At 60.0% G+C, this 57671-nt stretch carries 47 protein-coding genes, 1 pseudogene and 1 riboswitch (1 of these 49 running past the window's edge); of the genes and pseudogenes, 33 read left to right on the top strand and 15 right to left on the bottom strand.

Translation table 11 applies throughout. The annotated features are described in order from the left end of the window. Window positions 1-1900 carry the 5' portion of a TonB-dependent receptor gene (locus tag GHO32_RS19295; RefSeq protein ID WP_153334857.1) on the bottom strand. Its footprint begins 179 nt before the window's first position, so 1900 of the gene's 2079 nt are visible here — the first part of the coding sequence; it begins with the start codon at window positions 1898-1900; the stop codon falls past the left edge of the window. A gap of 175 nt (window positions 1901-2075) precedes the next feature. On the opposite strand from GHO32_RS19295, the gene GHO32_RS19290 reads away from it, so the two are divergent. Beyond that, window positions 2076-2402: a YceK/YidQ family lipoprotein gene (locus GHO32_RS19290; protein ID WP_153334858.1), complete on the top strand. Its 327-nt coding sequence runs from the start codon at window positions 2076-2078 to the stop codon at window positions 2400-2402. A 36-nt stretch (window positions 2403-2438) separates the two neighbouring features. Then, a pseudogene (locus tag GHO32_RS27235) lies at window positions 2439-2552 on the top strand (hypothetical protein); the annotation flags it as partial. 355 nt (window positions 2553-2907) lie between these two features. On the opposite strand, the gene GHO32_RS19280 reads toward GHO32_RS27235, so the two are convergent. Next, on the bottom strand, window positions 2908-7320 hold the full coding sequence (locus tag GHO32_RS19280; protein ID WP_153442962.1) for a membrane-targeted effector domain-containing toxin: 4413 nt from the start codon (window positions 7318-7320) through the stop codon (window positions 2908-2910). A gap of 184 nt (window positions 7321-7504) precedes the next feature. On the opposite strand from GHO32_RS19280, the gene GHO32_RS19275 reads away from it, so the two are divergent. From GHO32_RS19275 to GHO32_RS19245, 7 genes are all read left to right on the top strand, one after another. Continuing rightward, window positions 7505-9262: a carbamoyltransferase gene (locus GHO32_RS19275; RefSeq protein WP_368668487.1), complete on the top strand. Its 1758-nt coding sequence runs from the start codon at window positions 7505-7507 to the stop codon at window positions 9260-9262. Beyond that, window positions 9246-10376 carry a glycosyltransferase gene (locus GHO32_RS19270; RefSeq protein WP_153334861.1) on the top strand — a complete coding sequence of 377 codons (1131 nt, stop codon included), beginning with the start codon at window positions 9246-9248 and terminating at the stop codon, window positions 10374-10376. The genes GHO32_RS19275 and GHO32_RS19270 overlap by 17 nt, the downstream gene beginning before the upstream one ends. Next, window positions 10376-11272 (top strand): antimicrobial resistance protein Mig-14, encoded by an 897-nt coding sequence (locus GHO32_RS19265; RefSeq protein ID WP_153334862.1) that lies wholly within the window; start codon window positions 10376-10378, stop codon window positions 11270-11272. Before GHO32_RS19270 ends, GHO32_RS19265 begins: the two co-directional genes overlap by 1 nt. A 101-nt stretch (window positions 11273-11373) precedes the next feature. Further along, entirely contained in the window at window positions 11374-12798 is a 1425-nt protein-coding gene (locus GHO32_RS19260; RefSeq protein ID WP_153334863.1) for a PIG-L deacetylase family protein, read from the top strand. Continuing rightward, window positions 12795-13751 carry a glycosyltransferase gene (locus GHO32_RS19255; protein ID WP_048385206.1) on the top strand — a complete coding sequence of 319 codons (957 nt, stop codon included), beginning with the start codon at window positions 12795-12797 and terminating at the stop codon, window positions 13749-13751. The genes GHO32_RS19260 and GHO32_RS19255 overlap by 4 nt, the downstream gene beginning before the upstream one ends. A 67-nt stretch (window positions 13752-13818) precedes the next feature. Then, window positions 13819-14580 (top strand): glycosyltransferase family 2 protein, encoded by a 762-nt coding sequence (locus GHO32_RS19250; protein ID WP_048366639.1) that lies wholly within the window; start codon window positions 13819-13821, stop codon window positions 14578-14580. 47 nt (window positions 14581-14627) lie between these two features. Beyond that, the gene (locus GHO32_RS19245; RefSeq protein ID WP_153334864.1) at window positions 14628-15728 is read left to right on the top strand and encodes a glycosyltransferase; all 1101 of its coding nucleotides are present in this window, start codon (window positions 14628-14630) and stop codon (window positions 15726-15728) included. Here GHO32_RS19245 and GHO32_RS19240 read toward each other — a convergent pair. Beyond that, the gene (locus GHO32_RS19240) at window positions 15717-16322 is read right to left on the bottom strand and encodes a lipopolysaccharide kinase InaA family protein (protein WP_048366637.1); all 606 of its coding nucleotides are present in this window, start codon (window positions 16320-16322) and stop codon (window positions 15717-15719) included. The genes GHO32_RS19245 and GHO32_RS19240 overlap by 12 nt on opposite strands. A 98-nt stretch (window positions 16323-16420) precedes the next feature. Between GHO32_RS19240 and GHO32_RS19235 the strand changes: the two genes are divergently transcribed. From GHO32_RS19235 to hldE, 3 genes are all read left to right on the top strand, one after another. Beyond that, a complete protein-coding gene (locus GHO32_RS19235; RefSeq protein WP_153334865.1) occupies window positions 16421-17587 on the top strand; it encodes an O-antigen ligase in 1167 nt (388 codons plus the stop codon). A gap of 15 nt (window positions 17588-17602) precedes the next feature. After that, window positions 17603-19414, top strand: a complete 1812-nt coding sequence (gene msbA / locus GHO32_RS19230; protein ID WP_123751135.1) for a lipid A export permease/ATP-binding protein MsbA — start codon at window positions 17603-17605, stop codon at window positions 19412-19414. A 125-nt stretch (window positions 19415-19539) separates the two neighbouring features. Next, window positions 19540-20961, top strand: a complete 1422-nt coding sequence (gene hldE, locus GHO32_RS19225) for a bifunctional D-glycero-beta-D-manno-heptose-7-phosphate kinase/D-glycero-beta-D-manno-heptose 1-phosphate adenylyltransferase HldE (RefSeq protein WP_048366634.1) — start codon at window positions 19540-19542, stop codon at window positions 20959-20961. Between the two features lie 160 nt (window positions 20962-21121). Here the strand turns inward: hldE and GHO32_RS19220 are convergent, their stop codons facing one another. The 4 genes from GHO32_RS19220 to GHO32_RS19205 all read right to left on the bottom strand — a co-directional run bounded on the left by GHO32_RS19220 (window position 21122) and on the right by GHO32_RS19205 (window position 24534). Continuing rightward, window positions 21122-22078, bottom strand: a complete 957-nt coding sequence (locus GHO32_RS19220) for a metal ABC transporter ATPase (protein WP_153334866.1) — start codon at window positions 22076-22078, stop codon at window positions 21122-21124. Window positions 22079-22119: 41 nt separating this feature from the next. Next, on the bottom strand, window positions 22120-22932 hold the full coding sequence (locus GHO32_RS19215) for an aldo/keto reductase (RefSeq protein ID WP_153334867.1): 813 nt from the start codon (window positions 22930-22932) through the stop codon (window positions 22120-22122). Then, the gene (locus GHO32_RS19210) at window positions 22929-24104 is read right to left on the bottom strand and encodes an FAD-binding oxidoreductase (protein WP_153334868.1); all 1176 of its coding nucleotides are present in this window, start codon (window positions 24102-24104) and stop codon (window positions 22929-22931) included. The genes GHO32_RS19215 and GHO32_RS19210 overlap by 4 nt, the downstream gene beginning before the upstream one ends. 97 nt (window positions 24105-24201) lie before the next feature. After that, a complete protein-coding gene (locus GHO32_RS19205; protein WP_048366630.1) occupies window positions 24202-24534 on the bottom strand; it encodes a multidrug efflux SMR transporter in 333 nt (110 codons plus the stop codon). Window positions 24535-24681: 147 nt separating this feature from the next. Here GHO32_RS19205 and waaA point away from each other — a divergent pair, with 147 nt between their 5' ends. Next, window positions 24682-25959, top strand: a complete 1278-nt coding sequence (waaA, locus tag GHO32_RS19200) for a lipid IV(A) 3-deoxy-D-manno-octulosonic acid transferase (RefSeq protein ID WP_153334869.1) — start codon at window positions 24682-24684, stop codon at window positions 25957-25959. A 65-nt stretch (window positions 25960-26024) separates the two neighbouring features. Here waaA and GHO32_RS19195 read toward each other — a convergent pair whose 3' ends face one another. Next, window positions 26025-27461 carry a TolC family outer membrane protein gene (locus GHO32_RS19195; protein ID WP_048385224.1) on the bottom strand — a complete coding sequence of 479 codons (1437 nt, stop codon included), beginning with the start codon at window positions 27459-27461 and terminating at the stop codon, window positions 26025-26027. A gap of 179 nt (window positions 27462-27640) precedes the next feature. Then, window positions 27641-27746: riboswitch (TPP riboswitch) on the top strand. Between the two features lie 154 nt (window positions 27747-27900). On the opposite strand from GHO32_RS19195, the gene thiC reads away from it, so the two are divergent. Both thiC and cytX read left to right on the top strand, forming a co-directional pair. After that, entirely contained in the window at window positions 27901-29790 is a 1890-nt protein-coding gene (gene thiC, locus GHO32_RS19190) for a phosphomethylpyrimidine synthase ThiC (RefSeq protein ID WP_153334870.1), read from the top strand. Window positions 29791-29938: 148 nt separating this feature from the next. After that, window positions 29939-31201 (top strand): putative hydroxymethylpyrimidine transporter CytX, encoded by a 1263-nt coding sequence (cytX, locus tag GHO32_RS19185; RefSeq protein ID WP_178113913.1) that lies wholly within the window; start codon window positions 29939-29941, stop codon window positions 31199-31201. 81 nt (window positions 31202-31282) lie between these two features. Here the strand turns inward: cytX and GHO32_RS19180 are convergent, their stop codons facing one another. Next, window positions 31283-32020: an RsiV family protein gene (locus GHO32_RS19180; RefSeq protein WP_153334872.1), complete on the bottom strand. Its 738-nt coding sequence runs from the start codon at window positions 32018-32020 to the stop codon at window positions 31283-31285. 223 nt (window positions 32021-32243) lie between these two features. Between GHO32_RS19180 and GHO32_RS19175 the strand changes: the two genes are divergently transcribed. The 9 genes from GHO32_RS19175 (at window position 32244) to GHO32_RS19135 (ending at window position 41581) form a co-directional block, all read left to right on the top strand. Further along, window positions 32244-32867 (top strand): NUDIX domain-containing protein, encoded by a 624-nt coding sequence (locus GHO32_RS19175; RefSeq protein WP_123751141.1) that lies wholly within the window; start codon window positions 32244-32246, stop codon window positions 32865-32867. After that, window positions 32858-33310 (top strand): DUF1249 domain-containing protein, encoded by a 453-nt coding sequence (locus tag GHO32_RS19170; RefSeq protein WP_048366623.1) that lies wholly within the window; start codon window positions 32858-32860, stop codon window positions 33308-33310. The genes GHO32_RS19175 and GHO32_RS19170 overlap by 10 nt, the downstream gene beginning before the upstream one ends. A gap of 131 nt (window positions 33311-33441) precedes the next feature. Further along, complete coding sequence (gene cpdA, locus GHO32_RS19165) at window positions 33442-34257, top strand: 3',5'-cyclic-AMP phosphodiesterase (protein WP_153334873.1); 816 nt, start codon at window positions 33442-33444, stop codon at window positions 34255-34257. 109 nt (window positions 34258-34366) lie between these two features. Then, window positions 34367-34975, top strand: a complete 609-nt coding sequence (locus GHO32_RS19160; RefSeq protein ID WP_153334874.1) for a YqiA/YcfP family alpha/beta fold hydrolase — start codon at window positions 34367-34369, stop codon at window positions 34973-34975. A 52-nt stretch (window positions 34976-35027) separates the two neighbouring features. After that, window positions 35028-36932: a DNA topoisomerase IV subunit B gene (gene parE / locus GHO32_RS19155; RefSeq protein WP_153334875.1), complete on the top strand. Its 1905-nt coding sequence runs from the start codon at window positions 35028-35030 to the stop codon at window positions 36930-36932. Continuing rightward, window positions 36932-37912 carry an esterase-like activity of phytase family protein gene (locus GHO32_RS19150; protein ID WP_153334876.1) on the top strand — a complete coding sequence of 327 codons (981 nt, stop codon included), beginning with the start codon at window positions 36932-36934 and terminating at the stop codon, window positions 37910-37912. Before parE ends, GHO32_RS19150 begins: the two co-directional genes overlap by 1 nt. Continuing rightward, the gene (locus tag GHO32_RS19145; protein ID WP_153334877.1) at window positions 37909-38430 is read left to right on the top strand and encodes a TIGR02281 family clan AA aspartic protease; all 522 of its coding nucleotides are present in this window, start codon (window positions 37909-37911) and stop codon (window positions 38428-38430) included. The genes GHO32_RS19150 and GHO32_RS19145 overlap by 4 nt, the downstream gene beginning before the upstream one ends. An 11-nt stretch (window positions 38431-38441) precedes the next feature. Continuing rightward, the gene (parC, locus tag GHO32_RS19140) at window positions 38442-40706 is read left to right on the top strand and encodes a DNA topoisomerase IV subunit A (RefSeq protein WP_123751146.1); all 2265 of its coding nucleotides are present in this window, start codon (window positions 38442-38444) and stop codon (window positions 40704-40706) included. Between the two features lie 170 nt (window positions 40707-40876). Beyond that, a complete protein-coding gene (locus GHO32_RS19135) occupies window positions 40877-41581 on the top strand; it encodes a membrane integrity-associated transporter subunit PqiC (RefSeq protein ID WP_178113912.1) in 705 nt (234 codons plus the stop codon). A gap of 177 nt (window positions 41582-41758) precedes the next feature. Here the strand turns inward: GHO32_RS19135 and GHO32_RS19130 are convergent, their stop codons facing one another. Beyond that, window positions 41759-43288, bottom strand: a complete 1530-nt coding sequence (locus GHO32_RS19130) for an AhpA/YtjB family protein (protein WP_278941641.1) — start codon at window positions 43286-43288, stop codon at window positions 41759-41761. Between the two features lie 132 nt (window positions 43289-43420). Here GHO32_RS19130 and serB point away from each other — a divergent pair, with 132 nt between their 5' ends. After that, on the top strand, window positions 43421-44635 hold the full coding sequence (gene serB / locus GHO32_RS19125; RefSeq protein WP_123751149.1) for a phosphoserine phosphatase SerB: 1215 nt from the start codon (window positions 43421-43423) through the stop codon (window positions 44633-44635). Window positions 44636-44728: 93 nt separating this feature from the next. Here serB and asd read toward each other — a convergent pair whose 3' ends face one another. From asd to GHO32_RS19110, 3 genes are read right to left on the bottom strand one after another with little or no spacing between them, the layout of a single operon-like run. Beyond that, complete coding sequence (gene asd, locus GHO32_RS19120) at window positions 44729-45580, bottom strand: archaetidylserine decarboxylase (RefSeq protein ID WP_048385252.1); 852 nt, start codon at window positions 45578-45580, stop codon at window positions 44729-44731. Between the two features lie 9 nt (window positions 45581-45589). After that, window positions 45590-46417: a rhodanese-like domain-containing protein gene (locus GHO32_RS19115; RefSeq protein ID WP_153328383.1), complete on the bottom strand. Its 828-nt coding sequence runs from the start codon at window positions 46415-46417 to the stop codon at window positions 45590-45592. Window positions 46418-46460: 43 nt separating this feature from the next. After that, entirely contained in the window at window positions 46461-47999 is a 1539-nt protein-coding gene (locus GHO32_RS19110; protein WP_153334879.1) for an HDOD domain-containing protein, read from the bottom strand. A gap of 165 nt (window positions 48000-48164) precedes the next feature. On the opposite strand from GHO32_RS19110, the gene motA reads away from it, so the two are divergent. Together motA and motB are read left to right on the top strand one after the other, a co-directional pair. Continuing rightward, window positions 48165-49016 (top strand): flagellar motor stator protein MotA, encoded by an 852-nt coding sequence (motA, locus tag GHO32_RS19105; protein WP_123751150.1) that lies wholly within the window; start codon window positions 48165-48167, stop codon window positions 49014-49016. A gap of 3 nt (window positions 49017-49019) precedes the next feature. Then, on the top strand, window positions 49020-50009 hold the full coding sequence (motB, locus tag GHO32_RS19100) for a flagellar motor protein MotB (RefSeq protein WP_048366609.1): 990 nt from the start codon (window positions 49020-49022) through the stop codon (window positions 50007-50009). Between the two features lie 60 nt (window positions 50010-50069). On the opposite strand, the gene rsgA is transcribed toward motB, so the two are convergent. After that, a complete protein-coding gene (rsgA, locus tag GHO32_RS19095; RefSeq protein WP_123751152.1) occupies window positions 50070-51101 on the bottom strand; it encodes a small ribosomal subunit biogenesis GTPase RsgA in 1032 nt (343 codons plus the stop codon). A 104-nt stretch (window positions 51102-51205) separates the two neighbouring features. On the opposite strand from rsgA, the gene orn reads away from it, so the two are divergent. Continuing rightward, window positions 51206-51748: an oligoribonuclease gene (gene orn, locus GHO32_RS19090; RefSeq protein ID WP_153328378.1), complete on the top strand. Its 543-nt coding sequence runs from the start codon at window positions 51206-51208 to the stop codon at window positions 51746-51748. Window positions 51749-51878: 130 nt separating this feature from the next. Next, entirely contained in the window at window positions 51879-52490 is a 612-nt protein-coding gene (locus GHO32_RS19085) for a trimeric intracellular cation channel family protein (RefSeq protein ID WP_048366606.1), read from the top strand. 223 nt (window positions 52491-52713) lie between these two features. On the opposite strand, the gene queG is transcribed toward GHO32_RS19085, so the two are convergent. Further along, window positions 52714-53781 carry a tRNA epoxyqueuosine(34) reductase QueG gene (gene queG, locus GHO32_RS19080; RefSeq protein WP_048366605.1) on the bottom strand — a complete coding sequence of 356 codons (1068 nt, stop codon included), beginning with the start codon at window positions 53779-53781 and terminating at the stop codon, window positions 52714-52716. Window positions 53782-53843: 62 nt separating this feature from the next. On the opposite strand from queG, the gene GHO32_RS19075 reads away from it, so the two are divergent. The 4 genes from GHO32_RS19075 to mutL all read left to right on the top strand — a co-directional run. Then, a complete protein-coding gene (locus GHO32_RS19075) occupies window positions 53844-54704 on the top strand; it encodes an NAD(P)H-hydrate dehydratase (RefSeq protein WP_153338296.1) in 861 nt (286 codons plus the stop codon). Further along, entirely contained in the window at window positions 54692-55162 is a 471-nt protein-coding gene (tsaE, locus tag GHO32_RS19070) for a tRNA (adenosine(37)-N6)-threonylcarbamoyltransferase complex ATPase subunit type 1 TsaE (RefSeq protein WP_368668486.1), read from the top strand. The genes GHO32_RS19075 and tsaE overlap by 13 nt, the downstream gene beginning before the upstream one ends. Window positions 55163-55164: 2 nt before the next feature. Next, window positions 55165-56607, top strand: a complete 1443-nt coding sequence (locus GHO32_RS19065) for an N-acetylmuramoyl-L-alanine amidase (RefSeq protein ID WP_218577099.1) — start codon at window positions 55165-55167, stop codon at window positions 56605-56607. Next, window positions 56604-57671: DNA mismatch repair endonuclease MutL (mutL, locus tag GHO32_RS19060; RefSeq protein ID WP_153442960.1), on the top strand; the 1068-nt coding region annotated here is incomplete at its 3' end. The genes GHO32_RS19065 and mutL, both read left to right, overlap by 4 nt.

Here is a 57671-nt window from a genome sequence, read left to right as displayed (position 1 = left end):
GCCAGTTGAACACGCTGTAGGCCGGTGCGGCTTTTTGCGTGTTGGTGTCTTCGACGTAGACCTTGCTGCGGTACATGCCTTCGATGGCGGTGCTGACCCAGTCGGCAGGTTTCCAGTTCACTTCGGCAAACAAAGTGGTCTGCGGCACGCCCGGCAGGTCGTTGCCTTTATCAATGAGGCCTTTGGGGCTGGTGAAGTCGCGGTCATAGGTGGCTTGCAGCCGGGTGTAGGCCAGGGTGGTGGTCCAGTCGTCGGCAAGCTGGCTTTCGACCCCCAGTTCGAAGCCGCGTCGCAGGGTGCGGCCCGCGTTCTGGTAGGTGGTGCGCCCGCCGGTATTGCTCAGCACCACCAGTTCGTCGGAGGTGGTGATCTGGAAGATGGCGGCATTGATGCGCGTGTTGGCGAGTTGAGCTTTCAAGCCCATTTCGTACTGCGTGCTTTCAGACGGTTTGAGGCCAAAGTTGAAGCCATTGCCGTTTGGCGAGTAGGCCAATTCCGCCTGAGTTGGTGTTTCAAAGCCTTTGCCCGCGCTGACATAACCATGCAGCTCTGGGGTGAAGGCGTACATCACACTCATCGAGGGCGTGGCTTTTTCGTAGCGCTTGGTGCCGCTGTCGTCGCCGTTGCTCAAAAATTGATCATGCACGTCCAGTTCCATGGTGCTGTAGCGCAGCCCGGCCTGGACGGTCCAGTTGTCGATGGCCCAGTTGGCCTGCACGTACGGGTCGAGGCTGCGGGCGGTGTCGATTTCGTCGCGCACCAGCGCGCCTTTCACGCCCAGTTGGTCGCCCACAAAGTTTTGATAGCCGTGGCGGCTGTCCCGGCTCTGGTCGTAGTCCAGCCCGCCAATCAGGGTCAGGTCGCCGGGCACGCTGTGTACCGGTTGCAGCCAGCGCAGGCTGCCGCCATAGAACTTGCGATCGAATTGCACCACGCCGCCGCCCTGGTTGTTGCCGGGCGTGCCTTTGGGGATCGCCAGGTACTGGATCACGCTGCGGGTGCCGTTGTAGGCATTGACCTGCAAGGTGGCATCGCCGAAGTAACGCTCGTAGTTCATGCCCACTTGTTGATGGTCGATGCTTTTACGGGTGTTGTAGGTCAGTGCCGCCGGTGTCACCGAACGTGGGTCGGCTTTGTAGGCTGCCCAGGTTTGCCCCAGCGGGTCTTGGGTGCCGTTTTGCTCCAGGCTGCTGTAAATCAGCGCCAGTTTGCTGTCTTCGTCGGGCTTTAAGTTGAGCTTGGCAAAGGTCTGGTCGCGGCGGGCGGCGCTGTGGTCGCGGTAGCCGTCGGTGTCCATGCGCGATGCGTCGAGCACAAAGCCTACGTCGTCTGTCGCGCCTTCGGCCGTGAGGTGGTTTTTGCTCATGCCGTCGCTGCCCACCAGGGTTTCGGCGCCGATGCGCGGCGGCCCTTCGCCATCGCGGGAGAACATTTGAATCACCCCGCCCGCATTGCTGCCGTACAGCGTGGCCGCCGGGCCGCGCAGCACTTCGATGCGCTCGGCGGTGTCGAGGTTAAAGGTCGCGGCCTGGCCTTGACCGTCCGGGGTGCTGGCCGGGATGCCGTCGGCAATCAGCTTGATGCCGCGCACGCCAAACGCCGAGCGTGCTCCAAACCCACGGGACGAGATTTGCAGATCCTGCGCGTAGTTCTGCCGGTTTTGCACCACCAGCCCCGGCACGCGGGACAGCACTTCTGAGGCATTGATGCCCAATTGGCCATCGCTGATCTGCTGCTGGTTGATGCTGTCGACCGAGTAAGGCAGATCAAAACTGGGGCTGGCGCTGCGCGAACCGGTAATGACGCTGGGGTCCAGTTCCAGGGTTTCGGCGAAGCTGGCGGGGGCGAGGCAAAGCCCCGGGAGCAACAGGGCAAAGCGGGCAGGAGCAAAAAAATTCATGGGCGGTATCGGGGTTCCGTGTGACGCGACCCGTCTGGGCGACGGGTATCAGGCTAGCAGAGGGCGGGTAGTTTAGCGGTGTAAGAGGCTTCATACGAAAACTTAGGAAGCCATCACCTGCGATTAGCCGCAGCCGGATGCTAGGTTGCGAGGTCATTTTTCAGGAGCCAATGCGATGACCGGCAAATTCGTGCTGCTGTGTGTCGTGCCTTGCTTTTTGTTGGGGTGTGGGTCCGTCAAGACCTTATTCGGCAGTGATGAGAGCATCCGTCGGGACCTTAAAAAACAGCGCAGTTACTGTGACTCGGTGACCCGTGTCTACAGCGGCGTGGCGTTTGATTTATGCGTGCTGAATGCGCCGCCCAATACCACCAGCGGTGTGCCCAGCGGGTTTGTGCCGATTTTCTTTTTTGACGTGCTGGCCTGTGCGGTGGTCGACACGGTTGCGTTCCCCTATACGATTTTCCAGCAAAGCCGCGAGGGCAGTCTCTTGTTGAGGTAGGCAGGCGGGCGCCAGGGCGTGGCAAATCGCGCTGGGTCATTCCCGTTCGCACCTGTCAGCTTGTTCGGCAAGGCCCGCTGGCACTACGCCAAGCGCTACTGGTACGCCTCGGACCGCGCCCTTGACGCGACCTGTCTGAGCGAAGAAAAGGTTTTTTGTGAATGTTCACCCAATTAGGACGCTCAATAAAAATCAGGCCTTGCACGGTAGTTTGCAGGGGTGTGCGTACGCTCTGTCGGTCACTGGCGCGATGGATCCACTCAGGCACTCCCGGTACTTTGGGGGGCCGGGAGTGTCCACTTGAAGCAGAAAGTCACCTTTAAAGGTGTATAGACTGGGCGCACGGTTGGTTCCCGGAGCAACGCCGCATGGCTGTGCACGCTCTGGAGTGTATGGGTGTGCCTGGTACCTGCGGGCTATACCGTCCAGGGCGATAACCTGAATGCCGTAATATCGTTTTGCTATTGCTCATGGCATTAAAAAGTGGGGCTGGCAGGGCCACACATTAGCCGGAAAGCTGCCCACTCATGCCTCTGTTTTGCAAGTCGGCGACCAGGTCGCTCAGCAGTGCATAACGTTTTTCATGAATATCCAGCCATGCCGGCCGGCTGATAAAAATGTTCCCGCGGGTGTCAATTTGCAACGGCGTATAGACGATCAGTCCGCTTCTGGAACGGTGAATAAGCTCTGGCCGTTGCTCAAGGGACACACCAAACGTAAAGGCACCCGGCTGTTTGAGCACTCGCTGCAGGTAGGTTGCAGGCAGCCTGGGGTTAATGGAGGGCGTGCCGGGTATTTCGACGTCCAGCACAAAATCACTTTTGATCAATTGATGGTCATAAAAAGCACCTAGGCGAGACGTGATCAGGCCGGGGTCACGCCTCAGGCTCACCTGGCTCCCTGGGGCCACATCCATGATCCGCAGGCCGATCCCGCCCTCAAGCTCGGCTAGCCCGGGGATACCCTGGTAGGTATTGGTGTGAGTGTTGCCGGTCAGGGCGAGCCAGCGCCGGGGGGTGAAAGTCTGGTCGTTGCGAATAATTTGTGATGCGCCATAACTCATCATTTCAATACGCGGGTTTAAGGCCGATCGTCTTTCCAGGCCTGAGCAGTGATAACTGACGAAACAATCGAGTGCCTGTATTCGAATGCCGTGGCGTTGAGCTTCACGCACCAGGTTGCTAAAGGTATAGGTGCTGGAGTTGACGCGATGCCCCAGGTCTTGCGAGCGAAGAAAGTGCTCCAACTGTATGGGCATATGCCCCGTGTCAAAAAAAGCATTCAGGTCGCGTTGGTGAAAGTCGGTTTGTAAGTGCTCCAGATACAGCACCTTGACGTTCTGTTCGGCCAGGAACTGCATGTTGTCGATGATCAGCTTTTTGCTGCCTGCATAGTGATGGGCTTCCCCTACGATGATGCCGCTTGTTTTACCGTAGAGGAGTTTGAACATGTCTTGTGCAGAGGCATTTTGCGGTATTTCAGGTAGTTGTGGCCTGGCATTGTATGAATAGGCCTTGAAGAATTTTTGTGCATCTTCGTGCATGCGCACTTGAATGCCATACGCGTGGGTTCGGGCTGTATCGAGTTCATTGTTTAACGGGTAACCGTAATCATGCAGGTTAGTTTTGCCACTGGTCATGATGGTTCTCAAAGCGGCAGCGTGTTGCTCAGCGGTGTCGTATTGGCTCAGGCTCGTGGTTGATGAAAGTTGCCTTCTTTGAGGTTGTTCTAGGGTGAGTGGTTGCCACTGCCGGGTTTTATCGACCAGGCGGTTCTTGACCTCCCAAGCGGAGGTGCTGGACTGACGCCGTACTTTGTAGCGTGTGCGACCCCAACGCGAAGTGCCTGGCACTTGCAGGAACAACTGACGCGCCAGCCAACCCTTGTGCACTTCAAAAACAAGGGTGTTCTGCTTGATGTAAATGAGGTTGTTGAGTGTGTACAGCCCCTGCGCGTCCGGCGCGATGCCGGTAAGGTCGACCGCCACTGAAGCGCGCTGGATCAGTTCCGGGAGGCTGGCGGGGGGAGTGTGGGAGGTCAGGTTAAGTGGGTTCCAGTGCCCCGTCGAAATGTCATGAACCATAGCGGTGCGGTACAGCGCCAAAGGTTGACGTTCATCGATGATGTACCAGGTTTCGCGCAGATAGTTGTATTGGCAACGGTACACCTCCGATTTCGGGCCTTTGAGGTAGTTAAGGCGCTGGCCGTTTGTCGCGTCGGTGGTTTCGTAAATGCCCCCTGTGTAGTGTCCTTCCAAACGTAGGCGCATGGATTGTGTACGGGCGCTGCTGGCTGCTTTGGGATTGAGCGTGGCAACTGGCGCGGGTAAACGCTGACGAATTGCCCGAGCGAATACGCGTGAGCCGGCAAACTCCGATGCCGCACCCGTGAGGTGAGTGATTGCCAGAAAATAAAGAAAGGTGCTCTCCTGCTGTTCGCCGCGAGCCAGCGCATCAATGCCTTGGGTGACGGTGTGTACAAAGCGCCCCAGCAGGTACAAGAGCCTAACCTTTAAGGGCAGGACGAAACTGACGACATCAAGAGAGATGAGCACCACATCCTTTATGGTTTCCAGTGTGGTTTCCCAGGTCGATGTCGATTGTTCGTCGGCATTGCGCAGGATGAACTGCGATTCCTCGTCGTAGCAGGCCTCAAAAATCTGTTTTTGCGCGGGCACAAGCTTGAGCGCCGATGCGTTCAGGCCCTTGTTCAATAAATGACGCACGTAAGGTTGTTGGGCGAAGCTGACCCGTTGCAACACGTAATTGTTCAACCCCTCGGCCCCCAGCGTTTGTGCCAGAACCTCCAGGGTTTCAACCCTGCGAAACCAGATTTTGTCCGGTGCGTAGGGTGTGTAACAGAGCAATTGTGTGGGCGGCTCGGTGCTGATGACCCATAGGCCCGGTAGAACGTAACCATTGAGTTCAAGCAGATGGGTGTCAACACGCTTGCCCTCGACGCGGGGCCGTTCGTTATCCTTGGGGTAATTAAGCAGTGTTCCAACTCTGGACACGTCTTCATCATTGAGCGCGTGGCTAGGCGTGTCGATCAACCGGGCCTCTAAAATATCCAGGCGCAATTGCGCCTGAGCCACTGCCACATGCCGTTCCATACGCCATTGGGCTTGTGCGTGGCGGGTATTTAACGCCGGGTCGTAAATCAGTAACGAGCGCATGCCCTCCACGTAGCGCTCACCGATATTCTGTTGGCGCACCAGCGTTTTTATATACGCGGGTGTGAGAACAGGGTGGTGCTGACCTTGGCTATCCTCGACCTGCGCAGTCAGGGTGTAGGTGATGTCCAACGCTCTCACATTGGTTAACGCCAATACGCTCAAGCTGACGCGTGTGCTGTTTAGGCTTATCGTGGGCCCTGTACGGCCAATGCTGGCACCTGCAGGGTAGGTTGTCGGGTTAAGAGGGTAGATAGCGGGGCCGGTTTGCAGCGCTTGGGTGGTTACAATGAAAAGGGCGTCGGGGTCTACGTCCAGATCATGATCCGCTTTTATTTGTCGCTTGAGACGTGCTTTGGCAAAACTGAGCAGGCTGCCTGTCGAGTATTCGGACAAGGAATCGTCGACGTCCAAGACTTGCGCGGACTGCTGTTCATGATCGAGTTGTTGAACCGCGCGTCGCCATTGCTGTTTGTGTTCGTCGCTGGCCTGCTTGAGCCAGTCCGGTAATTGGGCTTCGAGCAGCCTCGCGTAGCGCGTCAGCAGAATGCCTGCCGGATTGAGAGAGAGGCTTGCGTTTTTTGCTTGATCAATATGAGCGGCCAATGCCTGCAGGTCTCGCTCCTGGCCTTGGCTGCGTGCGGTTGCCCAGGCGTATTGAAGGTTTTTTGCACACTTGTCGATCAGTTCATCGACATAGGTGGTGAGCGTGTTGTGTGTGATTTCTCGATAGCCCACCTGATTCAGCCCCTTGGCCCGATCTCGCTCACTGAGCAACGCGAAATCGAGCAGCGCTTCACGCTGGTTCACATCGGCCAGCCTGGCCTCTAGTTCCAAACTTAGCGCATGCAACGAGTCAAATTCCTCCAGCCCGCTGACAGGGCTATAGAACACCACGTTGCTGTGTGTCGGCTCGGTTGTCTCCTGACGAGTGCCCTGATCGTGGGACCGGTTGAAGCTGTGCATCGCATCGCCCAAACCCGAAGCCGTGTTGTCGGCCAGCACCAGAAGGCCTTGGAGATGGACGTCCTGTGTAGCGTGTTCGCCTTTTAACGCTACGCCATACACGGCAATGGGTTTGGTCACGTTGCTGTTCAGGCGCTGGCGGTAAGTGGCGTATGTCAGCATCTGGTTGACGGCCGCCTGGCTAAGGGTGCTTAAGGTGCCGTCGGCATGGCGCACGTCATTTTCAGTCTGCAGCAGGTCACGAATAAACGTGCATAGCCAGTCCTTGGGGGTTGAGTTATTGAACCGGAGGTGCGCGGTCTTCCAGAAGTGTTCGTGTGCACTTCTGACGCGTCGTTCAAGGTTATGAGTGATGTATTTGGTGAATAACTCGACCTCTATTAAGCCGATACCCGGAACGATATCCTGTTCATCCAGTGAATAGGCCGCCCGGTAAAGCTTTGCGGTTTGCGGTGCCCCATTGGGTATTTGCTGGCTGGCGTAACTCTGGCAGATCAGGCTATTGAGTGAGCGGCTGATGAGTCTGGGCTGCTGGCCGGGAAGCGGCGGCTCCTCGTGGTTGATGTAAAGCGTATCGACGCTGCTGCCGGGCGTCAGGTCCGGAAACACGATAAAGAGGTGATGATTCAGCGAGTCGGACAGGTTCGGGATGGCCTGGGTCAGTCGGCTTAATTGGCGGTCTGCTTCATTGAACTTTGCGAGTAGTGCTTGCATAGGAGCGGTTCCTGTTGAAGGCCGCGTGCGAGGCGCACGTGACAGCGTACTCACAGCAAAACGCAAAACCTTGGTGTATGGGCCTTATATATGTGTAGCTGTGGGTCAGGACGGCGTGGTAAATCGCGCTGGGTCATTCCCGTGCGCTTTACGCTATAATCCCGCCCTTTAGTTGTTTCTGTGCGTTGCGCGCAGTACACCCTTTTTTCAGGCGCCCGCCGCCTGCCTGCATTTTTAAGAGGCTAATCCAGTGGCATTGACGATCCTTGGCCTGTCCGGCGCCCTTAGCCATGATCCCTCCGCAGCCCTCTATATTGACGGCAAGCTGGTTGCAGCGGCTGAGGAAGAACGCTTTGTACGCGACAAGCATGCAAAGAACCGCATGCCTTACGAGTCCGCAAAATTCTGCCTTGAGCAAGCGGGTATCAAACCTTGCGACGTTGATGTGGTGGCGATCCCGTTCGCCCCTGTCAGCTTGTTCGGCAAGGCCCGCTGGCACTACGCCAAGCGCTACTGGTACGCCCCGGACCGCGCCCTGGATGCGATCCTGATGGGCAACCGTCGCTACAAGCGCTATCGCAACAAAATTGTGTTCTGCCTGCAGCAACTGGGTTTTGATCCGAAAAAAATCAAGATCGAGCCGGTTGAGCACCATTTGGCCCACGCCTCCAGCGCCTACCACTGCTCGGGTTTCAAAGAGAAAACCGCGATTCTGGGTATCGATGGTAAAGGCGAGTACGCCACGACCTTCTTCGGTTATGGCGAAAACGGCAAGATCACCAAGATCAAAGAATTCTTCGACCCGGACTCCCTGGGCGGCCTGTACGGCGCGATCACCGAGTTCCTCGGTTTCGAGATGCTCGACGGTGAGTTCAAGGTCATGGGCATGGCGCCGTACGGCGACGCCAGCAAATACGACTTCTCACGCCTGGCCTCGTTTGAAAACGGCGAGCTGGTGGTCAACACCGAATACGCCAACGTTATCGGCCTGCGCCGCTACAAAGAGAAGGGCAAAGGCTTCTACTTCTCGCCAAAACTGATTGAGTGGCTGGGGCCCAAGCGCGAAGGCGACATCGCCGACGAGCCGTACATCCACTACGCCGCCAGCATGCAAGCGCTGTTTGAAAAACTGGCGCTGCAGATGATCGACTACTACCTGGGCGACATTCTCAAAGAGACCGGCAAAATTGCTTTTGCGGGCGGCTGCGCGTTGAACGTGAAGCTGAACCAAAAGATCATTGCCCGCCCAGAAGTCAAAGAACTGTTCGTCCAGCCTGCGTCAGGCGATGCCGGTACGGCGGTGGGTGCTGCGGCCTATGTGTCCCACGCGCGCGGCGTGCCGGTCGAGAAGATGGAACACGTCTACCTCGGCCCTGCGTACAGCAACGAAGACGTGATCGCGGCGTGTGCCCGTCACCCGGGCAAGCCAGCCTGGCGCAAAATCGAAGGCACGCCTGAGAAAATCGCCAAGATCATGGTCGATGGCAACCCGGTAGCCTGGTTCCAGGGCCGCATGGAGTTTGGCCCGCGTGCCTTGGGCGGTCGTTCGATCATCGGTTGCCCGAGCAGCGAAGGCGTGGCTGACCGCATCAACGAACAGATCAAGTTCCGTGAGCGCTGGAGGCCTTTCTGCCCGTCGATGCTCGACACCGTGGGCCCGCAGATGATCAAGGTCGATCACCCGGCACCGTTCATGACCTTCACTTTTGAAGTGGCAGAAGAGTGGAAAACCCGCGTGCCGGAGGTTGTGCATGAAGACGGCACCTCCCGCGCCCAGGTGCTCAAGCGCGAATACAACCCGCGCTACTACGACATGATGAAGGCCCTTGAAGTACTGACCGGCAACGGCGTGTCGCTGAACACCTCGCTCAACCGCCGTGGTGAGCCGATGGTGTGCTCGCCGACCGACGCCCTGAACATGTTCTTCGGCTCGGACCTGCAGTACCTGATCATGGAAGACATTCTGGTCGTTAAAGAAGGCGCCCAGCGTTATGAATCGCTCGACTGAGCGGCATGTGCTGCAGTTCTGCCACGGCTATGACGGGCCGTTTCTGGACTGCGCGCGCCAGTACGCCAGCCTGTTTGCCGGCAGCGGGTACAAGGTCACCACGGTCTTTTTGACCGGGGCGGCCGACCCCGAAGTTGCCGCAGGCTGCGCGTCCGACGAAGTCCTGTTTATGGAGTTCAGCTCCAAGGCCATTCGTGGCCTCAAGCTGGGCGCCATCGCCAAGCTGCGTAAAATCGCCGCCTCGCGGGCATTCAGCTTTTGCATCGCCCACCGCTTCAAGCCGATTTATATCGCCTTGTTGGCCACGGGTTTGCCGGTGATTGGCGTGCATCACGCGTTTGGTGACTACCAGCGCGGCAGCCGCAAACTGTTCGCTAACCTGTTTCGTAAACGCCTGAGCCTGCTCGGGGTGTCTGATGCGGTGCGTGACGACATGCGCCAATGCCTCCCCAAGTGGCCGACCGGGCGTATCAGCACGCTGTACAACCGCATCGATATCGACGCCGTACAAGCCAGCCAACTGCCCGGCACCCAGGCGCGTGAAGCGCTGGGGTTGTCGGTCGATGGCTTTATTGTCGGCAACGTCGGGCGCCTGCACCCGGACAAAGACCAGGCCACGCTGATCAAGGGCTTCGCCCAAGCACGGGCAGATCTGCCAGCAGATAGCCAATTGGTGATTCTGGGCAAAGGCCGTCTGGAGCAAGACCTCAAAGAGCTGGCCTGTGAACTCGGTGTTGCCGAGCAGGTGAAGTTTTTGGGCCAGGTGCCCGATGCACGGCGTTATTTCCGTGCGTTTGATGTGTTTGCCCTCAGTTCCGATCACGAACCGTTTGGCATGGTCTTGCTGGAGGCCATGGCCGCTGGCGTGCCGTTGCTGGCCACGGCCTGTGGCGGCGCCAAGGAAGTGGTGGAAGGTGTGGGGATCTTGTTCCCGCTGGGCGATGTCGAGCATTTGGCTCAGGGCATCAAGCACCTGTCGGTGCTCACCGATGAGCAGCGCCATGCCTGTGCTGACCTGATGCTGGCGCGCCTGCACGAGCGTTTTAGCGATCAGGCCGTTCATGACCGGTTCTGGCAGTTGGCGCAAGTCACCGACCTGACTGCGGGGGCCTGATGCTCAATTATTTCCAGGGCTGGCGTGAGCGCGGCTGGAGCGTTGTTGACGCGTCTGTTTACGCAGAGGCCTGGCAACGCTTTGGTGGCAGCGTGGCCACGCACCCGATGGTGGTTGAGCGTTTGGCTCAGTTGGCGGGTATCCCGGTGCGCTACCTGGCCTGGGAGCAAGATGGCGAAGTGAAAGCCGCGATTCCGACCTGGGGCCGCGACCTGGCTTTGTCCAAGGACGTGCTCAAGCGCTACGGCAAAAAAGGCCTGTTTGACCTCGGTAATGCCGAGATCATTCTGCCGGCTGCCGACGGGGCCAACGTGCCCTTACGTCACCGTGGGCGTTACCTGTCGCAGCTCAATGAGGGCCGTTTCAGTACGCTGATCCAGCAAACCGAACAGCTGGCGATGGCCCGCACGCCTGAAGAACTCTCGAAAAAATTCCGTTACAACCAACGCCGCGAACTGCGTTTGCTGGAAGAGGCGGGCGGTGTGGTGCGCCCGGTGACGGACTTTTCCAGCACTGAACTGGCGGCCATTTACTGCGATCTGTTCCTGCGCCGCTGGGGTTTTATGGCCACGGGCGCCGAGCGCATGGCCGACGTGGTCGAGCTGTTGCGTGAGCTGTTGATCGGTTCGGTCATATTCCTTAACGACGCGCCTATTGCCATCCAGTTGGTGTACCGGGTTGAATCCCCGCAATGGATCAGCGTTGAGTACGTCAACGGCGGCGTTGACCCGCAAACCCGAGATTTCAGCCCCGGTAGCGTATTGAGCTTTCTCAATACCCAATCGGCCTGGGAGCAGGCGCGCAGCGTCAACAAGCCTTTGCGTTTCTCGTTCGGCCGCGCCGACCGCGAATACAAAGAGCGTTGGTGCAACCCGGTGCCGGTGTTTAAGGTCTAGTGCACACCTTGTAGGAGCTGCCGCAGGCTGCGATCTTTTGATCTTTAAACGATCGCAGCCTGCGCCAGCTCCTGCAGAGCATCAAACATAAGAGTTGAGCCATGAGCCGCAAACAGCAACTCCTCAAGCGCCATCGGCGCAATAAACGAATTGGCTTGCTGGTTGGCCTGCTGGTGCTGATTGTCAGCGGTGTCTGGCTGGCCTGGTGGCTGCCGCCGGTATTGGCGGTGCTGGGCTGGGTGGCCCATGAGGCCTGGTTTGCGGACCATCTGTTCTATTCCCCCCAAGACGACTACCAGTACGCCTTCGACCCCGACGGCGAGTGTCTTGACGTGCGCCTTGAGGGCGAACGCCTGGTGCTTGATCAGCCGTTGAGCGTGACCGGCAATCACACCCTGATTCTGGCCATCAAGGTCAGCAGCCGCGGGCTGGGGCGTTTCATTGACCCGAGCATTCAACTGCTGGGTGGCGAACAGCCCGATCAGCAAACCTTCGAGCGTGGAGTCAACGGGCTGCGCTATGTGAACCTGAGCGAGCACGCTGGCGCATTGGCCCGTGGCGAGTTGCGCCTCAAAGGCCGGCACTGCCGCGTCTCTGGCCAGCCCCAGCTGTGGTTGTTCCGCCAACCCGATTACCGCGAGCAACGGGTCATGGTCATTGCGCCCCATGCCGACGATGCGGAACTGGCGGCGTTTGGTTTGTACAGCCAAGCCAAAGAGGCATGGATCGTCACCCTGACGGCCGGTGAAATCGAAGCCGAGCATTATCAGCAGATGGGTCTTGAGCGCGCCGAAGCCGCGCGCCTCAAGGGTCGCTTGCGGGCATGGGACAGCCTGGCCGTGCCGCGCTGGGCCGGTGTGCCTGAGGCGCATTGCGCGCAATTGGGCTACTTCTGCCTGCAACTGCCGGCCATGCAGGCCGCACCGGATCAGCCGATGCCGTCTCGCGAGGCGGATATGAGTGACATCCGCCTATTTCGTCAGCTCAATCCGTTTCCTATGCCCGGCGATGGCGATGGCGCACCGACCTGGAATAACCTGCTGGCGGATCTGCGTGCCTTAATCCTGCGCGCGCGCCCTGAAGTGATTGTGCTACCGCATCCCTCGCTTGACCCGCACCCCGACCACATCTGCGCGCAAGCGGCGGTGTTCGAGGCGCTGCAAGGGCTGGAGTGGCAGCCGACGACGATTTTGGGCTACGCCAACCATTTGCATGACAATGACCGCTGGCCCATGGGCAATAGCGGTGATGGGGTGGCTCTGCCGCCGGTGTTCGATGCGTCGCTCAGCTTGCACCCGTGCAGCCTGCCGCTGACGCTGGCCCAGCAACGCGACAAGGCCATGGCGCTGGGCATGATGCACGACCTGCAACCGCGCGCTGCGCTCAAGCGCCGCGTGCGCCGGTCAATCCAGGCGCTGCTGGCGGGCAGACGGCCATCGCCTTATGGCGAGAATGAATATTTTCGTAAAGCAGTTCGACGGCATGAGCTGTTCTGGCGCCTCAAGGCGTCGCAAGGAAACCCATGAGAGTTCTATTTCTAGTACAGAAAGAGCAGCGGGCCATTCTGGATCGCTTGTATGACGGCATTGCAGCCCATTGCGAGTGCGATACGCGCTGGCTGAGCAGTGACGAGCAGCGCAACTTGCGCAGCTACTTCCGCCGCGAAGTGGACGTGTCGCGTTATGACCGCATTGTGTTTTTCTTGCGTTTTAAACAAGAAATCCGCCAGGTCGGCTTTATTCGTACCGTGCCCAACCTGGTGATCCTTGAGCACGATGCGTATCAGAATTACATCGAGTGCAAATACACCGGTAAATTCAGCGCCCATTACCGCCAACTGCCGTGGGCCCGGGTGATCACCTCGGGTTTTATGGTTACTGAGCGCTTACGCGAAGAGGGCTTTGACGCCGTATTTGTGCCCAAAGGCTACGACCAGACGCTGCTGCATGACTTGGGCCGTGAGCGCGACATTGAGCTGGCGTTTGTTGGCAGCACCAACAGCGTGGCTTACAGTGGCCGCAAAGCGTTGCTCGACGAGCTGGCCAGCGTCGAGCCGCTGGTGGTGACACGCACCAAGTCCGGTGATGATTACCGCGACACCCTTAACCGCATCCGCTTTTTTGTCAGCGCGGACGTGGGCATGGGCGAATACATGATTAAAAACTTTGAGGCCATGGCCTGCGGCTGTGTGCTGCTGGCGTTTGATCAGGGTGAAGCCGAAAACCGTGCGTTGGGCTTTGTCGACATGCACAACATTGTTTTCTATCGCGACATTCCAGAGCTGCAAAAAAAACTGCAACAGCTGCGTAATGATCCGCAACTGGCGGCCGATATCGCTCTTCGTGGTCGTGATCTTGCGGTGTCACAGTACAGCTTCGGTCGAATTGGCCAGCGCATTGTTGAAGAGCTGCAACCGGCACTACGTCCGCATCCGCCCTTGTCCTGGGTCGATCGGGTGCGATTGAAGCTGGGGATCTGAAACATCCCCCGGTGCAATCGTGGTGATACCCAAAGGACTGAAACTATTTAATGAGAGGAGGCGAACCGTGCGGTTCTGCCAAGAAAGTGACATCACCCTGGTTGTGACCAGCTGCGGCCGTCTTGACTTGCTCAAGCTGACGCTCGAAAGCTTTGACCGGTTCAATACCGCGCCCATTCGTGAAGTTTTTATTACCGAAGACTCCGGTGATGAGGCCGTGCGCGAGGCTATTCCGCCCAATTGGCGTGAGCACTGCACCGTTTTCGTCAATAAACCGAAACTTGGGCAGTTGGCTTCCATCGATCTGGCCTACTCTAAAGTCAGCACACCGTACATTTTTCATTGTGAAGACGATTGGGAGTTTTATCGCCCGGGCTTTGTCGAAGACTCAAGAGCGATTCTGGAGAACAAACCAGAGATCTTGCAGGTCTGGCTGCGCAGCTACGCACACGACTTGCGCATTCACAGCCCTTACCTACATTACGGTGAGCGCGAGGTGATTGCAGGCGTCGCGTGCTACCCGGTGTTGTCGGATAAACCTGAATGGCAAAGTTTTTCGCTGAATCCTGGATTACGCCGTTACAAAGAATATTTGTTATGTGCGCCTTATAGCGGTCATGGTGGCGAAAAAGCGCTATCCAAGCGCTATGCCGAGCTTAATCTGCAAGCGGTGGCCCTTGAAGCTGACGCGGTGTTGCACACAGGCTTTGGCAATCATGTCGAGGTGCCTGAAGAGCGCCAGCGCAAGCTGCGACGCGGCCGTCGGGAGCGGATCAAGTTGTTCGTTACGTTGTTGGTGGGCGTTCTAATAGGCGTCCTTATCAGTTAGCAGGTACAGGTTTGAATGGTGATGATTGAACGGCGAGGAAGCGTGTGATGAGCATCATTAATGTGATGTGGTCAGGCGGTTCTCCTTATGCGTCTGTACACAAGGTTCACCAGCAAATCCTCTCTCAGGCATCACCGGGTACACCGGTAAAGACCTGGTTGTTACAGCACTCTGCCCCGGCTTGCCTGCGTGAGCTTGGGCAGGTTGAGGCTTTGAAGTTGTCTACGCGCTTTTTAAAAGGGCGGGGCATCTGGGCGTTATCGCGCCCGTGGCGTAATTGTTTTTTTCGCAAGGCCCTGCTCAAAAATGACGCCCGGCAGGTGCTGATCGATGGGCTGGGCGTGGCTCGGGTGCTGTTGCCGGCCTTGCGCACACTGCCGCATGTACGGGCGGTGGTGATGTTTCACGGCTCAACCCGCCTGCAATGCAAAGATGTCAGGCTGCTTCGCCAGTTTTCCAGCGAGCAACTGACACTCTGTGCTGTCTCGCAAACCCTCGCAGACTCCATTTCGGCCGATCTCAAGTTGCCGGTGGTCACCCTGAGCAGCATGCTCAACCCGCATACATTCGAGCAGCAGTTGTTGCCACGTGATCAGGCGCGCCAGCAACTGGGCATTCCTGCGGATACTCATCAAGTGTTCGGTGCCGTAGGCCGTCTGGTGGACTCCAAGGGCTTTGACACCCTGCTCAGCGCGTTTGCCAAAACCCTCACGACCCACCCGGATCGACTGCTGATCATCATCGGCGAAGGCGCCATGCGCGCTGAGCTGGAGGCGCAGGTCAAGGCGCTGGGGCTGCAAGGCAAGGTCTTGCTGCCGGGCTACGTTGATAACGTGGCCAGCCTGTATCGGGCATTTGACTGGGTGCTGATACCGTCGCGGGCAGAAGGCCTGGGGCTGGTCGTCCAGGAGGCGGTCATTGCTGGCGTGCCGATACTGGCCAGTGACCTGCCTGTGTTTTATGAGCAGTTAGGCGAGGCGGGGAACTACGTGGCGGTCGGCGATGAGTCGGCATGGGCACGGGCGATTGAAGCCAGCGACACGCTGTCGACAACAGAAGTGGCTGCGCGCCAGCACGCAAGCCTTGACCCGGAACATGCCTGGCTGCGCTTCAGGCAGGCATGCACCACGGTGTTGTCAGGCCTTTAAAAAGGCGTCTTTGAGGGCTTGAGCGGGGAATTTATCGCTGAGGCTCTCGCGCTCGATATAACGCAAGAAGTGTTGCAGGTTGCGCTGGACCAGCTTTTTGGACAGTGGCGCCCTCACAAAACTCATGTCGGCGACATCAATCAAACCCCACGCGTTGTCAGGGGTCACCACAATGTTGCCCAAGTGCAGAGAGCGGAAGTAAATACCGGCCGCGTGCAATCTGCGAATCAGCTCGATAAGCTTCGGCAGATTTTCTGACCAGTCAAAACCGTTTTTTTCTGCGATCTGACGCAGGGTTTCACCGGGCAGCGGGCGATACAGCACCGCGGTCATGCCGGGTTTATCCAGACGGTAAAACGCCAGCACCTTGAGGGTGGGAATACCCAGCTTCTCGAGTTGGGCCGCGTTATCGATAAAACGTTTGGAATAAGGGCGCAGCAAGGCGGACGACAGAAGACGCTTGCGGCGAAACAGTTTCACTATGTTCCCGTCTTGCAGCAGGTAGACTTTTGCACCATAACTGTCCGCCTCAAGAATTTTGGCGCCTTCAATCATTTGATTTAAAGCGGCTTGTGGAAGCCGTGAACATTGCATCGTAGAACCCTTGCGAGCAGTCAGACACGCAATGATGCCGAAAAAGTGGCGCTTTAACCATGCCAGGTTGGCCGGGTAGATGATTTAGGAGCGGGATGATGTACGAAAGTCGTTGGGCTCAGACCCTCATGACCTGCGGCGTGCTGTGGTTCATGTTGGCGATTGCATTTGCCCCTACCAACAAAGTCTATCAACAGGGCCTGGTGGTGTTCGTCTGGTTGCCGACACTGCTGGTGGCATGGTCTGCCCGCCCGGTTTTGGCGCAGGTCTGGCACGCGCAAAGAGCGCTGTGCCTGGCACTGATCGGTTTGGCCGCTTGGGCCACCCTCAGCTTGAGCTGGAGTGGCCAGCCCCTGAGCCAGGCCAAGCAATTGCTCTACATCGCCTTGTTTGTGATGTCATGGCCGATTCTGGCCAATGGCCGCCCTGAACGTGTTGTACGCCTGCTGCAATGGGGCGGGCTGGGGCTGGCGGTCATGGCAGCAGCGGCCATGGTGCGTTTCTATTTTATTGACGCTCGGCCCTTGATGGATCGCCTGGAAGGTCTGGGCGAGTTGGCGCACCCCATTTTGGGCGCTTATGCGGTGGGTATCGCCGGTGTCTGGATGTTGCACTGGATGCCGCGCGAGCGTGGAATGCAAGCCCTGTGGTGGGTCGCACTGGCGTTGTTGGGTGCCTTTGTGGTGTTTACCCAGAGCCGCGGTGCGGCAGTGGCGCTAATGGTGACGGTGCTGGCCATGCCGATCTGGCGGTGCAACCGTCAGACAGTGGTCATCTCGGTGGCCGGGCTGATGGGCGCCGGGATCGTGTTTTGGTGCATGCAGGCGCAGATGATGTCGCGCGGCTCGTCCTATCGGCCCGAGTTGTTTATGTCGAGCCTGCAGATGATCAAGGCGCACCCATGGCTCGGCCTTGGGCTTGAGGCGCCGTTTGGTGTGCCGGCGCTGGGGATCATGTTTGATCATTCGCACAACCTGTTCACCAGTGTGGCGATCAGTTTGGGCTTGCCGGGTTTGCTGCTGTGGAGCATCGCCTGGTTTTCGGTTTTGGTATATGGCTGGCGCGCTCGCGCGACTTTGCTGGGCCAGGGATTGGTGGGCATGTGGGTGTTTTCGACAATGGCCATGCAGTTTGATGCGGCCAGTTTGCTTGATACCCCGCGTGCCGAATGGTTTATCACCTGGCTGCCCATTGCCGTGGCGACTCTTTTGTCGTTCAAGACGGCGCAGGGTGAAGCCTGTGATAAAATTTCGCGTTTTCCTTAATCAGTGAGCTCTACGATGAGTGATTCACCGTCCGAAGAAGGACAGAGTTCAAGCCTGAAAATCTATTTCCGGCTCTTGAGTTATGTGAAGCCCTACATCGGCCTTTTCCTGCTGAGTATCGTTGGCTTCCTTATCTTCGCTTCGACTCAACCCATGCTGGGTTACATCCTCAAGTATTTCGTTGACGGCTTGTCCAATCCGGATGCCGTGCTGTTTCCGAACGTGCCTTACCTGCGTGACATGCGCCTGCTGCAGACCGTGCCGCTGTTGATCGTATTGATCGCGGCCTGGCAAGGGTTGGGGTCTTTCCTGGGTAACTACTTCCTGGCCAAGGTTTCGCTGGGCTTGGTGCACGACCTGCGGGTGCAGCTGTTCAACAACCTGCTGGTGCTGCCTAACCGCTATTTCGACAAGCACAACTCGGGGCACTTGATCTCGCGCATCACCTTCAACGTCACCATGGTCACCGGTGCTGCCACCGATGCAATCAAGGTGGTGATTCGTGAAGGCATGACCGTGGTGTTCCTGTTTGCGTCGCTGCTGTGGATGAACTGGCGCCTGACGCTGGTGATGGTGGCGATCCTGCCGCTGATCGCGGTGATGGTGAGTACGGCCAGCAAAAAATTCCGCAAGCAAAGCAAGAAAATCCAGGTGGCGATGGGCGACGTGACCCACGTGGCGTCCGAAACCATCCAGGGTTACCGTGTGGTTCGCAGCTTTGGCGGCGAAAAATACGAGCGTGAGCGTTTCCTCAAGGCCAGCCAGAGCAACACCGACAAACAACTGCGCATGACCCGCACCGGGGCGATCTACACCCCGATGCTGCAATTGGTCATTTACATCGCCATGGGTGTTTTGATGTTCCTGGTGCTGTACATGCGCGGCGATGCCTCGGCGGGCGACATGATCGCTTACATCACCCTGGCCGGCTTGCTGCCCAAGCCGATCCGTCAGTTGTCTGAAGTCAGCTCGACCATCCAGAAGGGTGTCGCCGGTGCTGAAAGCATCTTTGAGCAACTGGACGAAAAACCGGAAGTCGACACCGGCACCGTTGAGCTGGACCACGTGAGTGGCCGTCTTGAGGTGCGCAACCTCAACTTCACCTACCCCGACACTGAGCGCCAAGTGCTTAAAGACGTGTCGTTCACGGCTGAGCCGGGGCAGATGGTGGCACTGGTCGGGCGTTCGGGCAGCGGCAAGTCGACGCTGGCCAACCTGATTCCGCGTTTCTATCACCACACCTCGGGCGAGATCCTGCTCGATGGCGTGGAGGTCGAAGACTATCGCTTGCTCAACCTGCGCCGTCATATCGCGCAAGTGACCCAGAACGTGACCCTGTTCAGCGACACCGTGGCCAACAACATTGCCTACGGCGACCTGGCCGGTGCGCCACGGGCCGACATCGAAAAGGCTGCGCGTGATGCCTACGCGATGGACTTTATCGAGCAGTTGCCCAAAGGCCTGGACACGCCGGTGGGTGAGAACGGCGTGTTGTTGTCGGGCGGTCAGCGTCAGCGTTTGGCGATTGCCCGCGCCTTGCTCAAAAATTCGCCACTGTTGATCCTCGATGAGGCCACCTCAGCACTCGATACCGAGTCTGAGCGCCACATTCAGGCGGCACTGGACCACGTGATGCAAGGGCGTACCACGCTGGTGATTGCGCACCGTCTTTCGACCATCGAAAAAGCTGACCTGATCCTGGTGATGGATCAGGGCCAGATCGTCGAGCGTGGCACTCACGGCGAGTTGTTGGCGCAGAACGGCTATTACGCCCGTCTGCACTCGATGGGCCTGGATGCGCCGCTGGCGTCTGGCGACATCACCTGAACACCGACGGGGGCAGGCACGCCTGCTCCCGTCGGCGCATTTTCCTTGCGATTAACACCGTGAACAGACCTGCGTTCACCCTGTGTTAATATCGCGCCCCTGTTCATTTTGTATGTGGGTCCTCCATGAAGTTGTCCATGCCGCGATTCGATCAAGCCCCTGTCTTGGTGGTAGGCGATGTCATGCTCGACCGTTACTGGCATGGCGGAACCTCACGGATTTCCCCTGAGGCGCCCGTGCCGGTGGTCAAGGTCGAGCAAATTGAAGACCGTCCGGGTGGTGCTGCCAACGTTGCCTTAAACATTGCTGCCTTGGGCGCACCGGCCTCGCTGGTCGGCGTGACGGGCAACGATGAGGCTGCCGACAGCCTGGCCAACAGCCTTGAAGGCGCAGGCGTTCGCGCCTTGTTCCAGCGCATTGAGCACCAGCCGACCATCGTTAAACTGCGGGTCATGAGCCGTCACCAGCAACTGCTGCGTATCGACTTTGAAGAACCGTTTGCGACTGACGCCCTGGCGTTGGGCGCTGAAGTCGAGCGCTTGCTCGACGGTATTAAAGTGCTGGTGCTGTCTGACTACGGCAAAGGTGCGTTGAAAAACCATCAGGTATTGATCCAGGCCGCCCGTGCCCGGGGCATCCCGGTGCTGGCTGATCCCAAAGGTAAGGACTTCTCGATTTATCGGGGTGCGAGCCTGATCACGCCGAACCTCAGCGAGTTCGAAACCATCGTCGGTGGCTGCATCGACGAGGCCGACCTGGTGGCCAAAGGCGCCAAGCTGATGGCCGATCTGGAGCTGGGTGCTTTGCTGGTCACCCGTGGCGAGCACGGCATGACCCTGTTGCGTCCGGGCTTTGCTGCCATGCACTTGCCGGCACGCGCCCGTGAAGTGTTTGACGTGACCGGTGCCGGTGACACCGTTATCTCGACCCTGGCGGCTGCCATTGCTGCCGGTGAAGAGCTGCCCCATGCCGTGGCCCTGGCCAATCTGGCGGCGGGTATTGTGGTGGGCAAGCTGGGTACGGCGGCCATCAGCGCCCCGGAGCTGCGTCGCGCCATTCAGCGTTCGGAAGGCTCCGAGCGTGGCGTGCTGAGCCTCGAGCAACTGCTGCTGGCCATCGACGATGCGCGGGCGCACAACGAGAAAATCGTCTTCACCAACGGGTGCTTCGACATCCTGCACGCCGGCCATGTGACCTATCTGGAACAGGCGCGGGCGCAAGGTGATCGTTTGATCGTTGCCGTGAACGACGACGCCTCCGTGAGCCGCCTCAAAGGCCCGGGTCGCCCGATCAACAGCGTTGATCGGCGCATGGCGGTACTGGCGGGTCTGGGCGCGGTGGACTGGGTGATCAGCTTCCCTGAAGGTACCCCGGAAAACCTGCTGGCCCAGGTCAAGCCGGATGTACTGGTTAAAGGCGGCGATTACGGGATCGACCAAGTGGTCGGTGCTGACATCGTGAGCGCGTACGGCGGGACAGTGAAAGTGCTGGGGCTGGTAGAAAACAGCTCGACCACGGCCATCGTCGAGAAAATTCGCGGCCAGTAAAGGCATTGCCCTCACCCCAACCCTCTCCCGGAGGGAGAGGGAGCTCTATCGAGGTGTTTTCAGGTTCAGCGTTTCACTGACAGGGCGCAGCATTTCTTAAGCAACCCCCAATCGGTTCCCTCTCCCCCCGGGAGAGGGCTAGGGTGAGGGCGCTTTTGATTCAGGCTTTTTTTACGACCTTCCTGAACATCTGCCGCGCCTTGCCCGTCAGGCGTTTGAGCCGCGACTCCTTGTCGGGTGCGCTCAAACCTTGCTGCTTGAGCCAGTCTTTCCAGCGAATGCGTTCTTCGCTCACCACCCAGCCCTCTTGCGGCGCAAAACTCTCCGCCAGGTACACGCCTCGGGTGCTGGCCGGTTTCAGTTGATCCTTGTGCAAGGTGTACAGCTCGGCGCACGGCTGGCCGTCGGCCAGCGGCATCAGGTAGAGGTCCGGGCGCTTGCGGTTGAGGCGGGCGACCAGTTGATCCCCCTCCAGACGCTCATCAACATGAAACAGACTCAGTGACTTGGCTTCTTTGGGCACTTCAAGGCGCAGGTCGTAAATCAGTTGCAAAGAGGCGGTGGGCAAGTGCACATACGCCCGTGGACGTTCGAGCAACGGCTGGTTGGCACAGCGCACCGGGCGCGCCGCGCCGGAAAACGGCGTCAGGCGAAACGACAACGCTTCACGGTAATGCAGCGCGCTGGCGTAGGGCGCGGGCAGCCAGATGTCGTTGAAACGCCCGCTGAGCCAGCCTTCGGGGGTCTCCAGCAGGCACTCTTCGGCCACTTCCTGAACTGCCGTGTGCAAGGGCAAGTTGACCTCATGGGCCGGTACGTAGCCGGAGATCAGCTTGAGCACCACGTCCCCCCGGTCCTGACGACGCTGGCGCACCAGCACCCAGTAATCGCGGCCCTGCCAATGCAGCGTCAAACGCACCGACACGCCGAGGTTGGCCAACTCCAACGCGAAGCGTTCGGTGTCGGCGACGCTGACCGGGCGGCGCTTGCTCAGGGTTTGCGCGAAGTTGAGCGGCATGCCGACACTTTGGTAAATCAAGCCTTCTGCCGTGGCTTCGACAAGCAACGGCAGGGTTTTGAAGTCGCTGGGGTTCTTGCGGATGAGCATTCGCGGCATGTCGGCTCCTTCTTGCGTCGGGGTCGGCCGAATCGGCGGCTTTAGGCGCTACGCAGAACCTGCGCAACCATTGCCACGTTATGGGCCAAGTGCAGCGGATTGATAGTGCCGACAATAGCACTGGCAACCCCGTGATGGCCAAACACCAGTTCGAAGCTGGCGCGCACCGGGTCGGTGCCGGGCTTGAGGCACACATGGCCGCTGGCCAGGGCCTTTTTCACCAAGATGGCTTTGCCATGGGCAGCGGCGTAGTCGATCACCGGCTTCTCGTCTTGCTCATTGAGGTTGTAGGTGACCATGGCGCAGTCGCCGTGTTCCAGGGCCTTGAGGCCGCCTTCGACGGTTTTGCCGGAAAAGCCGAAACCACGGATCTTGCCCTCGCGCTTCAGCTCGGCGAGGGTGGCGTACACCTCGCTGTCGTTGAGGATCGCCAAGTCGTTGCCGTCCGAGTGCACCAGCACCAAGTCGATAAAGTCCGTTTCCAGACGTTGCAGGCTGCGTTCTACCGAGCGGCGGGTGTGTTCGGCGCTGAAGTCGTGGCGCGACTCACCGTTGTCGAATTCTTCACCGACCTTGCTGACAATTACCCAGTCCTGGCGCTGGCCGCGCAGCAGCGGGCCCAAGCGTTCTTCACTGCGCCCATAGGCGGGCGCGGTGTCGATCAGGTTGATGCCCAGGTCGCGGCTCAGCTTGAGCAGCATCCTGGCTTCCTGGTCATCCGGAATCTGAAAACCGTTGGGGTACTTCACCCCTTGGTCGCGGCCCAGCTTGACGGTGCCAAGGCCCAATGGCGACACGTGCAGGCCGGTGCTGCCCAGCGGGCGCAGAAAGTCGTGCAGGGTCGCCTGGCTCATGGCAGCAGTTGCTCCCAAGCGGTTTTGCCCAGTGGCGGGCGAGGGAAGTCAGGCAGCGCAGGCACATTGCCGGGTTTGATCCCGTCTTGCTCAAGCGCGTTAATGACCCGGTCCGAGAAGTCCGGCGCCAGCGCCAGCTTGGTCGGCCAGCCCACCAGCAAACGGCCTGTATCGGAGACAAACGCGTTATCCGGGCGTACTAGACCGGACTGCGCCGGTTCAGCGCGGTCGACTCGCAGGGTGGCCCATTGCGCCTGGCTCAGATCGACCCACGGCAACAGACTGGCCAGCTCTTTTTTGGCGGCGGCGATTTGCTCATCAGGCGTGCGGGCCACACCCTCGGCCTCAGCAATGTCACCGCCCACATACCAGACCCATTCCCCATTTGCGGCCGGGTGGGTGGTCACGGTGATGCGCGGCTTGGGGCCACCGCCCAGGCAGTGGGCGTACAGCGGTTTAAGGCTCGGGCCTTTGACCATCACCATGTGCAGGGGGCGCAGTTGCTGGGCCGGGACGTTGATTTCAAGGCTGGTCAGCAGCTCGGCATTGCCTTGCCCGGCGCTGAGCACGATGCGTTGCGCGAGGATATCCAGGCCGTCGACCCGCAGGCCGATCAAGCGCTCATTCTCAAACAGCGGCTCGACCTTTTGCCCTGCCAGCAGGCTGTCACCGGCCAGTTCGGCCAGGCGCTCGACCAGGCTGGGCACATCCACCACCAACTCGGCCAAGCGATACACCTTGCCCTTGAAGCGCGGGTCTTGCAGAGCGGGCGGCAATTGATCGCCCTTGACCTGATCGACCCGGCCGCGCACGGCCTTGCTCGCAAAAAAGCTGGTCAGATTGCCTGCCAACGTGCCGGGGGACCACAGGTAATGGGCATCGGAGAGCAGGCGCACGCCGCTCAAGTCCAGCTCGCCTTCACCGGCAAGGGCCTCGCGCCAGCGGCGTGGCATATCGGCAATGGCTTCGGAAGCGCCGGTCAGCGCGCCGTGCAGCGCATATTTGGCGCCGCCGTGAATAATGCCCTGAGACTTCAGGGTCTGTGCGCCACCCAGCGAATGGTTTTCAACCAGCACCGTGGAAAAACCCTGACGACGCAAGCGGGCATTGAGCCAGAGGCCAGCGACGCCAGCGCCGACAATCAGCACGTCAGTGGAAATTACAGATGCCATGGGCGACCTCAGCGTTGAAAGACAAGGCTGGGAGTATACAGCCTGATCCCGACTCTGCCTTTTGAGGTGCCCAGAAAAGAGGGGTGTTACGCGGGCTTTAATGCCCCGCCGTTTTGGAAAACAGTTGAATCACCACCACGCCCAGCACAATCAGACCCATGCCGAGCATGGCCGGCAGGTCGAGTTTTTGCCCGTAGATGAACAAGGCGGCAACGCTCACCATCACAATGCCCATGCCCGCCCACACGGCATAAGCAACGCCCACGGGGATGGTGCGCACCACCAGGGTCAACATCCAGAACGCCGTGGCGTAGCCCACAATCACCAAAATGAGTGGCAATGGCGTACTGAACCCTTTGACCGCTTTCATTGAAACAGTGGCAATGACTTCAGCGCAGATAGCGATAGCCAGGTAGTAGTAAGCGGTCATGGTGCAATCCTGAGTGTGTGGCGAAGCAATTTAACAGCACGGCATTCTAGTGGTTGTAAAAGTGTGTAGGGGCTTTTTGTCGCGCCTTGAAAGGACCGTGTTCGGTGCCATCATCGTAGAGGTCGTTTTCAAGTAAACTCCGGGCCCATGAATAGAACTCTCTACACCTTGCTGTTTCATCTGGGGCTGCCGCTGGTGGCGATTCGCTTATGGCTGCGGGCACGCAAGGCCCCGGCGTATGCCAAGCGCATTGGCGAGCGTTTCGCGCTGAACCTGCCCGCCATGCAGCCGGGCGGGATCTGGGTACACGCCGTGTCCGTGGGCGAGAGTATCGCTGCCGCTCCGATGATTCGGGCATTGCTGCAACGTTATCCACAGCTGCCGATTACCGTGACCTGCATGACCCCGACCGGATCGGAGCGTATTCAAGCCCTGTTCGCCGACGAACCGCGCATTCAGCACTGTTATTTGCCTTATGACCTGCCGTGGGCCGCCGCACGTTTTCTGGATCGGGTGCAGCCCACGCTGGCGGTGATCATGGAAACCGAACTGTGGCCTAACCATATCCACCAATGCGCCAAGCGCGGCATCCCGGTGGCGCTGGCCAATGCGCGCCTTTCGGCCCGTTCGGCCAAGGGCTATGCGCGGTTTGCCAAGCTCACCCGGCCAATGCTCGAAGAGATGAGCCTGATCGCCGCGCAGACCGAAACCGAAGCCGAGCGTTTCCGCCAGTTGGGCGCTCGCCCCGAGTGCGTGCAAGTGACCGGTTCGATCAAGTTCGACCTGACGATTGACCCCCAGTTGCTGGTCAAGGCCCGCGCACTGCGCGAGCAATGGCAGGCGCTGGAGCGCCCGGTGTGGATCGCCGCCAGCACCCATGAAGGTGAAGACGCCATTGTGCTGGCGGCGCATCGGCAGTTGCTGGCCAGCTACCCGAACGCCTTGTTGATCCTGGTGCCGCGCCACCCGGAGCGCTTCAACTCGGTGTTCGCGTTGTGCCAAAGCGAAGGGTTCGACACGGTACGGCGCTCGGCCGCAACGCCGGTCGGCGCGCAAACACAGGTACTGTTGGGCGACACCATGGGCGAGTTGCTGTTTTTGTACGCCCTGGCCGACAGCGCATTTGTGGGCGGCAGCCTGGTGGCCAATGGCGGGCACAACCTGCTGGAGCCAGCGGCGCTGTCCAAGCCGGTGTTGAGCGGGCCGCACCTGTTCAACTTCCTCGAAATCGCCGCGCTGTTGCGTGACGCCGGGGCGCTGGAAGAAGTGGACGATGCGCACGCTTTGGCGGTGGCGGTACGGCGCTTGTTTGAACTGCCGCAAGACGCCCGGCACATGGGCCAGGCCGGTTTGAACGTGATGCTCGCCAACCAAGGTGCCTTGCAGCGCTTGCTGGACGGGTTGGGGCAGTTGCTGAGTCGTTGACGACCCTGTAGGAGCGAGCTTTTGATCTTTAAAAGATCGCGAGACAAGCTCGCTCCTACAGAGGGTTACTGACCGGCGTTACGAATGTTGGCAGCCGCTTCCTGGGCCAGGTCTGGCGGCAGGAAATCTTTGTCCGGGTTGTAATCGGCTTTCAGGTAACGCGACAACGCATCCAGATCGCCCGGGTTCAACGTGCCCGCCGCCTGTTTAAGGCGCAGGTTGTCGAGGATGTAGTCGTAGCGGCTGTTGTTGTAGTCGCGCACTGAGTTGTATAGCTGGCGCTGGGCGTCGAGCACGTCAACGATGTTGCGCGTGCCCACCTGATAACCGATTTCCGTGGCTTCCAGAGCGCTCTGGTTCGAGATGATCGACTGTTTGCGCGCTTTCACCTGCTCGACATCGGTATTCACCGCGCGGTGCAGGTTGCGGGTGTTTTCTACCACCTGGCGGCGCAGTTGCTCACGCTGCTGCTCGGTCTGGTCCAGACGTGAGTACGACTCGCGCACTTGCGAGCTGGTGAGGCCGCCGCTGTAAATCGGGATGTTCAACTGAATGCCGATGCTGGTCTGGTTGACCGGGCCGCCGTAACGCTGGTTCAGGGCGTTCGGGTTGGTCAGGCCGAAGGCATCGTTGTCACCGGTCTTGTATTGCGCCACCGCGTCCACGGTCGGGGCGTGGCCGGCCTTGCGTTGCTTGAGGGTCTCTTGCGCGGCGTCTACCGCGTAGTTACTGGCCAGCAAGTTGAGGTTCTGCTGCGCGGCGGTGTCGACCCAGGCTTTGGCGTCGTTCGGCGTGGGCGGCAAAATCGGCAGGCTGTGGCGCATGCCTTCAATGGCGTTGTACTGGCGGTTGGTCAGCGTCACCAGCGCTTCAAAGGCGTCTTCGACCTGGCGCTTGGCGAGCATGCGGTTGGCCCGCGCCGTGTCGTAGCTGGCCTGGGATTGCAGCACGTCGGTCTTGTCCGACAGGCCCACATCAAAACGCTCGCGGGACTGGTCCAGTTGGCGCTTGAACGCGGCTTCTTCGGCCTTGGTCGCGGCCAGGGTGTCCTGGGCACGCAACACCGAGAAGTAAGCATTGGCGCTTTGCAGAATCAGATTTTGCTCAGTGGCCGAGAGTTGCAGCGCGGCCTGTTCATTGATCGACTCGGCCGCCTTGAGCTGGAACCAGCGGTCAATGCGGAACAGCGGCTGGGCCAGTGTGGCCTGGTAAACCATCAGGCTGCGGTTGGTGGTCATCGACGGCCTGTCGATGGAGGTGCGCACACTGCTCGACTCGGCGCCGCCCGACAGATTAGGCAGCAAACCGGCGCGGGCCTGGGGCACGACTTCCTTTTGTGCCGAGTAGCTGGCACGGGCCGCCGCGAGGTCGGCGTTATTGTCGACAGCTTCCTGGTAAACGCTGACCAGACCGTTTTGGTTGGACACGGGCGCGGGTGAATCCACAGCCATAGCGTTGGTCGCCCAGGACACGGCGATAGCCAGCGAGAGTTTGCGCAGCATGAGCGATCCCTAGTTCAATAATGCGAAATTGATTGTCGAGGCCGTGTTCTGGCACTCGGAGTTACAAGACGTAGCGAGTGTAGTTGCCGTGACACCTTGCAACAATGCCGTTGTTGCCTCTTTCGTCATGCTGTTTATTTCAGGGTTGGCGTTCTGCCACACACTTCTTTATATTGGCCGTGTTCTTGTCGGGGTGCCTTGCTATGAGGCTGAGATCGAATAATTTCGGATCCCGTTGAACCTGATCAGGTTAGCGCCTGCGTAGGGAACAAGATTTCTCGTCTCCCGGCGAGTCCTCTTGAGTGCCGTCCGGGATCGATTGTTCAAAAAATGATCAATCGTTCGAGGTCGTCACTCAGCACCCAGTCCTTGGGTGCGTCCGTGCTTTTTTCAGGTTCTCCCTCCGACAATCCACCTGGATGCAGTCTGGAGAGCCGTGATGAGTACAACACTAAAAAACGCGATCAATCTCAGTGATTCGGCCAAGGTCGATGAGCAGTCGGTCAAGCCGTTTACCCGCTCGCAAAAAGTTTACGTACAGGGTTCGCGCCCGGACATTCTGGTGCCGATGCGTGAAGTCAGCCTTGATATCACGCCGACCGATTTTGGCGGTGAAATCAATGCGCCGGTATTGATCTACGACACTTCAGGCCCGTATACCGACCCTTCAGTACAGATTGACGTGCGCAAAGGCCTGGGCGACGTGCGTTCAGCCTGGATCAATGACCGCGATGACACCGAACGCCTGCCGGGCCTGAGCTCGAACTTCGGGCAAATGCGCCTTGAAGACGCCGAACTGACCAAACTGCGTTTCGCCCACGTGAAAAACCCGCGCCGCGCCAAGGCCGGGGCCAACGTCACCCAGATGCACTACGCGCGTCAGGGCATCATCACCGCCGAGATGGAATACGTCGCCATCCGCGAAAACATGAAGCTGCAAGAAGCCCGTGCGGCGGGCCTGCTGGACCAGCAGCACGCCGGTCACAGCTTCGGCGCCAACATCCCGAAAGAAATCACCCCGGAGTTCGTACGCGACGAAATCGCCCGTGGCCGCGCCATCATTCCGGCCAACATCAACCACGTTGAGCTGGAGCCGATGATCATCGGCCGTAACTTCCTGGTGAAGATCAACGGCAACATCGGCAACAGTGCGCTGGGCTCCTCCATCGAAGAAGAAGTGGCCAAGCTGACCTGGGGCATTCGCTGGGGCTCGGACACGGTCATGGACTTGTCCACCGGCAAGCACATTCACGAAACCCGTGAGTGGATCATCCGCAACTCGCCGGTGCCGATCGGCACGGTGCCGATTTACCAGGCGCTGGAAAAGGTCAACGGCGTGGCCGAAGACCTGACCTGGGAGCTGTTTCGCGACACCCTGATCGAGCAGGCAGAGCAGGGCGTGGACTACTTCACCATCCACGCCGGGGTGTTGCTGCGCTACGTGCCGCTGACCGCCAAACGCGTGACCGGCATTGTGTCGCGGGGCGGTTCGATCATGGCCAAGTGGTGCCTGGCGCACCACAAAGAGAACTTCCTCTACACCCATTTCGACGAAATCTGCGAAATCATGAAGGCCTACGACGTCAGCTTCTCGCTGGGCGACGGCCTGCGTCCGGGTTCGATTGCTGACGCCAACGACGCGGCGCAGTTCGGTGAGCTGGAAACCCTCGGCGAGCTGACCAAAATCGCCTGGAAGCACGACGTGCAATGCATGATCGAAGGCCCGGGCCACGTGCCGATGCAGTTGATCAAAGAGAACATGGACAAGCAGCTGGAATGCTGCGATGAGGCGCCGTTTTACACCCTCGGCCCGCTGACCACCGACATCGCGCCGGGCTACGACCACATCACCTCGGGCATTGGCGCGGCGATGATCGGCTGGTTCGGGTGCGCCATGCTCTGTTACGTCACGCCCAAAGAGCACTTGGGCTTGCCGAACAAAGATGACGTGAAGACCGGCATCATCACCTACAAAATCGCTGCCCACGCCGCGGACTTGGCCAAAGGCCACCCCGGTGCGCAAATCCGCGACAACGCGTTGAGCAAGGCGCGTTTTGAGTTCCGTTGGGAAGACCAGTTCAACCTTGGCCTGGACCCGGACACGGCGCGCTCGTACCACGACGAAACCCTGCCGAAAGACTCGGCAAAGGTCGCGCATTTCTGCTCCATGTGCGGGCCGAAATTCTGCTCGATGAAAATCACCCAGGAAGTGCGCATCTACGCCGCCAACCAACGCATTGAAGCGGTCGACGTCGACGTGGCCAAAGGCCTGGCGGAACAGGCCGAGCGTTTCAAGCAGGAAGGCAGCCAGTTGTACAAGAAGGTGTGATGTAAGCAGTTCCCCTTGTGGGAGCGGGCTTGCTCGCGATGCGAACGACGCGGTCTGCATGTGAAACCGTGTCGACCCCATCGCGAGCAAGCCCGCTCCCACGGGTTTGATTATCCGGCACCTTCTTTCTCTTCAAGAGACTCTTTCCTTGAACACACCCAGCACTTACTCGCCGGATACCGCCGTCCCGTTGGACAAGCGCGTCTTCGGCGCTCGCGATCTGTTTTCCTTGTGGTTCTCCCTCGGCGTCGGGCTGATGGTGTTGCAGACCGGGGCCTTGTTGGCGCCGGGGCTGGGCCTGTCGGGTTCGCTGCTGGCGATTTTTCTCGGCACCTTGGTCGGCGTGGCGTTATTGGCGTCGGTGGGGGTGATCGGCAGCGACACGGGGCTGTCTTCAATGGCCGCGCTAAAACTCAGCCTGGGCAGCCGCGGTGCCATGCTCCCTGCCGTATTGAACGTTCTGCAACTGATTGGCTGGGGCTCGTTTGAAATCATTGTGATGCGCGATGCCGCCAGCCTGCTCGGCGCGCGGGCCTTCAGTGAAGGCAGTTGGCTGAGCAACCCGCTGCTCTGGACATTATTCTTCGGCGCCCTGGCCACGTTGCTCGCGGTCAGCGGGCCGTTGGCGTTTGTGCGCAGGATCTTGCGCAAGTGGGGCATCTGGCTGTTGCTGGCAGCGTGCCTGTGGCTCACCTGGAACCTCTTCGCCAAGGCTGATCTGGCCGCGTTATGGGCGCAGAAGGGCGACGGTTCGATGCCGTTCGCGGTGGGTTTCGACATTGCGATTGCCATGCCGCTGTCGTGGCTGCCGCTGATCGCCGACTACTCGCGCTTCGGCAAACGCGCCAAAAGCGTGTTTGGCGGCACCGCGCTAGGCTTTTTGATCGGCAACTTCTGGCTGATGAGTCTGGGTGTGGCCTACACCCTGGCGTTCGCGCCGAGCGGTGAAGTCAATGCGCTGCTGCTGGCGCTGGCAGGGGCGGGACTAGGGATTCCGTTGCTGCTGATTTTGCTCGACGAATCTGAAAACGCCTTCGCCGACATTCACTCGGCGGCCGTCTCCAGCGGGTTCTTGCTGCGCTTGAAAGTTGAGTACCTGGCCTTGGCCATTGGCGTTATCTGCACCTTGATCGCCCTGCTGGCGCCGCTGGCGCAGTACCAGAACTTCTTGCTGTTGATTGGCTCGGTGTTTGCGCCGTTGTTCGGCGTGGTACTGGTGGACCATTTCATTGTGCGTAAACGCAGCGTCGACGTGATACCGGGCCTGCTGCGCTGGCCGACACTGCTGGCCTGGTCGGGCGGGGTGCTGACCTACCACCTGCTGGCCAACTTCTACCCGGATATCGGCGCGACCTTGCCGGCCTTGTTGCTGGCCGGGCTGCTGATGTGGGTGCTGGGCCGCAAGCACTAACCCTCAACCACAACTCACTTGTAGGAGCGAGCTTGCCTCGCGATCTTTTGATCTTCCAAAAGATCGCGAGCAAAGCGGGTATCAACCGCGACCCGGCAACCACTCCGGCTTGATAATCCCGTTCAAGCGCGAGTACGGAATGCTCAGCTCAACGTTGCCATCGGAGTACGGGGCAATGCTGTACACGTCGTACTTGAGCAAAACGCTGTCTTTAAGCAGCGCCACGTTCGGGGTTTGCTGGAACGGCCAGGTTTTGACGAACTCCGCATCGTTGCTGCGGTGCGAGTTGATCAGCCAGTTGTTGTGCGCCACTTTGGCCGCGCCCCAGAAGGCTCTTTCCTGACCCGGCAGGAGCATGTCTTGCAAGGTCACTTCTTTATGGTCTTTACGCGACCAGTTGATAAAGCCACGGCCCGGCATGCCATGCGCGCCGCCGGTGTCCAGGTAGCTGATCAACTCGATAATCACCAAGTCGTCATGCTGCTCACGTACCTTGGCTTGCAAATACATGCTGTTGCGGGTGTCGGCCGTGCGCAGGAACTGTTCGCGGTAAGCGTTCAGCGACGGCGCCAATTTGTCGTCTGGCGAGTTGACGGTCATTTTCAGCAGGCGCTGTTCAATTAAAGCGTCCAGCTTCGGGTCGGCGGCAAAGTGCACGGTCTCAATGTTGACCAGCGGGCAGTCATCGCCCTTGCAGCCCGCTTTGACCTGCTCGGAGGCATCGGGCGTGAACGCCAGCGGTTTGGGTTGAAAAGCACTCTGGCAAGCACCCAGCGTGAGGGCGATGCAAGTCAGGGAAGCCAGTTTTAAAAGTGACATGGTCGTCCTTCATCAACGAAAGAAAGGTGAACGCAGGCTCGTTCGACTGCCAACAAGGGCGTCAGTTCGCCGCTAAGCTTGAAGGTGTCAATTAGAGTTGGTTTGCAGGCAATCCGTCTATCCCCACGTTATAAAAGGGGCTGCATCCACAAGCACAGGCGCGTTAGGATGCGCGATGCCGTGGGGTCACCCCCGGTGTGAATTTGCCAGCAAGAGGTTTTCCATGACTGACATCACCAAGGCCAAGCCCAGCGCCGTCGAGATCGTAAAACGCGAGAACGGCTACCAGGGGTTTTACCAACTGGACCGGGTTTTCCTGCGCCATGAGCTGTTTGCCGGTGGCATGAGCCGTGAGATCAGTCGTGAAGTGTTTGTGCGTCATGACGCGGTGTGTGTGCTGCCTTATGACCCGGTGCGCGACGAAGTGGTGTTGATCGAGCAGTTTCGCGTTGGCGCCCTGGGCAAAATCGACAACCCGTGGCTGATCGAGCTGGTGGCCGGCCTGATCGACAAGGAAGGTGAAAATGACCCCGAAGACATCGCCCACCGCGAAGGCGAAGAAGAAGCGGGACTGACGTTCTCGGCGTTATGGCCCATAACCCGTTATTTCCCGTCACCCGGCGGCAGCACTGAATTTGTGCACGTGTTTCTGGGGCGTTGCGACAGCTCTAATGCGGGCGGCCTGCATGGTCTGGACGAAGAAGCCGAAGATATTCGCGTGACTAAATGGGCGTATGAAGATGCGCTGCAAGCGGTGCGTGATGGACGTATTTCTAACGCGGCGAGCATTATTGCCCTGCAGTGGCTGGCGCTTAACCGCGCTGAAGTGAGGGGGTTATGGCAGTAAATGGCGTCCGTGATCGCTACCGGGTTGATTTGATTGGCTTGCAGGCTGCCTGCGAAGCCAACTATGCGCGGCTGATGCGTTTATTGCCTGACATGCGCGAGCAACCGAGCGCGCGACAGATCGCGGTCACTCAGGGTGAGCAGATGCTCGGCGTGCTGACCCTTGAAGTGATGCTCGACTGCCCGTACACCAGCACCTTGCGCGTGCGCCAGGAACACAGCCTGCCGTGGCTGCCGGTGCCGGAACTGCAAGTGCAGGTGTACCACGATGCGCGCATGGCCGAGGTGATTGGCGCTGAACATGCGCGGCGCTTTCGCAGCATCTACCCTTACCCGAATGATGCGATGCACCAGCCCGACGAAAAGGCCCAGCTCAATGTGTTTTTGGGTGAGTGGCTGAGCCATTGCCTGGCCTGCGGGCACGAGTACGCCGAAGTCCGCTAGGCTTTCCTGCTGTAGGAGCGAGCTTGCCTCGCGATCTTTTAACGATCAAAAGATCGCGAGGCAAGCTCGCGCCTACAGATGGTTCTGGAGTGGCATAATCGCGCCATTTATCTACCCACCGGGAGAACGCCTTGCCCAACGCTTCCACGCCGACCACCGAAGACTCGGTGCTGCTGGTGCAACTCACCGATAGCCATTTGTTTGCTGACGCAGACGTTTCTCTGCTGGGGCTGAACACGGCGCAGAGCCTGCAACAGGTGGTCGACAAGGCGCGGGCCGAGCAGGGGCAGGTCGATTTGCTGCTAGGCACCGGCGATTTGGCTCAGGACGGCAGCGTTGCGGCGTATCAGCGGTTTCGGCAAGTGAGCGAGCCGTTGTGCGCCAATGCCCGCTGGCTCCCCGGCAATCACGACCGATTGGCGCAGATGCGCGAAGCCACCGTGCAAACGCGTCTGTTGGACCCGGTTGTGGATATCGGCAACTGGCGCATCATTTTGCTCAACTCGCAGGTGCCGGGCGCCACGCCGGGGTATCTGGGGGACGATCAATTACAGTTGCTCGCCCAGGCTGTAAGCGAAGCGCCGCAGCGTCATCATATGGTTTGCCTGCATCATCATCCGTTGCCGGTGGGCAGTAAATGGATCGAGCCGATCGGTCTGCGCAACGCTAAAAAGTTCTGGGCCGTGCTGGATCGCTTCCCGCAGGTGCGTGCCGTGCTCTGGGGGCATATCCATCAGCCCTTCGACCAGATCCGCAATAACGTGCGCTTGCTAGCAACGCCTTCTACCTGCGTGCAGTTCACGCCGGGCAGCACAGACTTTGATGTCAGCGGCGAGGCGCCCGGCTATCGCTGGCTCCGCCTGCACCCCGATGGCGCGCTGGACACCGGCGTTTCGCGGCTGGATAACTTTGTGTTCACGCCCGATTACAGCGCGAACAATTACTGAGTGGGCGGGCCTGAATTATCTTGAAACGGCCATGGCCCCTTGAGTCAGGCTAAACTGCGCGTCTTTCTTGAAACAGCGTTCGGCTAAATCTGTACTCGGGAGTTAGTGCATGTCGGGTTCCATCTTGTATATCCATGGGTTCAACAGCGCCCCCGAGTCGAAAAAGGCCGTCCAGCTGGCCACCGTGATGCAGCGCATCGGCCTCAGTGAGCAGTTGCGCGTTCCGGCCTTGCACCACCATCCGCGTGAGGCGATGGCGCAATTGCAGGCGGCAATCAGCGAACTGGACAGTCCTCTGCTGGTCGGGAGCTCGCTCGGCGGCTACTATGCGACCTATCTGGCCGAACAGCATGGGCTCAAGGCCTTGCTGGTCAACCCGGCCGTCAGCCCGCATCGTCACTTCGACGGCTACCTGGGCACGCAAACCAACTTTTACAGCGGCGAAACCTGGGAGTTGACCCACGATCACGTGCTGGCCCTGGCAGCGCTGGAAGTTCCGGCCCCGCAAGACCCACAGCGTTATCAGGTGTGGTTGCAAACCGGCGACGAAACCCTGGACTACCGCCGTGCCGAACAGTACTACGCCGCATGCGCGTTACGGATTCAGGGCGGCGGCGATCACAGTTACCAAGGGTTTGCCGAACAACTGCCGGGGCTGTTGAGTTTCGCCGGGATAGCGGCACCCCAGTATCAAACCATCGACTTCGCGGCGCTTTAAAGCTCGAGTCCAATGGCCCTTATTTTTCACTTACGACTAACGACGAGACCCTATGGCCACTCCCAGCGCTAGCTCTTATAACGCAGACGCCATCGAAGTCCTCTCGGGCCTCGACCCGGTGCGCAAACGCCCCGGCATGTACACCGACACCAGCCGGCCAAACCACCTGGCCCAGGAAGTCATCGACAACAGCGTCGACGAAGCCCTGGCCGGTCACGCCAAATCGGTGCAAGTGATCCTGCACGCCGACCACTCGCTGGAAGTCAGCGACGACGGGCGCGGCATGCCGGTCGACATTCACCCGGAAGAGGGCGTGTCAGGCGTCGAACTGATCCTGACCAAGCTCCATGCGGGCGGCAAGTTCTCGAACAAGAACTACCAGTTCTCCGGCGGCCTGCACGGCGTGGGGATCTCGGTGGTGAACGCCTTGTCGACCCAAGTGCGGGTCAAGGTCAAGCGCGACGGCAACGAATACCAGATGACCTTCGCCGATGGCTATAAAGCCACCGACCTCGAAGTCGTCGGTACGGTCGGCAAGCGCAACACCGGGACCAGCGTGTACTTCGCCCCGGACCCTAAATACTTCGATTCGCCCAAGTTCTCGGTCAGCCGCCTCAAGCACGTGCTCAAGGCCAAGGCCGTGTTGTGCCCGGGCCTGTTGGTGAGCTTTGAAGACAAAGGCACCGGCGAAAAGGTTGAGTGGCACTACGAAGACGGCCTGCGCTCGTACCTGGTAGACGCGGTCAGCGAATTCGAACGCCTGCCGGACGAGCCGTTCTGCGGCAGCCTGGCGGGTAATAAAGAAGCCGTCGACTGGGCGCTGCTGTGGCTGCCAGAGGGCGGCGACAGCGTGCAAGAAAGCTACGTCAACTTGATCCCGACCGCCCAGGGCGGCACGCACGTCAACGGCCTGCGCCAAGGCTTGCTCGACGCCATGCGTGAGTTTTGCGAGTTCCGCAGCCTGCTGCCACGTGGTGTGAAGCTGGCGCCCGAAGACGTCTGGGAGCGCATTGCCTTCGTCTTGTCGATGAAAATGCAGGAGCCGCAGTTCTCCGGCCAGACCAAAGAGCGTCTGTCGTCCCGTGAAGCGGCGGCGTTTGTCTCGGGTGTGGTCAAGGACGCGTTCAGCCTGTGGCTCAACGCCAACCCTGAACTGGGCATGCAACTGGCAGAGCTGGCGATCAACAACGCCGGTCGTCGCCTCAAGGCCAGCAAAAAGGTCGAACGCAAACGCATCACCCAAGGCCCGGCCTTGCCCGGCAAACTGGCTGACTGCGCCGGGCAGGACCCGATGCGCTCCGAGCTGTTTCTGGTAGAGGGTGATTCCGCAGGCGGTTCTGCCAAGCAAGCGCGGGACAAAGAGTTCCAGGCCATCCTGCCGTTGCGCGGCAAGATCCTCAACACCTGGGAAGTCGACGGCAGCGAAGTGCTGGCCAGCCAGGAAGTGCACAACATCGCCGTGGCCATTGGTGTTGATCCGGGCGCGGCGGACATGAGCCAGCTGCGCTACGGCAAAATCTGCATCCTGGCCGACGCCGACTCCGACGGTCTGCACATTGCCACCTTGCTCTGCGCGTTGTTCGTGCAGCATTTTCGGCCGTTGGTCGACGCCGGTCACGTGTACGTGGCCATGCCGCCGCTGTACCGGATCGACCTGGGCAAAGAGATTTACTACGCCCTCGACGAAGCCGAGCGCGACGGTATTCTCGACCGTCTGGTGGCCGAGAAAAAACGCGGCAAGCCGCAGGTCACGCGATTCAAAGGCCTGGGCGAAATGAACCCGCCGCAACTGCGTGAAACCACCATGGACCCGAACACCCGGCGTCTGGTGCAGCTCACCCTCGAAGACTTTGCCGCGACGTCAGAAATGATGGACATGCTGCTGGCGAAAAAACGCGCCGGTGACCGCAAGTCCTGGCTTGAGTCCAAAGGCGATCTGGCGCAGGTGCTGGCCTGATGCGCAGTGCCTTGCTGGCGTTGCTGTGTGTGACTGCGGCCCCGGTTCTGGCGGATACCTGGCCAGAGCTGGCGCTGCAGTCCGAGCATCCGGTAGCAGGCATGCGCGGGGGTAACTTGTCCGGCCTGGCGATGTGCCAGGGCGAGATGTGGGCCGTGTCTGATCGCGATGATGATCAGCTGTACCGTCTGGATACCCGCGACACGTTGTGGCAGGCCGAGGCGGTGACCATTGAAGTGCCGCCTGCGCCCGAAAGCGGCTTGCCGTGGGGCGTGCGCATGATGGGTAAAGCCATCAGCCCGCTGCGCGGGGGCGATCTGGATTTCGAAGGCATCACCTGCGACGACGCCGGTAACCGTTACGTGGTCAGTGAAGCCCATGCTGCCGTGCTGCGGGTGCCGCCGATTGGCGCCCCGGCCTGGCTGAAAATCGACCCGGCGCTGGTGCGCCAGGCCCGCGCCAGCGGCATGTTGCTGCACTTTAATGCGCTGTTTGAAGGCATTGTGGTCAACCCGCAGGGCACGCAGCTCTGGTTGGCGGCCGAGCGCGAGCGCCGGGGTTTGCTGACCATCCGCAAAAAGCAGAGCGTGTGGGACTGTGAAAACGGTTGCGTATTGATGAGCGAAGGCGGCCTTGAACAGCCGCCGGCGCAACTCAAGGGCAAGCCCCAGCAGAAAGACTTTTCTGATCTGGCGCTGTTCGAGGGCAAGCTATTTACCCTGGAACGCATGGCCTACCGCGTGTGCCGTCGCACTCTGGACACCGGTGAAGTCGAGCGCTGTTGGTCATTTGCCAGCGACGCCTTGACCAAAGAGCGCTTGTACAAAAGCCCGTACGGCAACGCCGAAGCGCTGGTCATCGACGCCAAAGGCGCGTGGATCGGGGTGGATAACGGCAGCCACGTGCGCGCCGATGGCGAGAAACGCCCGATTGTCTGGCGCTTTGCTGCCCCGCAAGGTGGCTGGAGCGCCAAGTCATGAGCCAGCAGGCGCCGGGTAAAGGGATGGGCCGCATCTTCATGATCGTGGCCTGGTGCGCCGGTTTGTACCTGGCCACGCAGTTTTTCGGGCGTGTCGAGCAGCGTCAGCAAAACCCCAATACCGAAGTGGCCTCGCAGCAAGGCAAGGGCTATATCGAAGTGACCCTGCGCGGCAACGTGCAGGGCCACTTTGTCGCCAGCGGCCGGATCAACAACGTGCCGGTGGAATTTTTACTCGATACCGGGGCCACCGATGTGGCGGTCCCGCAGGAACTCGCCAGGCAACTGGCATTGCCCAGGGGCGCCGCCGTGACCCTGAACACCGCCAATGGTCGGGTTGAGGGCTACCGCACGCAAATCGACCGCCTGCAACTGGGCGCCATCGTGTTGCGCGACGTGCGAGCAGTGGCGGCGCCGGGGCTTGAAGGCGAACAAGTGCTGCTGGGCATGAGCGCTTTGAACAAACTTGAATTTACCCAGCGCGACGGCACCATGCTGTTGCGCCAGACAACGAACTGAATGAGGTCCGCATGAGCGACTCCCTTGATCTCAGCCTGGACGGCGTAGAACGCCGGTCACTGGCCGACTTCACAGAACAGGCCTACCTCAACTACTCCATGTACGTGATCATGGACCGGGCCTTGCCGCACATCGGCGACGGCCTCAAGCCGGTACAGCGGCGTATCGTCTACGCCATGAGCGAGCTGGGGCTGGACGCTGACGCCAAGCACAAGAAATCGGCGCGTACCGTCGGTGACGTGCTCGGCAAGTTCCACCCGCACGGCGACTCGGCCTGCTACGAAGCCATGGTGCTGATGGCCCAGCCGTTCAGCTACCGCTACACCTTGGTCGACGGCCAGGGTAACTGGGGTGCGCCGGATGATCCCAAGTCGTTCGCGGCCATGCGTTACACCGAAGCGCGCCTGTCGCGGTACTCCGAAGTGCTGCTCAGCGAGCTGGGGCAGGGCACGGCAGACTGGGTGCCGAACTTTGACGGCACTCTCGATGAACCTGCGGTGTTGCCGGCACGTTTGCCGAACATCCTGCTCAATGGCACCACCGGCATCGCCGTGGGCATGGCCACCGACGTACCGCCGCACAACCTGCGCGAAGTCGCCAGCGCCTGCGTGCGTTTGCTCGATGAGCCAAAAGCCACCGTCGAGCAACTGTGCGAGCACATTCAGGGCCCGGACTACCCGACCGAAGCCGAAATCATCACCCCGCGTGCCGACCTGCTGAAGATCTACCAGACCGGCCGTGGCTCGGTGCGCATGCGTGCGGTGTACCACGTAGAAGACGGCGACATCGTGGTTACGGCGTTGCCGCACCAGGTGTCGGGCGCCAAGGTGCTGGAGCAAATCGCTGCGCTGATGCAGGCCAAGCCGACCAAGCTGGCGATGGTCACCGACCTGCGTGACGAGTCCGACCACGAAAACCCGTGCCGTATCGTGATCATCCCGCGCAACAACAAGGTCGATCTCGATGAGCTGATGCAGCACTTGTTCGCCGTGACTGAGCTGGAGTCGACCTTCCGGGTCAACATCAACATCATCGGTCTGGACGGCAAGCCACAACTGAAAAACCTGCGTGCCTTGCTGGTCGAGTGGCTGGAGTTCCGCGTACAAACCGTGCGCCGCCGCTTGCAGTTCCGCCTGGATAAAGTCGAGCGCCGCCTGCACCTGTTGGACGGTTTGCTCACCGCGTACCTGAACCTCGACGAAGTGATCCACATCATTCGGACCGAGGAACATCCCAAGGCTGAATTGATCGCCCGTTTTGCCCTGACTGAAACCCAGGCCGACTACATCCTCGACACGCGCTTGCGCCAATTGGCCCGCCTTGAAGAGATGAAGCTGCGCGACGAGCAAGACGCCCTGCGCAAAGAACAAGCCAAGCTGCAAACCTTGCTGGGCAGCGAAGCCAAGCTGAAAAAACTGGTGCGCAGCGAGTTGCTGGCCGACGCCGAAACCTACGGCGACGACCGTCGTTCCCCGATCGTGGCCCGTGCAGAAGCCAAAGCCCTGTCGGAAAACGAACTGATCCCGACCGAAGCCGTCACCGTGGTGCTGTCTGAAAAAGGCTGGGTACGTTGCGGTAAAGGCCACGACCTGGACGCGACCGGGTTGTCCTATAAAGCCGGCGACGGTTATAAAACCGCGGCGGCCGGGCGCTCTAACCAATTTGCCGTGTTTATTGACTCCACCGGGCGCAGCTACTCGGTGGCGGCGCACACCTTGCCGTCGGCCCGTGGCCAGGGCGAGCCGCTGACCGGGCGTTTGGCCCCGCCACCGGGCGCCACCTTTGAATGCGTGCTGCTGCCTGACGACGACGCGCTGTACGTGATCGCCTCGGACGCCGGTTACGGTTTTGTGGTTAAAGGTGAAGACCTGCAAGCCAAGAACAAAGCTGGTAAAGCCTTGCTGACCCTGCCAAAAGGCGCGCAAGTGATGGTCCCGCGCCCTGTGGCAGACCGCGAAAACAACTGGCTGGCGGCGGTAACCACCGAAGGCCGGCTGTTGATCTTCAAAGTCAGCGACCTGCCGCAACTGGGCAAGGGCAAAGGCAACAAGATCATCGGCATTCCGGGCGAGCGCGTGGCCAGTCGCGAAGAGTACGTGACCGACCTCGCCGTGCTGCCCGACAACGCCACGCTGGTGTTGCAGGCGGGCAAGCGCACCTTGTCGCTCAAGGCCGATGACCTTGAGCATTACAAAGGTGAGCGCGGGCGCCGAGGCAACAAGCTGCCGCGTGGCTTCCAGCGCGTAGACGCCCTGTTGGTAGAGACGCCTAACTAAGCACGGTGCGCCGATCTGGTTTTTTCGCGCAGATCGGCGCTGCGGCGCTGGAGTCAGGCCGCATATTCACGGATGATATGGCGCTCTTTCGCACAGCTAATGGCGATGTGCCCGATATTTTCTGAGAATGACACTGTGGCGTGCCGTGTGGCGGCCACCTGGATGGAATGATGAACGTTCTGCGCCTTCCTTTAATTGCGTTGCTGGCCGGTGTGCTTGGCCTGGCGGGGTGCAGCGTGCACCAGCCAGCGTCCCTGTACCAACTGGACAGCGGCAACCCCGGCCAGCCCAAGCAAAGCGCTGGCATGGCCGTACTCCTTGGCCCGGTGACCGTGGCTGACTACCTGCAACGTGAAACCCTGTTGCAGCGCCAAACCGATGGCAGCCTGAGCGCGGCGACCGATGGTCGTTGGGCGGGCAGTTTGTCGTCTGACATTGACCAGTTGCTGGTGCGCCAGTTGGCCTGGCGTCTGGACAGCCAGCGCGTGGTGTTGGCCCCGGCCACGGCGGGGTTTACCCCGGACGTGCAAGTGCTGCTGTCGATCACCCGGCTGGACTCGGGTAAAAACCAGCCCGCGATCCTGGATGCTCAATGGCGTTTGCTCGACCGTCGCGGCCAGGTGCGTGACAGCCGCATGGTGCACCTTGAGCAGAAACACGATGGCAGCACAGCCGATCAGGTTCGCGCCCAGGGTGAGTTGTTGCAGCAACTGAGCGAACAACTGACCGTGGCGCTCAAGCCATTGGCCAACCAGCCGCCATTGATCGAGCCACGCAAGCCCGAGCCCAAGCCTGCGCCCAAGCAGGACGTGAACAGGCCCAAGATCCCGACGGCTTCACCGATTCGCACCGACATGGAAGTGTTCCGCTTCTGAGGTGATGGCCAGATACAAAAATCCCGCACGTGTGCGGGATTTTTTTTTGCGTGTGGCCGGTACGTCAACCTCTATGTGGGAGCGGGCTTGCTCGCGATTCAGTCGACTCGGTACGTCTGACCCACCGAGGCGTGGCAATCGCGAGCAAGCCCGCTCCCACAGGATGTTCCGAGTCGCCTACCCGCGGCTCTCGTGCATCCGCGCCAGTTGGCGTTCGAGCATGGACGGGTAGGGCTCCATCAGGCGCTCAACACAGCAGGCGCCTTCAGGGCTGGCAATCGGGCGGATGCGCGCGCGTTGGCGGATCAACGCGTCGTCGCTGATCTTGCGCTCTACCAGCAGCAGGTTGCGGCTGTGTTGTGACAAGGCCAGGGCGTCCTGGGCGGTTTCAGTCAGCAGCAAATCGATCTGGCTCATGCCGCTCAGGCCTTCGCCCAGCACCAGGCCCAATTGCAGTTGCAAGGTAATGCCGCTGTCCGCGACTTCGATCTGCAAGGCATGGCCCAACGCGCGCAGCAGTTCACCGCAGCAAATGGCGTTGGTCAGGTAGTCGTCGCCGCTGTCTTCGCTGTGGAACAGCATCAGCGTGCTGCCATCGTTCAGCGTGTGCAGCTCGCTCTGGTACAGCGACGCCGCCTGGTTGAGGCAGTCGCGATAACGCTCCAGCAGTTCCATCAAGCGGGCACGTGGCAGGCGACGCAGTTGCTCCTGGGCGCCCAGTTGCACGGCCAGTACAGCACTCGGTTGCGGGGCGGCAGGCTTGGCCGGTTGGGCCTTGACCACCGGCGCTGGCGCCTCGGACGCTGTGTCGCGCAGGTCGGCAAACGGGTCTTCGTCGTCGTTTTCGTCTTCTTCGGCACTGATGACCTGGCGCGGCGCAGCTTTTGGCGCCGGTGCAGGCGGGGTTTCATCAAAGCCCGGATCACGCAGGTTACGCACTTCGAACGCCGGCTCGTCGTCTTCGGCTTCTTCGTCGTCGTATTCGGGTTCTGGCTCGGGTTCCGGCTCAGGCGCTGGCGGGGCCAGACGTGTGTGCAACTGGCGGGCGAGGTCGCCGATTTCATCCTGGCGGTTGATGGCCGGGGTGTAAGGGTCCGGCTCACGCAGCCAGACACGCAGTTGCAACAAAGGTGTCGTAATGTTCCTGCCCAAACGCAAGCTCAACGCTAGGGCCAGTGCCAGCAAAATGGCACTCAGGATGCCCATGCTCTGCAAGCTGATGGTCATTGGCTGTTCGAACTGGTTCATGTCCAGGCTGATGCGCAAATGCCCGGCGGTTACATCCTGAAAGGTGATCTTGGTTTGATACACGCCTTCGGTTTCGCCCAGCAGGCCGCTTTTCGGGCGTTGCCCGGCTTCAGCGAGGATGCGGTTGTCGACGCTATAAATAGCGGCGTGGGCCACCAGCGGGTTTTTCGTCAGGTTATTGAGCAGCACGTTGAGGCTGAGGATGTCGTTGGACACCAGCAACTCGGTGGCCGAGGTGGCTGTTTGTGTGGTCAGGCTCTGACCCAGCGCATCGGCTTGCTCGTGCATGGCCTGTTTGAACTGCAAACCCATGACGACCGCATAAATGACCAACGCCAACGCGACCAGAATCACGTTGTGGCTGGCAATACGCAGAGCTATCGGAACGCGTCTATCGCGAAGGGCCCGGAAGATCAGCAGGAAGAAGTTATCGGTTTTGACAGGCGATGGCCGGTTCACTGAGCGCGGCTCTTAGTCCGTTAAGTTGGTGCGCAGTATAGCGAGCAGCCCTGAGGCGGCAAAGCCTTGGCGATGCCCGATGGTCACTGAAAGTGGGTAGAATGCGTTTTTTTTAGCGAATGGGGGTGTGCCTTGCGCGAAATCGTCCTGATAAACATCACCGGTGAAGACCGTCCGGGTCTCACTGCGGCCATTACCGGCGTATTGGCCAGCAATGGGGTGAATATTCTCGACATCGGTCAGGCCGTCATCCATGGCGTTTTGTCGTTGGGCTTTCTGGTGAATATTCCCGAAGCCGAGCAAGTCTCCGCAGTGCTTAAAGACCTCCAGCCCTTGATTGCCAATGAGGGCCTGCAACTGCGTTTTGACCCGATCACTGAAGATCACTACCAGCGCTGGGTCAGCGAGCAAAGCCAAAAACGCCATGTGGTTACACTGATGAGCCGCCAAGTGACGGCCCATGAGTTACAACGTGTGACGTCGGTAATCAGCCAGCACGGGCTGAACATCGAACAGACCGATCGTTTGTCGGGCCGTGTCCCGCTGGACGCCCCCACCGAACTGAGCAAAAGCTGCATCGAACTGCGCGTGGTCGGCGAGCTGGCTGACATCGACGCCTTGCGCACCGCCTTCTTTAACCTGGCGCAAGAACTCCAGGTTGATATCGCTTTGCAGGAAGACACCCTGTTCCGTCGCAACCGCCGCCTGGCGGTGTTCGACATGGACTCCACGCTGATCGAAGCCGAAGTGATCGACGAATTGGCCAAGGCCGCAGGTGTGGGCGACAAAGTGTCAGCCATCACCGAGCGCTCCATGGCCGGTGAGCTGGACTTCAAGGCCAGCTTCAAAGAGCGTTTGGCGCTGCTGCAAGGGTTGGACGTGAGCGTGCTGGACTCGATCGGCGCTTCGCTGCGACTGACCGAAGGGGCTGAGGTGCTGTTTGCCGAGCTTAAGCGTCTGGGCTACAAAACCGCTATTTTGTCGGGCGGCTTTACCTACTTCGCCAAGCAATTGCAGGCCAAGCTGGGCATCGACTATGTGTTCGCCAACGAGCTGGAAGTGGTGGATGGCAAAGTGACTGGCGTGGCTGTCGAGCCGATTGTTGACGCACAGCGCAAAGCCGATTTGCTGACAGAGCTGGCGCGCAAGGAAGGCTTGAGCCTGGAGCAGACCATTGCGGTCGGTGACGGCGCCAATGACTTGCCGATGCTGGCCATTGCCGGGTTGGGTGTGGCGTTCCGCGCCAAGCCGCTGGTTAAAAAATCGGCTAAATACGCGATCACGACCCTGGGTCTGGATGGTGTGCTGTACCTGCTGGGCCAGCGTGACCGTAACGGTCAGGGCTAACGCCCGGTGAAACCTGTGTAGGAGCGAGCTTGCTCGCGAGCTTTTAAAGATCAAAAGATCGCGAGCAAGCTCGCTCCTACAGGGTCTGAAGTGTTATTCGCCGATCTTCTCGCCCATCATCACCGGCGTACCGGCCGCCAGGGTTTCAGCCCACTTCACTTGCTCCGGGCCAAACAACACGATGGCCGTCGAGCCCAGTTTGAAACGACCCAGCTCTGCACCTTTTTCCAGGTGGATTGGCGCACGGGCCGCTTCGTCGTAACGGAAGGTTTTCAGCTCGCGTTTAGGCGGCGTCACCAGACCGGCAAATACTGTTTCAATCGAGGCCACGATCATGGCGCCCACCAATACCACCGCCATCGGGCCGCGTTCGGTATCAAAAATGCACACCGCACGTTCGTTGCGGGCAAACAGCTCCGGTACGTTTTCAGCGGTGGTCTGGTTCACCGAGAACAGACGGCCCGGTACGTAGATCATCTCGCGCAGGGTGCCCGCCAGTGGCATGTGCACACGGTGGTAGTCTTTTGGCGACAGGTAAATAGTGGCGAATTCACCGCCCATAAACTGCGCTGCCACAGCGGCATCGCCGCCCACCAGTTCTTGCACGCTGTAGCTGTGGCCTTTGGCCTGGAACACGCGACCGTGTTCAATCGGGCCGAGCTGGCTGATTGCGCCGTCTGCCGGGCTGAGGATGGCGCCGGGCGTTGGGTCCAGCGGGCGGGCGCCGTCTTTCAGGGCGCGGGTGAAGAAGGCGTTGAAGTGCTCGTAGGCGGTGACGTCTTCAATCAGCGCCTGGGACATGTCCACTTGGTAGCGCTTGGCGAACCAGGTGGTGAAAGCATTTTTAAACCAGCGCACACGGCATTCGGCAATACAGCCCGCCAGGCGCGACAACAGATGGTGCGGCAACAGGTACTGACTCAGAAGGAACAAACGCTTTTTCATGCAAAATCCTTAGTGTTTTACAGGCGGCTCAACAGGCGTGTCCGGGTGGTTGCCCCATTCGCCCCAGGAACCGGCATAGGCTTTGACGCGCGGATAACCGAGCGCTTTGGCGACCAGATAAGTAAAGCCAGAGCGGTGGTGGGTCTGGCAGTGGGTAATCACTTCTTTGTCCGGCGTGATCCCGAGGTCCTTGAGAATCTCGGGCATGTCGGTGCGGATACGCAGGCTGCGTTCTTTGTCCATGCCTGCGGTCCATTCAAAATTCGCGGCGCCCGGGATGTGCCCACCCTTGGCTGCCAGCACTTTCTCACCACGGTATTCGGCGGCGCTGCGGGCATCCCAAATGGCCAGGTCCGCTGCGCCCAAGCGGCTTTGCAGGTACTCGCGGGTGGCGGTAGGTTCGTCGTGCAAGGTCAAGGCAACGGGGCCGCCGACCGCTGGCGGTACGTCTTGGGTAACGTCGTAGCCTTCAGCAATCCAGGCGTGAATGCCGCCGTCCAGATAGTGATAAGCCCGGTGCCCGATAACATCCAGTAACCAAATAAAACGCCCGGCCCAGCCGCCGCCTTCGTCGTCATAGACCACGTACACCGCGTCTGGGGTGTGCCCCAATTCGCCAAACAGCGCTTCGAGCGCGGCTTGGGTCGGCAGCAGGCCCGGTGCTGGCGGCAAACCCAGTTGCGTGCGTTTGGGCTCGACAAAGCGGGCGCCCGGGATATGCCCGGCTTCGTAGCGTGCAGCGCTGCTCAGGTCGACCACGATCACATGGGGGGCATCGAGCCGGGCTTTGAGGTCGCGGGGTTCAATGACTAACGGCAAGCCAGAGAAGTCAGGCATGTGTTCTCCAGAGCAAAAAAAGGGGTGAATTGTAGCGCAAGCGTTAGCGCCCGCGAGCAGTAAAGGTGTGCAGCGCTTTCTCGATACATTGCGCGGTTTTACCAAACGCTTGCACGCTGGTTTCCGAAAACGGCCCGCCGTCCTGGTCGGCCAGTATCAGCATGACCACGCGCCCGTTATTGCTGAGCGAGCGTAACAGCAGATGCTCGCCGGGGAACAGACTGCGCAGGTTATCGGGCATGGCTGCCGAAATCACCGCGTTGTTTTCGGGCGTGAGGCGCACTTGCGCCGGTTGCGCCATCAAGCGTTGCAGGGCAGGGCTGTCGCTGACATTGAGGGTCATGTCGAACGCAGTCTTGGGCAGCCCGAGCACTTGAAACGCGCGCAACAAACTTGAGGTTTTATCGGCCATCAGCAGGATGATCCGGCGCATGCCGCACGCTTGCAGGGCTTCACGGGCGCATAAGGTCAGGTGCATAGGGTTGGCGAAGGCCGTCGGTTCTTCCAGCAGTTGCCCGCAGTATTTGCGCCAGGCCTGCAAGGCTTGCGCGGACGGTGGCGGGGCCGGTTGCCCGTGGGTGTTTTCGCGGCGCGCCTCCCACGGCATGAGCAAGGCCAGCGCCGGGTGCCAGAGGTCTGGGGTTGAGTGATAGCGGGCGCTGCTCGCGGCGTTCTGGTGCACTTGCTGCTGCACTTCATGCAGCGGCAGTTGCAGGTACAGGCTGGTCAGGTACTGCCAGCGCAGGTTGTGCGGCGAGTCCCAGCCCTGTTGCGCGGACAACGCCAAACCGTTGGCCAGCAACAGGCTGTTGGCGGGATGGCTCAGCCAGCGGCGCAGGGCCGGGTCGGCATCCAGCTGTTGTTGCTGATGCAGGGGACGATGGGTGTCGCGGGCAATATGCAGCACGCGGATCAACGTGCGTTTATCGTCGGTGATTACCGCGTAGCCCTGCATGATCCACTCGGGCAGTCGCCACAACTGGGCCAACGCCCGGCAGATCTCGAACAGGCGCACGCCGAACAGCGCCCGTTCAACCTTGTCGGCGCATTCGCCTTTATGAATCACCCGCGCTTCCCATTCTTCCAGCTGTTTGGGGTGCGTCATCGCCATGGCCCACAACGGCGAGAAGAACAACAAACTGCCCCAGTACACTTCTTGCCACAATCTGGCCAGGCGGTTGCCGAACAGGCCAATCCCTTGCTGGGCTGCGTGCTGGCTGATGAGCAGCACTTGGCGCAGGGCGACGGGGATGTCTTCGGCCGGCAGCACCGGCATGCTTTCGAGTAGTTCCTGGGTGCGTTTTAGCCCCAGGCGATTGAGTGCCACTTCGAGGCTTTCGGCGGGTTCGGTCAGGCTGCTTTGCGCGTGTTGATTGGCTTCGCGGATCAGGCTCAAGGCCAGCGCCGGGCTGTCTTGCATGACCTCGGCGATCTCGCGCAATGAGCGGCGACTGTCGCTGAGGGTCTTGGCGACTAACACATGGCTGCGCTGCGGGATCGGCAAACGTACCGCGTCGAGGTGGCTGACCCACGCGTCCAGGGAAGCAGGTATGACTGTCGATGGAACGGTTTCATTCGCCATGATGGTCGCGCGGTCATCATCAATTGTTAAAGGCCCTACAGGGCCAAATGGCTTTTCAGCTTGAACGACTATAGTCTGGCGCAGATTAGCCGATAAGGATAAGAAGAGTTTTAGCTTTGCTGGAATATGAACTTGAACCTGACTCAACAAGTACCTTAACGACCTATGGCTAAAATTATCGGCATCATCGTCGTGTTTGCGAGCGTGCTCGGCGGCTACGTACTCTCTCACGGCAAGATCGGAGCGCTGATTCAGCCTTTCGAAGTCATGATCATCGGCGGGGCTGCCTTTGGTGCATTCCTGCAGGCCAACCCCGGCTACATGACCCTGCACGTGATCAAAAAATCACTCAGCATGTTCGGCACACGCTTTACCCACACCTTTTATTTGGAAGTGCTGGGCCTGGTGTACGAGATCCTCAATAAAAGCCGCCGCGAAGGCATGATGGCCATTGAGGCTGATGTTGAAGACCCTGCGGCCAGCCCGATTTTTGCCAAGTACCCGACTGTATTGAAAGACGAGCGCATGACCGCGTTTATCTGCGATTACCTGCGCATCATGTCGTCGGGCAACATGGCGCCCCACGAGCTGGAAGGGCTGTTCGACATGGAACTGTTCAACCTCAAGGAAGAACTCGAGCACCCGTCCCACGCCATCACCGGCATCGCTGACGGGATGCCGGGCTTCGGCATTGTGGCAGCGGTTCTTGGCATTGTTGTGACAATGGCGTCGTTGGGTGAGGGCGATCAGGCGGCCATCGGCATGCACGTGGGTGCGGCGCTGGTGGGGACGTTCTTCGGTATCCTCGCGGCCTACGGCTTCTTTGGCCCGCTGGCGACGTCGCTGGCCCATGACGCCAAAGAAGAGATCAACGTGTACGAGTCGATCAAAGCCTCGCTGGTGGCCTCGGCCTCGGGCATGCCGCCTTCGCTGGCCGTCGAATTTGGCCGCAAAGTGCTGTACCCCAAGCACCGGCCGAGCTTTTCCGAGCTGGAACAAGTGGTTCGCGGTCGCTGAGTTATGGAAAACAATCAGCCGATCATCATCAAGCGCGTCAAGCGCTATGGCGCAGGCCACCACGGTGGCGCCTGGAAGATCGCCTTTGCGGACTTTGCCACCGCGATGATGGCGTTCTTTCTGGTGTTGTGGCTTATGACCGCCGCCACGCCAGAGCAGAAAATCGCCATTGGTGGCTACTTTAAAGACCCGATCGGTTTCTCTGAAAGCGGCACGCCGTACACCATCGACCTGGGCGGCACGCCCGCATTGGCACCAGAAAACACCCTCAACCCGGAAGAGAAAAAGGAGCCCGTGCCGGACAAGATCAAAATCGATGCGGACCAGATTCAGGGCATGGCCGAGCAGGTTGAGAAGGAGCGCCTTGAGTTGCTGCTTCAGGAGTTGCAAAACAAGGTCGAAGAAAACCCGCAACTGAAGAAATTCAAAGACCAACTGTTGTTCGAAATCACCCCGGACGGTTTGCGTATCCAGGTGATGGACGCCGAAAACCGCCCGATGTTTGACGTGGGCAGTGCGCGCCTCAAGCCGTATTTCGAAGACATTTTGCTGGCCATGGCTGACACCATCGCGGCGGTGCCGAACAAGATCAGCATCAGCGGTCACACCGACGCCATGCCCTATGCGGGCACGGGCGATTACGGTAACTGGGAATTGTCGGCCAACCGCGCCAACGCGGCGCGGCGCACGCTGGTGGCGGGCAGCTACCCCGACAGTCAGGTCGCGCGGGTGGTGGGGTACGCCTCGTCAGTGCTGTTCGACAAGGCCCACCCAAACAACCCGGTCAACCGCCGGATCGACATCGTGGTGCTGACCAAAAAGGCCCAACAAGCGATTGAGGGTGAACAAGGGCCGGACCCGGTCAAGGCTGAACAGTTGCCCAAAGCACTGGACGACCCGATCACCTTGCCGCCCGACCAGCAGCCAAAGCCGATGCATGAGGAGCGCCAGAAGCTGAACTTGTTTGATGACAAGCCCCCGGCCAACCCCTAAACCTGTGTAGGAGCGAGCTTGTCTCGCGATCTTTTAAACGATCGCGAGGCAAGCGCAGGCTTAGTAACTGCTTTCCGGCAAGCTGGCAATGATCGAGCGATAGCTGTTCATGCGCTGTTGCTGCACGCGGCCGTCTTCCAGGGCCATCAACAACGCGCAGCCCGGCTCGCGGTCGTGCTTGCAGTCGCGGAAGCGGCAGCGGCCGATCAAGTCGTGGAACTCGATAAAGCCCGCCTCAACGTCAGCCCGGCTGACGTGGCCCAGGCCAAATTCACGAATACCCGGTGAGTCGATCAACTGACCGCCGCCCGGGAAGTGGAACAACCGCGCGGTGGTGGTGGTGTGCGTGCCCTGACCGGACAGCTCCGACAGCGGCCCGACCCGCAGGTTGACCTCCGGCAGCAAGCTGTTGACCAGCGAGGATTTACCCACGCCCGACTGCCCCACAAACACGCTGATACGGCCGTTGAGTTGCTCTTGCAACTGCTGCATGCCGTCACCGTGGTGCGCTGATACTTCCAGCACCGGGTAGCCCAACTGGCGATAAACCCCCAGCAGTGCATTCAGAGCGGGTGCGTTTTGATCGTCGATCAAGTCTGCCTTGTTCAGCAGCAGGAATGGGCGGATCCCGGCGTGCTCGGCAGCCACCAGGTAACGGTCGATCAGGTTGGCGTGAGGCTCGGGCATTGGCGCGAAGACGATCACGATCATGTCGACGTTGGCCGCGACCGGCTTGAGCTGGCCACGGTTGTCGGGGCGGCACAGTTCGGTTTTGCGCGGCAATTGGGCGACGATCACGCCGATGCCCTGATTGCCTGCGCGCCACACCACGGTGTCACCGGTGACCAGTGCGGGCAGGTTGGCGCGCAAGTGGCAACGGAACGTCTGGCCTTTCAGCTCGCCTTCTTGAGCCTCGACTTCGACCTGCACACCGAAGTGCGCGATCACCAGGCCGAGTTGCTCGGGGCCTAAGTCGCCGCCCTCAAGCGCTTCAAGGGCGCTGGATTCGCGTTTGGCGGCGCGGGCAGCGCGCTCGCCCTGGATCTTTTCGATGCGCCAGTTTTGGCGACGATTGAGCTGGCGTTTGGCCATGGGTGTTCCGTGTTGATAACGATAAGAAGGGTAAAACGCTGGCGAGTTTAGCACGTGGGCCGGGCGCCTAAGCTAAACTGCGCGACTAAGCACTGGAGGCCTTTATGAACAACGCGCAGAACCTGATCTGGATCGACCTGGAAATGACCGGCCTTGATCCGGACAACGACGTCATTATCGAAATGGCCACCATCGTCACCGACAGCAACCTCAACACCTTGGCTGAAGGCCCGGTGATTGCCATCCACCACAGTGATGAAGTGCTCGCCCGCATGGACGAATGGAACACCCGCACCCACGGCGCCAGCGGCCTGACCCAGCGGGTCAAGGACAGTACCGTGAGCATGGCCGAAGCCGAAGCGCAGACCCTGGCTTTCCTTGAGCAGTGGGTGCCTAAAGGCAAATCGCCGATCTGTGGCAACAGCATCTGCCAGGACCGGCGTTTTCTGTACACCCACATGAAGACTCTCGAAAGCTACTTCCACTACCGCAACCTGGACGTCTCGACCCTCAAGGAACTGGTGGCCCGCTGGGCGCCGGAAGTGCGCGATACCCTGGTGAAAAAAGGCACGCACCTGGCACTGGACGACATTCGCGAGTCGATTGCCGAGCTGCAGCATTACCGCAAGCACTTCATCAAGTTCTAAAGACGCCTGTTTGCTTTAAAGATCAAAAGATCGCGAGGCAAGCTCGCTCCTACAGGGGGGTGTGTTTTGCCCCCTTTTGGTGCTCTCAGCAACTGAGTAGACTGCGCGCCTCATTGCAAGGATCGCCGCCATGTTGCTGATGCTCTATTTAGTCGCCATTACTGCTGAAGCCATGACCGGCGCGCTGTCTGCCGGGCGTCGGGGCATGGACTGGTTTGGTGTGGTGCTGATTGCCTGCGTCACCGCGCTGGGCGGCGGCTCGGTCCGTGATGTGCTGCTGGGGCATTACCCGCTGACGTGGGTCAAACACCCGGAATACCTGGTGCTCACCACCTTTGCCGCGTTGGTGACGATTTTTATCGCACCGCTGATGCGCCATTTGCGTTCACTGTTTTTAGTGCTCGATGCGCTGGGGCTGGTGGCGTTTACCCTGATCGGCTGCATGACCGCCCTGGAAATGGGTCAGGGCATGCTGGTGGCGTCAGTGAGCGGGGTGATAACCGGCGTGTTTGGCGGCATCCTGCGTGACATCTTCTGCAACGACATCCCGCTGATCTTCCGTCGCGAACTTTACGCCAGCGTGTCCTTCGCGGCCGCGTGGTGCTTTTTGCTGTGCACCTACCTGAACATGCCCAACGAACAGGCGATCTTCGTCACCTTGTTCGGTGGGCTCTTGCTGCGCCTGCTGGCGATTCGTTTTAACTGGGAAATGCCCAAGTTCGTGTATAACGACGAGCATTAATCGGCCAGCAGCGAATCCACCAGCGCGCGGGCCGTCTCCATGTTGTGAATGACCTGCCAGAGTTACTCGGCCTCAATGCCTGACAGGTGGGTGTTGGGGATTATGTGGGAATTGCAGGCATTCCCTTGTGGGAGCGGGCTTGCTCGCGATGCAGGCGACGCGGTAAGTCAGGTGTTATGCGTCGATGCCATCGCGAGCAAGCCCGCTCCCACAGAGTTCTGCTTCATACTCGCTCAGCATGCTGCTTTAGCGCCCATTCCACATGCTCTTGCACCAGCTCAGACGGGTACTCACGCCGGGCTTTCAACGCTTCCAGCACCGGAATAGTTGAAGGCGCGTTGCCCAAACCCACCGCCAAGTTGCGCAGCCAGCGCTCGTAACCGGCCCGGCGCAGGGGCGAGCCTTCGGTGCTGCTCAAAAACTTGTCTTCGTCCCACATGAACAATTCGGCCAGTTCGGCGTTGTCCAGGTTGTGCCGGGGCTTGAAGTCGCCCTCAAGGGTGCTGCGGGCGAAGCGGTTCCAGGGGCAGACGATCTGGCAGTCGTCGCAGCCAAACACCCGGTTGCCCATCATTGAACGCAGTTCTTCCGGGATCGCGGTTTTAAGCTCGATGGTCAGGTAAGAAATGCACCGCCGCGCATCCAGCACATACGGCCCCACAAACGCCTTGGTCGGGCAAATGTCCAGGCATGCGCTGCAGCGCCCGCAGTGTTCGGTGGTGTGGGGCTCGTCCTCGGGCAGCGGTATGTCGACAAACAGTTCACTTAAAAAGAAGTAACTGCCTGCTTTGCGGTTGAGCACCAGGGTGTTTTTGCCGATCCAGCCCAGCCCGGCTTTTTGCGCGATGGCCTTTTCCAGCACCGGGGCGCTGTCAACGAAAGCGCGAAAGCCGAAAGGGCCTATTTCGGCCTGAATGCGGTCAGCCAACTGTTGCACGCGTTTGCGGATCAGCTTGTGGTAGTCGCGGCCCAAGGCGTAGCGCGATACGTAGGCTTTTTCGGGCTGGGCCAGCAATTGCGCCATGTGCGTGTCGCCGGGCAGGTAGTCCATGCGCAACGACACCACGCGCAAGGTGCCGGGCACCAGTTCTTCGGGGTGCGAACGTTTGCTACCGTGGGCGCCCATGTATTCCATGTCGCCGTGATAGCCCGCGGCCAGCCAGCGTTCAAGGTGTTGCTCGTGTTCCCCCAGATCAAGGCCGGCAATGGCGACTTGTTGAAAGCCCAACTCACGGCCCCATTCCTTGATGGACTGAGCAAGAGCGGGTAGGTCGGCAGTAATAGCAGGCATGAGGCAAGAGAAACCAGAGCTGAGATGCGTATAATTCTGCCAGACATCGGAGCCCGACACGCATGCCGCAGACCAAACACCTCTTTGCTGACCCCCAACCGCTGCTGGCAGACACCTTGCCACGGCTGCCTGCACGTGCGGCCGACGCCCACAAAGGCCAGTTCGGCCATGTGCTGCTGATTGGCGGTGACCGGGGTTTTGGCGGCTCCATTACCCTCAGCGCCCAGAGCACCTTGCGCTGTGGTGCGGGGCTGGTGTCACTGGCCACCCGCCCGGAGCATGTGCCCGCGGCCTTGACCCGCTTGCCCGAGGTGATGACCCTTGGCGTGTCGTCGGCCAACCAGTTAATGGGCGTGTTGGCGCAAGCCAGCGTGGTTGTGGTGGGGCCGGGGTTGGGGCAGGCCGCGTGGGGGCGCAGCTTGCTGTCGGCGGCGGCTCAGGCAAAAAAGCCACAAGTCTGGGATGCCGATGCGCTCAATCTGTTGTCCAACGCTGACTGTGCGCTGCCAGCAGGCTGCGTGCTCACCCCGCACCCCGGCGAAGCCGCGCGTTTGCTGGGCTTGAGCACCGAGCAGGTGCAGGCGGATCGCCCGGCGGCGGCCCGTGCGCTGGTTAAAAAATACTCAGCGGTGTGCATCCTTAAGGGGGCAGGCACGTTGATTGCCGGGCTGGAGGGCCAATTGGCCCTGTGTACGCACGGGCATCCGGCCATGGCCACGGCAGGTTTGGGCGACGTGTTGGCCGGTGTGGTCGGCGCGATGCTGGCGCAGGGCATGAACGCCTTTGATGCCGCGTGCCTGGCGGTGTGGCTGCATGCCCGCGCCGGCGAACAACAAGGACAATTGGGCCGTGGGCTGGCGGCCAGTGATTTGATACCAGCCATTCGTCAGTTGTTGGAGGAGCAAACACCGTGTCTGAATTAACACTGCATCTGGCGGATGAAGAGGCCATGGTCGTCTTTGGCGGGCAGTTGGCCCGCATCACCCAGGGGCATGGGCTGATTTTTCTGGAAGGGGATTTGGGCGCGGGTAAAACCACCCTGTCACGCGGCATTATTCGCGGCCTGGGCCACACCGGCGCGGTTAAAAGCCCGACGTTTACCCTGGTTGAACCCTACGAAATTGGCGACATCCGCGCTTACCATTTCGACCTGTATCGCCTGGTTGACCCGGAAGAGCTGGAATTTATGGGGATTCGCGACTATTTCGACGAAGACGCCCTATGCTTGATTGAGTGGCCCCAACAAGGTGCAGGCTTTTTGCCAAAGGCTGACCTGACCATTACCATTAGGCCGCATAACACCGGGCGCGCGCTGACGTTGTCGCCCCAAGGTTCGCGTGGCGAGGCTTGGTGTGCCGCAGTGGCGCTGGAATACAAATAATGATGGGGTTTGGTATGCGCTTTCGCGCGTTAGTGAGTGTCGTGGGTCTGTTGCTGAGTGTCATGGCGGTTAATGCCATAGCAGCGACACAAGTGAAAAGCGTGCGTTTGTGGCGTGCCCCGGACAACACGCGGCTGGTGTTTGACCTGACCGGCCCGGTGCAGCACAGCGTGTTCACGCTGACGGCGCCTGACCGTCTGGTGATTGATATCAACGGCGCCACCCTGGCCGGGCCGTTGAATGTGGCCACGGCCAACACGCCGATCACCAGCATGCGCTCGGCGCAGCGCACACCGACTGACCTGCGGGTGGTCATCGACCTGAAAAAACCGGTAACCCCCAAAAGCTTTGTGCTGGCCCCTAACGCCCAGTACGGCAACCGCCTGGTGGTCGATTTGTTCGATCAGGGCGCAGACCTGGCCCCAAGCCTGCCCGCCACGACAGTGGCCAAGGTGCCTGTGGTGCCGGTACCGGTCCCTGTGCCGGTCACGCCTGCCCAGCCTGATATCAAGCTGCCGCCGGTGCCGAGCGGCAAGCGCGAAATTGTTGTGGTGATCGACCCCGGCCACGGCGGTGAAGACCCGGGTGCTTCCGGTTCTGCGGGCCAACACGAAAAGAACGTGGTGCTGGCGATTGCCAAAGAGTTGCAGCGCCAGATCAACGGCATGCGCGGCTTCCGGGCTGAGCTGACCCGTACCGGCGACTACTTCATCCCGTTGCGTGGCCGTACCGAAATCGCCCGTAAAAAGGGTGCCGACCTGTTTGTGTCGATTCACGCTGACGCTGCGCCGTCCAAGGCGGCGTTTGGTGCATCGGTGTTTGCCTTGTCTGAACGTGGCGCCACGTCCGAGACGGCGCGCTGGCTGGCTGACAGCGAAAACCGTTCTGACTTGATCGGCGGCGCGGGCAACGTGAGCCTCGATGACAAAGACAAAATGCTCGCAGGCGTACTGCTCGACCTGTCGATGACCGCCTCGCTGACCTCCAGCCTTAACGTCGGCCAGAAGGTTCTGAGCAACATCGGCCGGGTCACGCCGTTGCACAAGCAGCGCGTTGAGCAGGCCGGATTTATGGTGCTCAAGTCGCCGGATATCCCGTCGATCCTCGTGGAAACCGGGTTTATTTCGAACGCCAACGAAGCCTCGAAACTGTCCTCGACCAGCCATCAGCAAGCGCTGGCGCGTTCGATCAGCAGTGGCGTGCGCCAGTTCTTCCAGCAAAACCCGCCGCCGGGCACCTACATCGCCTGGCTGCGTGACACCGGCAAAATCGCCCAAGGGGCCCGTGAACACACGGTTCGCCCAGGCGAAACCCTGGCGATGATTGCGGTGCGTTACCAAGTGGGCGTGGCGACGCTGCGCTCCACCAACGGCTTGAAAAGCGATGAACTGAAAATCGGTCAAAACTTGAGCATTCCGGCCACCGAGCTGGTGACCAAGCAATGAGTGATGAGGTGATGAACAGCGCCCGCATTGAACTGCTTAGCCCGCGGCTGGCTAACCAGATTGCCGCGGGTGAAGTGGTTGAACGCCCGGCCTCGGTGATTAAAGAGTTGCTGGAAAACAGCCTCGACTCGGGTGCCAAGCGCATTGATGTTGACGTCGAGCAGGCCGGGATCAAGCTGCTGCGGGTGCGTGATGACGGCAGCGGTATTTCCAGTGACGACTTGCCGCTGGCGCTGGCGCGACACGCTACCAGCAAGATCCGCGACCTCGAAGACCTTGAGCGGGTGATGAGCCTGGGCTTTCGGGGCGAAGCGCTGGCTTCGATCAGTTCGGTGGCCCGCCTGACCCTGACCTCGCGCACCCGTGGCGCCGAGCAGGCGTGGCAGGTCGAAACCGAAGGCCGCGACATGGCCCCGCGGGTTCAGCCAGCGGCGCACCCGGTGGGCACGTCGGTTGAAGTGCGCGACCTGTTTTTCAACACCCCGGCGCGGCGTAAATTCCTCAAGACCGAAAAAACCGAATTCGATCACCTGCAAGAAGTGATCAAGCGTCTGGCTTTGGCGCGTTTTGATGTGGCGTTCAACTTGCGCCACAACGGCAAAAGCATCCTCAATCTGCACGAAGCCCGCGATGCCACGGCCCGCGCCCGGCGGGTGGCGGCGGTGTGTGGCCCGGCGTTTCTGGAGCAGGCGCTGCCCATCGAAGTAGAACGCAACGGCCTGCATTTGTGGGGCTGGGTGGGCTTGCCGACGTTTTCTCGCAGCCAGGCCGACTTGCAGTACTTCTATGTGAATGGCCGTGCGGTGCGCGACAAGCTGGTGGCGCACGCGGTGCGTCAGGCGTACCGCGATGTGCTGTTCAATGGTCGGCACCCGACCTTTGTGCTGTTTTTTGAAGTCGACCCGTCGGTGGTCGACGTCAACGTGCACCCGACCAAACACGAAGTGCGTTTCCGTGACGGGCGCATGGTGCATGACTTTTTGTACGGCACGCTGCACCGCGCGCTGGGCGACGTGCGCCCCGAAGACCAACTGGCCGCGCCTGCGCCGGTGCCGGGGGCTGAG

The organism is Pseudomonas sp. FSL R10-2189 (genome assembly GCF_009600325.1).
Classification (GTDB): Bacteria; Pseudomonadota; Gammaproteobacteria; order Pseudomonadales; family Pseudomonadaceae; genus Aquipseudomonas; species Aquipseudomonas helleri.
This window is presented reverse-complemented; position numbering and strand designations above follow the sequence as displayed.

Excerpts from the sequence above, each read along its gene's own strand:
- GHO32_RS19175 (WP_123751141.1), top strand. The coding sequence starts at position 32,244 with ATGACTGACATCACCAAGGCCAAGCCCAGCGCCGTCGAGATCGTAAAA.
- GHO32_RS19265 (WP_153334862.1), top strand. The coding sequence starts at position 10,376 with ATGCTCAATTATTTCCAGGGCTGGCGTGAGCGCGGCTGGAGCGTTGTT.
- waaA (WP_153334869.1), top strand. The coding sequence starts at position 24,682 with ATGAATAGAACTCTCTACACCTTGCTGTTTCATCTGGGGCTGCCGCTG.
- GHO32_RS19145 (WP_153334877.1), top strand. The coding sequence starts at position 37,909 with ATGAGCCAGCAGGCGCCGGGTAAAGGGATGGGCCGCATCTTCATGATC.
- motA (WP_123751150.1), top strand. The coding sequence starts at position 48,165 with ATGGCTAAAATTATCGGCATCATCGTCGTGTTTGCGAGCGTGCTCGGC.
- msbA (WP_123751135.1), top strand. The coding sequence starts at position 17,603 with ATGAGTGATTCACCGTCCGAAGAAGGACAGAGTTCAAGCCTGAAAATC.
- GHO32_RS19255 (WP_048385206.1), top strand. The coding sequence starts at position 12,795 with ATGAGAGTTCTATTTCTAGTACAGAAAGAGCAGCGGGCCATTCTGGAT.
- hldE (WP_048366634.1), top strand. The coding sequence starts at position 19,540 with ATGAAGTTGTCCATGCCGCGATTCGATCAAGCCCCTGTCTTGGTGGTA.
- GHO32_RS19085 (WP_048366606.1), top strand. The coding sequence starts at position 51,879 with ATGTTGCTGATGCTCTATTTAGTCGCCATTACTGCTGAAGCCATGACC.
- GHO32_RS19260 (WP_153334863.1), top strand. The coding sequence starts at position 11,374 with ATGAGCCGCAAACAGCAACTCCTCAAGCGCCATCGGCGCAATAAACGA.
- GHO32_RS19195 (WP_048385224.1), bottom strand. The coding sequence starts at position 27,461 with ATGCTGCGCAAACTCTCGCTGGCTATCGCCGTGTCCTGGGCGACCAAC.
- orn (WP_153328378.1), top strand. The coding sequence starts at position 51,206 with ATGAACAACGCGCAGAACCTGATCTGGATCGACCTGGAAATGACCGGC.
- GHO32_RS19240 (WP_048366637.1), bottom strand. The coding sequence starts at position 16,322 with ATGCAATGTTCACGGCTTCCACAAGCCGCTTTAAATCAAATGATTGAA.
- GHO32_RS19270 (WP_153334861.1), top strand. The coding sequence starts at position 9,246 with ATGAATCGCTCGACTGAGCGGCATGTGCTGCAGTTCTGCCACGGCTAT.
- GHO32_RS19180 (WP_153334872.1), bottom strand. The coding sequence starts at position 32,020 with ATGTCACTTTTAAAACTGGCTTCCCTGACTTGCATCGCCCTCACGCTG.
- GHO32_RS19075 (WP_153338296.1), top strand. The coding sequence starts at position 53,844 with ATGCCGCAGACCAAACACCTCTTTGCTGACCCCCAACCGCTGCTGGCA.
- queG (WP_048366605.1), bottom strand. The coding sequence starts at position 53,781 with ATGCCTGCTATTACTGCCGACCTACCCGCTCTTGCTCAGTCCATCAAG.
- GHO32_RS19065 (WP_218577099.1), top strand. The coding sequence starts at position 55,165 with ATGGGGTTTGGTATGCGCTTTCGCGCGTTAGTGAGTGTCGTGGGTCTG.
- GHO32_RS19235 (WP_153334865.1), top strand. The coding sequence starts at position 16,421 with ATGTACGAAAGTCGTTGGGCTCAGACCCTCATGACCTGCGGCGTGCTG.
- rsgA (WP_123751152.1), bottom strand. The coding sequence starts at position 51,101 with ATGGCCAAACGCCAGCTCAATCGTCGCCAAAACTGGCGCATCGAAAAG.
- asd (WP_048385252.1), bottom strand. The coding sequence starts at position 45,580 with ATGAAAAAGCGTTTGTTCCTTCTGAGTCAGTACCTGTTGCCGCACCAT.
- GHO32_RS19290 (WP_153334858.1), top strand. The coding sequence starts at position 2,076 with ATGACCGGCAAATTCGTGCTGCTGTGTGTCGTGCCTTGCTTTTTGTTG.
- GHO32_RS19150 (WP_153334876.1), top strand. The coding sequence starts at position 36,932 with ATGCGCAGTGCCTTGCTGGCGTTGCTGTGTGTGACTGCGGCCCCGGTT.
- parE (WP_153334875.1), top strand. The coding sequence starts at position 35,028 with ATGGCCACTCCCAGCGCTAGCTCTTATAACGCAGACGCCATCGAAGTC.
- parC (WP_123751146.1), top strand. The coding sequence starts at position 38,442 with ATGAGCGACTCCCTTGATCTCAGCCTGGACGGCGTAGAACGCCGGTCA.
- GHO32_RS19215 (WP_153334867.1), bottom strand. The coding sequence starts at position 22,932 with ATGAGCCAGGCGACCCTGCACGACTTTCTGCGCCCGCTGGGCAGCACC.
- GHO32_RS19245 (WP_153334864.1), top strand. The coding sequence starts at position 14,628 with ATGAGCATCATTAATGTGATGTGGTCAGGCGGTTCTCCTTATGCGTCT.
- GHO32_RS19205 (WP_048366630.1), bottom strand. The coding sequence starts at position 24,534 with ATGACCGCTTACTACTACCTGGCTATCGCTATCTGCGCTGAAGTCATT.
- GHO32_RS19160 (WP_153334874.1), top strand. The coding sequence starts at position 34,367 with ATGTCGGGTTCCATCTTGTATATCCATGGGTTCAACAGCGCCCCCGAG.
- GHO32_RS19220 (WP_153334866.1), bottom strand. The coding sequence starts at position 22,078 with ATGCCGCGAATGCTCATCCGCAAGAACCCCAGCGACTTCAAAACCCTG.
- GHO32_RS19210 (WP_153334868.1), bottom strand. The coding sequence starts at position 24,104 with ATGGCATCTGTAATTTCCACTGACGTGCTGATTGTCGGCGCTGGCGTC.
- GHO32_RS19115 (WP_153328383.1), bottom strand. The coding sequence starts at position 46,417 with ATGCCTGACTTCTCTGGCTTGCCGTTAGTCATTGAACCCCGCGACCTC.
- thiC (WP_153334870.1), top strand. The coding sequence starts at position 27,901 with ATGAGTACAACACTAAAAAACGCGATCAATCTCAGTGATTCGGCCAAG.
- GHO32_RS19170 (WP_048366623.1), top strand. The coding sequence starts at position 32,858 with ATGGCAGTAAATGGCGTCCGTGATCGCTACCGGGTTGATTTGATTGGC.
- motB (WP_048366609.1), top strand. The coding sequence starts at position 49,020 with ATGGAAAACAATCAGCCGATCATCATCAAGCGCGTCAAGCGCTATGGC.
- GHO32_RS19110 (WP_153334879.1), bottom strand. The coding sequence starts at position 47,999 with ATGGCGAATGAAACCGTTCCATCGACAGTCATACCTGCTTCCCTGGAC.
- GHO32_RS19135 (WP_178113912.1), top strand. The coding sequence starts at position 40,877 with ATGAACGTTCTGCGCCTTCCTTTAATTGCGTTGCTGGCCGGTGTGCTT.